This is a genomic window from Mesorhizobium sp. WSM4848 (genome assembly GCF_055811375.1).
On record NZ_JBVVPX010000002.1, the window covers coordinates 298,595 to 355,559 of the forward strand.

A 56,965-nucleotide genomic window follows, 5' to 3' on the forward strand; every position below is an offset into this window, starting at 1 on the left:
TGAAGAAATTCGGCATCGTCGATTCCGGCGACACGGAAAAACTCGGCATCGGCGCGATGACCGACGCGCGCATCCAGAGCTTCTACGACAAGATGGTCAAGGCCAAGGTCGTGCCGGCCGACGTCGATATCAAGAAGTCCTACACGCTGGCCTTCGTCAACAAGGGCGTCGGGATCGACCTGAAGAAATAGCACCCGGGCATGATGCAGGAGAAAGTGGCGCAAGCGCCGGCAAACGCATCGGGCAAAGGTCCGATGCTGCTGGCGCTGCGCGGCGTCGGCAAAGTCTTTTCCAACGGCGTGACAGCGCTCAGCGACGTCGACCTGATGATCCGGGAAGGCGACTTCCTCAGCCTTCTCGGCCCGTCCGGCTGCGGCAAGTCGACGGCGCTGCGCCTCATCGCCGGTCTTGCGACGCCGACCTCCGGCCTGCTCGACTGGCGCGGCAGCAGCGCTGCCGACCGCTCTGACATCGGCTTCGTCTTCCAGGAGCCGACGTTGCTGCCGTGGGCCGACGTCTTCGACAATGTCTGGCTGCCGCTCAGGCTGAAGGGCGTGTCGCGGGCCAAGGCTGCGCCCGTCGTGATGGAGATGCTGGCGCGGGTTCATCTGACCGGCTTCGAGAAAGCCGTGCCGCGCGAGTTGTCCGGCGGCATGAAGATGCGCGTCTCGATCGCCCGCGCCATGGTGACCAAGCCGCGCGTGCTTTTGATGGACGAGCCATTTGCGGCATTGGACGAGATCACCCGCTTCAAGCTCAACAACGATCTTCTGGAACTGTGGCAGGACGAGCGCTTTACCGTCGTCTTCGTGACCCACAGCGTCTTCGAAAGCGTTTTCCTCTCCAACCGCGTCGTCGTCATGGCGGCGCGACCGGGCCGGGTCTTCAAAGAGCTCGCCATCGATGCGTCCTATCCGCGCAACGAAGCCTTCCGTACCTCGCCCGCCTATGCCGCGCTCTGCCGCCAGGCGTCCGATGTGCTGATCGGCGCCATCAACTCAACCGCCGGACCGCATCATGACGGCCATTGATCATCCTGCCGTAACCCTGGATCCCGAGGAGGCGCGTCGCGTGCGCCAGGAGCGGCTTGAGCGGATTGGCCGATGGGTGCTGCCGCTGGCGATCATGATCCTGGCGATCTGGCTGTGGGATCGCATCTGCATCTGGAACGACATCCCGAAATATATCCTGCCGCGCCCCGGCGTGGTGCTGCAAACGCTGTTCGACGATGCCGGGCTGCTGTTCTCCTCGCTGCTGGTGACGCTCAGGATCACCTTTTTCAGCCTGCTTCTGGCCGTCATCGGCGGTGTCGGGCTGGCGGTGCTGTTTGCGCAATCGAAATGGGTGGAGATGTCGTTCTTCCCGTTTGCCATCGTCCTGCAGGTGACGCCGATCGTCGCGATCTTCCCGCTAATCAACATCTATGTCGACAACCAGACGACCAAGCTTCTGCTGTGTGCCTGGATCGTCGCCTTCTTCCCGATCCTGTCCAACACGACGCTCGGCCTCAACTCGGTCGACCGCAATCTGCGCGACATGTTCAGACTTAACGGCGCGACCCGCTGGCAGCAATTGCGCTATCTGCGCCTGCCGGCGGCGATGCCCTATTTCCTCGGCGGGCTGAAGATCGCCGGCGGCCTGTCGCTGATCGGCGCGGTGGTGGCTGAGTTCGTCGCCGGGGCCCAGGGACAGTCGTCGGGGCTGGCCTCGCGCATCATCGAGGCCGGTTACCGGCTCAACGCACCGCGGCTGTTCGCGGCGCTGATCCTGATCTCGTTCACCGGCATTCTGATCTTCCTGGTGCTGTCGCTGATCTCGCATCTGATCCTGCGACGCTGGCACGAGAGTGCGCTGAAGCAGGAGCGATGATGGTGGGTCGTGTTCAAGGCAAAAACTGCCTATTATCCTTTCAGGCGTTGGCGCTGCCCCTCATCGCCCTGCCGGGCACTTCTCCCCGTATAGAGACGGGGAGAAGGGCGCTTTCATCGACGGTTTCGCCAACCACCAGCGTCGCAGAACGAGCGCCAAGGCTGCCGTCAGCCCCCTTCTCCCCGTTCACGGGGAGAAGATGCCGGCAGGCAGATGAGGGGCAGCGATGACCTCAGAAATTATCCCCGAAACCGGCCAATTCGTACTTTCCAACGCCCGGCTTCACGCATCACTTACGCCGGGACTCGCCGTAGCCTTCGATGCAGACGGCTTCGCGCTCGCCGACATTGCCGTCGTCGACGGCAAAATCTCCAGCATTACCGCGCGCGGCCGTTCCAATTCGCCCGCCGGCGCCCTCGACCTCGGCGGCCGTATCGTCATGCCGTGCTTCGTCGACTGCCACACCCATATCGACAAAGGCCATATCTGGCCTCGAAAACCCAATCCGGACGGCACCTTCATGGGCGCGCTGAACGCCACCGGCGCCGACCGCGTTGCCCGCTGGAGCGCCGAGGACGTCGCTTGCCGCATGGATTTTTCGCTGCGTTGCGCCTACGCGCACGGCACAAGGGCTTTGCGCACCCACCTCGACAGCGTCGCGCCGCAGGAGGAGATCTCCTGGCCGGTGTTCGAGACGGTACGGGAAAAATGGCGTGGCCGCATCGAGCTGCAGGCCGCTTGCCTGCTCGGCATCGAAGGCGTGCGCGACAAGAAATGGTTCGAGGGACTGGCCAAACGCGTCGCCGCGGCCAACGGTGTGCTCGGCGTCGTCACCTATATGCTGCCAGACCTGGAAGAGCTTCTCGATCGGGTTTTCGCGCAGGCGATCAAGCATGGCCTCGACCTCGATTTCCATGCCGACGAGACCGACGATAGCTCGGCGATCTCGCTGAAGAAGATCGCCGAGGCGGCGCTGTGGAACGGGTTTGAGGGAAACATCCTCGTCGGCCATTGCTGCTCGCTGGCACGCCAGCCCGATCTCGACGTGCTTGACACGCTGGACAAGATGGCGAAGGCGGGGCTTGCCGTGGTGTCGCTGCCGATGTGCAATCTCTATCTGCAGGACCGGCGCGGCGACAACACCACGCCGCGCTGGCGCGGCGTGACGCTGCTGCACGAGATGAAAGCGCGCGGTATTCCCGTCGCCGTCGCCTCCGACAACACCCGCGATCCGTTCTACGCCTATGGCGATCTCGACATGCTGGAGGTCTATCGCATGGCGACGCGCATCCTGCATTTCGATCACCCGGTCGGCGACTGGCCGCAAGCGGTGACTTCGACGCCGGCCAAGATGATGCGGCTCGACGGTTTTGGCACGCTTGCCGCCGGCGGCGCTGCCGATTTCGTCGTCTTTAGGGGACGGAGCTGGACGGAATTGCTGTCGCGGCCCGAATCGGATCGCATCGTGGTGCGTGATGGTCGCGCCATCGAACGCCAATTGCCCGACTATGCCGAACTCGACGATCTGATGGTGCGATGATGGACATTTCGGCACTGAAGCGCGACCTCGACGGTCTGAAGATCGATGACCATCCGGCGATCATTCAGCAGAAGAGCCGCGATTTCTACTGGTACAGCCCGGTGCTGAAGCAACAGCTCGACCATGTCACCGGCGACCTGATCGTGACGCCAAAGACCGAAGAAGAGGTGATCCGCGTGCTTGCCGCTTGCCACCGGCATGGCATTCCGGTGACGCCACGCGGCAGCGGCACCGGCAACTACGGTCAGGCGATGCCCTTGTCCGGCGGCGTCGTGCTCAATCTCGCCGAGATGAACGCAGTCAAGACGATCGCGCCCGGCCGCGTCGTGACCGGTCCCGGTGCCGTCCTCGCCGACATCGACAGGGCGACGCGCGCCCATTCCGGCCAGGAGCTTCGGATGTCGCCATCGACCTATAACACCGCTTCGATCGGCGGATTCGTTGCCGGCGGCTCGGGCGGCATCGGCTCGATTCGCTGGGGCGGGCTGCGCGACCTCGGCAATGTCATCCGGCTCAAGACCGTGACCATGGAGGCGGAGCCTCGCATCATGGATCTTAGCGGCGAGGAGGTGCTGAAGGTGATGCATGCCTACGGCACCAACGGCATCATTACCGAGGTCGAGATGCCGTTGACCGCATCCTACGACTGGATCGACGTCATCGTCGGCTTCGACGATTTCATGGATGCGGCCGGCTTCGGCAACGATCTCGCCATTCAGGACGGCATCCTGGCGAAGCTGATCACGCCGATCGCCGCGCCGATCCCTTACGACTATTTCAAGCGGCACCAGAAATTCTTCCGGCGCGAGCAAAGCATCGTCGTCTGCATGATCGCGCCGCATGCGATCGACGCTTTTGTCGCCCTCACGGCGCGCAGCAAGGGCGAGATCGTCTTTCGCGCCGACAAGGAGGCCGATCTTAGGGGTTTGCCGCCGGCCTATGAGCTGACCTGGAACCACACGACGCTGCGCGCCATCAGGGTCGACCCGACGATTACCTATCTGCAGACCCGCTATCCCTCGCCGGATCACCTCGCTTACGTCAAGGCGATGATCGACCGCTTCGGCGACGAGGTGCCGGTTCATCTCGAATTCATTCGCTTCGACGGCGCGATCGGCGTCGCCGGACTGCCGTTGGTCCGCTTCACCACAGCCGAGAGGCTCGACGAGATCATCCGCATCCATGAGGACAATGGCTGCTGGGTCTTCAATCCGCACCGCTACACGCTGGAAGAGGGCGGCATGAAGCAGACGGACGAGGTGCAACTCGCCTTCAAGCGCGAGACCGATCCGCAAGGGCTGCTCAATCCCGGCAAGATGATCGCCTGGGAAAACCCTGCGTACGACTATCGCTCGGGCAAGTCGTTCCTGTTCAAGGGGTTGCAGAAGGCGGGGTGAACGATGACGAGCGTACGGTGCTGTCGCGCTGACCTGCGAGGACTTCGGTGAACATCCTCGTGCTCTACGCTCACCCGGTCGAAACCAGCTTCAACGCCGGTCTGCACCGGACGATCGTCGAGCGGCTGACGGGCGCCGGCCACGCCGTCGACGACTGCGATCTTTATGCCGAGGATTTCGATCCACGGCTGACACGGGCCGAGCGGCTCGGTTATCACGACGAGCGCGGCGCCGGTGATCCGGCAGCACCTTATGTCGCGAGGTTGCAGAAGGCCGAAGCGCTGGTGCTGTCATTTCCGGTGTGGAACTACGGCTATCCGGCGATCCTGAAAGGCTTTTTCGACCGCGTCTTCCTGCCCGGCGTCTCGTTCAAGCTGGTCGATGGCAAGGTGCAGCCTTCGCTGCACAACATCCGCAAGCTGGCGGCGGTCACCACCTATGGCGGCAGCCGGCTCCACGCCATGCTGATGGGCGACCCGCCGCGCAAGCTGGTCAAGCGTGTGTTGCGCGCTACGGTCAAGCCAGGTGCCTCCGTGTCCTATCTCGCGCATTATTCTATGAACCTGTCGACCGATGAAACGCGGAAGAGATTCACGGCGAAAGTCGCAGCCAGCATGGATGCCTTCTGATGCGGGTCCTGGTGGTTTATTGCCATCCGGTCCCGGAAAGCTTTTGCGCCGCGATCCGCGATAGTGCCATCGAGGTGCTGAAGGCGAGAGGCTGGGAGGTGCGGCTGCTCGACCTCTATGCGGAAAATTTCGATCCGGTCATGGGCTGCGACGAGCGACGCTCCTACAATGAGCACGCCCCGCAGGATCCGGCGCTCAAGTCGCATATCGAAAATCTCAACTGGGCCCAGGCAATCCTCTTCATCTATCCGACATGGTGGTATGGGCTGCCGGCGATGCTGAAGGGCTGGCTCGACCGGGTCTGGGCAACCGATGTCGCCTTCCGGCTACCGGTGGGCAACGGACGGATCCAGTCGCTGGTGAGGCATGTGACGAAGATCGGGGTGATCACGACGTGCGGCGCACCGACCTGGTGGAGCGTCGTCGTCGGCCAGCCGGGACGCAAGACGATCCTGCGCGGCATGCGGGCGCTCTGCGCCACCCGCTGCAGGACGTTCTTTCTGGCGCACTACCTGATGGATGCGTCGACAGCGAAGACGAGGGCGGCGTTTCTGGAGAAAGTGCGAACGAAGCTGGAGCGGTTTTGAGCTACATCCGCACCCGTTCCGCCTTCGGATCATACATCGGCTTCAGCGACACTTCCGCGGCGAAGCGCTCGCCGGCGATCTCGATCTCGTAGGAAGACGACAGCACATCCGCCTCGCTCTCGCTCTGGCAAGGCACATAGCCGAGGCCGACGGCGCCGCCGAGATGATGGCCGTAATTGCCCGAGGTGATCGGGCCGACAATCTTGCCGTCGCGCAGGACCGCCTCATTGTGGAAGAGCAGAGGTTGCGCGTCTTTCAGGCGGAATTGCACCAGCCGCCGGTTCAATCCGGTTTCCTTCTTCCTCAGCACGGCATCGCGGCCAAGAAAATCGCCTTTGGCAGTCTTCACTGCGAAGCCAAGGCCTGCCTCCAGCACATTGTCCTCGTCGGTGATGTCGTGGCCGAAATGCCGGAAGGCCTTTTCGATGCGGCAGGAATCCAGCGTGTGCAGGCCGCAAAGCTTCAGGCCGACATCGACGCCAGCCGCCTCGACCGCCTCGAACACGTGTGCGGCCTGGTCGGTCGAGACATAAAGCTCCCAGCCCAGTTCGCCGACATAGGTGACGCGATGGGCGCGGGCCAGCCCCATGCCGATTTCTATCTCCTGAAACGTTCCGAACGGATTGGTTTCGTTGGAGAAATCGTTCGGGCTCAGCTTTTGAATGAGCTTCCTCGAATCCGGGCCCATCAGGCAGAGCACGGCCTCAGTGGCGGTCACATCGGTGATGACGACGAATTCATCGGCGAGATGTTTTTTTAACCAGGCGAGATCGCGCTGCAGCGTGGCGCCCGGTACGACGAGAAAGAACGCGGTTTCAGATAGCCGTGAGACGGTGAGGTCGCTCTCGATGCCGCCGCGCTGGTTGAGCATCTGGGTGTAGACAATCTTGCCCGGCGCCACGTCCATGTCGTTGGCGCAGAGTTTCTGCAGGAAGGCGCAGGCATCGCGGCCCTCGACACGGATCTTGCCGAACGAGGTCATGTCGAACAGGCCGACGCCGTTGCGGACCGCCAGATGTTCATCGCGCTGGTTGTCGAACCAGTTCTGCCGTTTCCAGGAATAGCGGTACTCGCGCTCCTGGTCCTCACGAGCGAACCAGTTGGCCCGCTCCCAGCCGGCAACCTCGCCGAATACCGCGCCGCGTGCCTTCAGATGTTCATGGAGCGGGGAGCGCCTGACGTTCCGAGAGGTCGCCATCTGCCGGTAGGGAAAATGGTCGGCATAGAGCAGGCCGAGCGTCTCGGAGACGCGCTCTCTGAGGTAGCGGCGGTTCTTCTGGAACGGCTGGGCGCGGCGGATATCGACCTCCCAGAGATCGAAGGGTGCTTCGCCATCATTGATCCATTGCGCAAGCGCCATGCCGGCACCGCCTGAGGAGACGATGCCGATGGAGTTGTAGCCGGTCGCCATCCAGTAGCCGGACAGCTCCGGCGCCTCGCCGAGATAATAGCGATCGTCAGGCGTAAAACTCTCGGGCCCGTTGAAGAAAGTGTGGATGCCGGCGCTGGCCAGCATTGGCATGCGGTTGACGCTCATTTCGAGGATCGGCTCGAAATGTTCGAAATCCTCGGGCAATTGGTCGAAGCAGAAATCTTCGCTTATGCCATCCATGCCCCACGGCTTGGCTACCGGCTCGAAGGCGCCGAGCATCATCTTGCCGGCATCTTCCTTGTAGTAGGCGCATTCGTCCGGCACGCGCAACACCGGCAGCCGGGTCAGGCCAGGGATCGGTTCGGTGACGAGATAAAAATGCTCGCAGGCATGCAGCGGGATGCTGACGCCGTTCTGGGCGCCAAGCTCGCGTGCCCACATGCCGGCGCAGTTGACGACGATGTCGGTCTCGATCATGCCTTGCTCGTCGCCCTGCATCCAGGAAACGCCGGTGACGCGGCCATTCCTGGTGTGAACCTTGGTGACCTTCGCATTCTCGACGATCGTTGCACCGCGCTGGCGCGCGCCCTTGGCCAGCGCCATGGCGATATTGGCCGGGTCGCACTGGCCGTCGAGCGGAAGATGCACGGCGCCGACCACATCGGAAACATTAAGATGCGGGTACATCTGCTTGACTTCGTTTGGCGAAATCTCGCGCACGTCGATATCGAACGCGCGGGCGAGCGACGCCTGCCTATAAATCTCGTGGTTGCGTTCCTCGGTCAGCGCCACGGTGATCGAACCGACCTGGCGCATGCCGGTCCCGACATCGGTCTCGGCCTCCAGCCTGACGTAGAGGTCGGCCGAATATTTCGCCAGCCGTGTCATGTTCTGCGAGCCGCGCAACTGGCCGATCAGGCCGGCGGCGTGCCATGTCGTGCCCGATGTCAGCTGCTTGCGCTCGAGCAGCACGATGTCGGTCCAGCCGAGCTTGGCCAGATGATAGGCGACCGAGCAGCCTGAAACACCGCCGCCGATGATGACGGCCCTTGCTTTGGGAGGAATGGTTTTGGCCAGAATGGTTTTGGGAGACGGGGAGGTCATGCGGCCTCGCGGCGGTAGCTGGACGCGAAGCGGCGCAGGCGAAGGGTTGCTTCCAGAAGCACTGCCTCGGGCTGGCAGAGGCTGACGCGAATATGGCCGGCGGCGGCCTCGCCGAAGCTCGAGCCGGGCATGACGCCGACCTTTTCCTTGTCGAGGAGAGCCCAGGCGAATTTCTCGTCGTCGGGCTCGAGAGCCGATATGTCGAGCATGACATACATGCCGCCTTCGGAGCCGCGCACGGTGACGTTGTTCATGCCGCGCATGGCCTCAAGGACGACGCTGCGCCGTGCGGCATAGCGTTCGGCGATCTCCTTGACGCCGTAGCCGTTTTCCAGCGCCTCGGCGCAAGCGAGGCTGATGAACGCAGGCAGGCCGTAGGTGGTCACCAGATTGAGGTTGGTCAGCAGCGAGATCATCTGTTCGGGCCCGCTCAGCCAGCCCATGCGCCAGCCGGTCATGCCGTGGCTCTTCGACATGGAATTGATGACCAGCGTGCGTTCCGCCATGCCGGGCAGCGAACGCGGCGAGACGTGCTCGCCGCCGCCCAGCGTCCAATAGACCTCGTCCGACAGCAGCCAGAGGTCATGCTCCCGGCAGATCTGCGCCAGCTCTTCCAACCGCTGGCGCGAATAGACGGCACCCGTCGGGTTGTTCGGCGTGTTGATGAGGATGGCGCGGGTGTTCGGCCGAAGTGCTGCGCGAATGTCGGCGGCACGCGGCTGGAAACCATCCTCGGCGGGTGTCTCGACCACGGTGAAATCGGCGCCCGCTGCACTGAAGGTGTTGGGGTAGGTCGCGTAATAGGGCGCCACCACGATGGCATGGTCGCCCTGGTCGAGAACGGCCTGCACCGCCGCATACAGCGCTGCCTGCCCGCCTGGCGTGGCGATGACCTGGTCGGGGTTGGTCCTAACGTCGGTGCAGGCGGTCGAGGCCGCCGCCATGGCCTTGCGCAGGCGCGGAATACCGGCAAGCGGGGTGTAGTGGTGATTGCTGGCGCGAACCGCGGTCACGCAGGCTTCGATCGTTTCCGTTGGCGTATCGAAATCATGGTCGCCGACCGACAGCATGATGATGTCCTCGCCGGCCTGCTTGCGCGTCCAGGCAGCGAAATGGACCTCCCAGCCGTCCTTGCCGGAAGGCACGATGCCGGAAATGCGCGATGACGGTCTGGGCATTATGCTGCTCCCGAAATCGCGTAGCCGGCCTGTTCGAGCCGGTCGCGCAGGGCGGCGATATGGGGCGGCCCGACTTCGCAGCAGCCGCCGACGATGTCAGCGCCGGCCTCGACCCAGCCGAGCGCCTGGCCGGCATAGGCATCCGGATCGAGGTCGTGGCGGGCGTGCAGCACTTCCACCGTGCCGCCATGCTTGAGCGCTTCGACCGAGGTGAAGCCGTTGGCATAGGCGCCAACCGGCCCGCCGAGGCCGATCATTTCGGGCAGCGCTGCAGCGATCGCTTCGGGCCGGCAGCAATTGATCAGTCTAGCTGCGACCGGCAGGCCATCGAGAGCGCTCGACGCAGCCGCAATGGCTTCGCCGCTGCGCAGCCGCGGCGCGCCGTGATCGGCGAGCGTCCACGACACCCACACCGGCTTACCGCTTTCCGACGCCGCGGTGACAGCCGCGCGCGCCTCCTCGGCCGACGCCATGGTCTCGCACAGGAACAGATCGACGCCGTCAGCCTGCTCGGCAACGATGCGGCGGTAGATGTCGAGCGTATCTTCGAAGGATATCGTCAGTGCCGGCGCGTAGCTGCCGAACAGGGGCGACAGGCAGCCGGCGATTGCCGCGTCGCCGGCCTGGTCGCGAGCTTGCCTTGCCAGTTCTATGCCGCGCTTCTGCAGCGGCTTGAACAGCTCCTCCGCGCCCTCGCGCGCCAGCCGCTCGGGGGTAGCGGAATAGGTGTTGATGGTGATGACACGGGCGCCGGCCCGGATGAATTCCGCATGCAGGTCGCGTACCAGGTCCGGTTCGTCGATCAGCACCCTGGCCGACCATAGCGGCGTCGGCTCGGACTTGCTGCGGCGGACCAGTTCCTGGCCCATGCCGCCGTCGGTGAGAATGACTGAATTCATGCGCGCAACCTCTCGTTCTTTGGATCCCACAGCGGTTCGTCCTTCTGCACGACCGCCTTGAAGCGCTCGCCGAAGATCTCGACCTCGACCGCAGTTCCCGGCTCAGTCAGGTCGGCGCGCAGCATGCCGAGCGCGATCGACTTGTCGACGCGATGACCCCAGCCGCCGGACGTCGTCTCGCCGACGATCCGGCCGTCATGCCACAGCGTCGACATGGTTGGGGCGTCGCAGTCGCCGGGGTTTTCGACAACCAGCGTGACAAAGCGCTTCTTGACGCCCTGCTGCTTCTCGTTTTGCAGCGCCGCCTTGCCACGGAAATTCGGCTTGTCCCATTTCACGAAACGCTCCAGCCCACCCTGCAGGATCGAATAGTCGGTCGACAGGTCGCCTTTCCAGGCGCGATAGGATTTTTCAAGCCGCAATGAATCCAGCGCGTACATGCCGAACGGCTTCAGCCCATGCTTCTGCCCAGCCGCCCAGACCGCGTCGAAGATGGTGGCGGTGTCATCGATCCTGGTGTGGATTTCCCATCCAAGTTCGCCGGCGAAGGACACACGCACCAGCCTTGCCCATCGGCCGGCAATTGTCGTCTCCTGGTGCGTCAGCCAAGGCAGAGCAAGGTCGGCGGCGCAGACATCGGCGAGGATCTTTCGCGAATTGGGCCCGGCGAGGATCTGCGTTGAGAATTCCTCGGTCCGGTCGACCAGCCTGAATGAGGCGTCCTTCGGCATGCGCCATTTCAGCCATTCGAAATCGTGCCATTGCGCCACCGCGGCGGTGATCAGCGTCATCAAATTCTCGTCGTGGCGAACGACAGACATTTCGGTGACGATGCGGCCCTTGTCGTCGGCAAAATAGACGAGGCCGATGCGGCCGTGTTTCGGCACCAGCCCGGTGATCTGCCGGCTCAACCAGTCGGCCGCGCCCGGACCATCGAGATTGAAGCGGGAAAAACCGGGCAGGTCCAAAATGCCGGCTGCGTCGCGCACGGCGAGGCATTCTTCGCGCACGCGATGCTGCCACGGCCCGTCGCGGCGGAAAGTCAAGGTCGCGGCTTCCGAGACGTCGTCGCCGGCTCGTGCGTACCAGGTGGCGCGCTCCCAGCCATTATAGGCGTCGAAGCAGGCGCCGAGAGCCTTGATGCGATCGTGGATCGGCGATAGTTTGCGGTCGCGCCCAGCCGGCCAGGCATGACGCGGAAACTGGATGGCATATTCGTTGCCGTAGATTTCCACGCCCTTGGCGACGCAGTAATCCGGGGCCGCGGCAAAGCTGGTGAAGCGGCGCGGATCGCAGGACCACATGTCCCATTCGGTCTGGGCTTCAGTCACCCATTCGGCCAGCACCTTGCCGGCGCCGCCGCCCTGGGCGATGCCGAAGGTGAAGACGCAGGCCTCGAAGGCGTTCGGCACGCCGGGCATCGGGCCGATCAGCGGGTTGCCGTCCGGCGCGTACGGGATCGGGCCGTTGATGACCTTGGACAGGCCGGCGGTGCCGAGAATCGGCACGCGGGCGACGGCATCGGCCAGATAGTCCTCGAGCCGGTCGAGATCGTCGGGGAACAGCTGGAACGAAAAATCGTCTGGCATCGGATCGTTGAGGCCGACCCAATGCGCACGGCAATTGCGCTCATAGGGGCCGAGATTCATGCCGTTCTTTTCCTGGCGCAGATAATAGGAGGTGTCGACGTCGCGCAGCAGCGGCAGTTTCTTGCCTTGCTCCGTCGACCACGCGGCCAGTTCGGGGATTTCCTCGAACAGGATATATTGATGGCTCATCACCATCATCGGCACGTCGCGGCCGAACATCCTGCCGACTTCGGCCGCACGGTAACCAGCGGCGTTGACGACGATCTCGCAGCGGATCTCGCCCTGCGCGGTCTCGACCACCCATTCGTCCTTGTCGCGGCGCACGCCGGTGACCGGACAGAAGCGAATGATCTTCGCACCCAGGTCGCGGGCGCCCTTGGCCAGCGCCTGGGTCAGCTGCGCCGGGTCGATGTCGCCGTCGCTCGGATCGTAGAGCGCGCCCTTCAATTCATGCGTTTCGATGAACGGGTAGCGGCGCTTGATCTCGTCGAGCCCGACCACATCGATGTCCATGCCCTGGTAGCGGCCCATGCCCTTGGCGCGTTGGAACTCCTGCATGCGCTCTGCCGTATGGGCCAGCCTGAGCGAACCGGTGACGTGGTAGTTCATGGGATAGCCGACCGCATCGGCCAGCCCGCGATAGAGCTCGGTCGAATAGCGCTGCATGTTCATCAGCGACCATGACGAGGAGAAGGTCGGCACGTTGCCGGCCGCATGCCAGGTCGAGCCGGAGGTGAGCTCGTTCTTTTCCAGGAGCACGCAGTCGGTCCAGCCCGCCTTGGCGAGATGGTAAAGCGCCGACGCGCCGACGACACCGCCTCCGATGATCACCACACGTGCCGTGGTCGGCAAACCGGCCATATTCTTCTCCAGACCTCAATAAACAGGTGGCGAAACCACCCAGATGACCACCGCCGGCTCCGCACCGGGATTGCGCCAGCGGAACGGCTTGCCGTCGAAGCGAAAGGAGTCGCCTTCGCCAAGCTGGTGCCAGACGCCTGATATCTCGATGTCGAAGCTGCCGGAAGCGACATATCCGGCTTCCTCCGTCGGCCGGCGGGCTTCGGTCTTCAGTTCAGCACCCGGCGCGAAGACCGAACGCAGCATCTCGAAGCTACCGCCGAGATCGGGCGACAGAAGCTCCTCCACCAGGCCGGAATCGCTTGTGCCAAGCGTGCGGCGGCTGCCGGCGCGCACGACCACGCCGCGCTCGTTCTCGACGGGCACGTCGTGGCTGAAGAACAGGCTGACCGGCACGCCGAACAATTCCGCGAAGGCCCTGAGATCGCTAAGCGATGGTATCGACAGGCCGCGCTCGACCTGGCTGACCCAGCCGACCGAGCGGCCGAGCTTCAGGCCGGTCTCAGCAAGCGTCAGCCCGCGCGCCCTGCGCAGCGCCCTGATATCGCCGGCCAGCAGCCGTTCGCGGTTTTCCTGCTCCGATCTGACGGCGGTTGAGGTCAAAGCTTTTTTCTCTTGGTGAAAGATCCCCGCGATGAAAAAATCGGGACAAATTTCATGAGAAGTCAAGTTCATGAAAAAATCAAGAGGATTTTCATGAGGCCGCAAGATTTGCTTGCACCGTTTTGGCGGTTCAGGCAAAGGCTCGGCCACGACGGCGAGTGAGGGCGCCCGATCGAGGCTTGCGACAGAGCGCCACGCGTCCAATTGGACCCGCAATGGTGCTCTCTCAATTTGGATGGCGCATGATCCTTTCCGGAATCGATTCCGGTTTTCGGGTCACGCGCAAAGGGACGCCCATGCTGGAAAACAGGACTAAGATTACGGATGGCGCGGCGATCGTCGACGAGGCGATCACGTCGCGCCGTTCGGTGCGGGCGTTCCTGCCCGACATGGTCGACGACGAGACGATCCGCGCCATACTCGCCGTTGCCGCTCGGGCGCCTTCGGGCACCAACATGCAGCCCTGGCGGGTCTACGTCACCAAGGGCGAGGTCAAGCAACGGATCAGCGACGCCATCCTCAACTCCGGCATCCGCGCCGAAAAGGCCGAGTGGGACGAGTATCGCTACTACCCGGACCAGTTCTTCGAACCCTATCTGACCCGGCGGCGGGCCAACGGCTTCGGCCTCTACAGCGTGCTCGGCATCGGCCGGCGTGAGGTCGACAGGATGCGCGCCCAGCACGACCGCAACTTCGTCTTCTTCGACGCGCCGGTCGGCATGATCTTCACCGTCGACCGGCGGCTGAACAAGGGATCGTGGATCGACTACGGCATGTTCCTGCAGAACATCATGGTGGCGGCGCGGGGCAGGGGCCTGCACAGCTGCCCGCAGGCGGCCTTTGCACCCTATCACAAGCAGATCAGGCCGGTGCTCAACATTCCCGACGAGGAGATCGTCGTCTGCGGCATGGCGCTCGGCCGTGAGGACACATCCAAGCCCGAAAACGCGTTCCGCACCGACCGCGCGCCGCTCGAAGAGTGGGTGACGTTCGCGGAGTAGCGCTTACTCGTGATGTGGGGCATATAGCCAATTTGCTACGCAGTCCGCCCGCGTTTCGACGGCCCTCGCTAGGGCGACGGGGCAGCCACTTCGTCCTCCATGTCGAGGGATTCTTCAACTGCTTCCGGATTCCGGGCAATGGTCCAGAGGAGCGTATTCGCCGCCGCATCCGGTTCCGAACGACCTTGCTCCCAGTTGCGGAGTGTTGCCAGGTCGAGGCCATACCTCACGGAGAACGCCTCCTGAGAGAGCTTCGTGCGATCCCGGACTTCGCGGACGCTTATCGGCCGGGGCGCATGGACCTTCGCGATCACCCCCGCGGACGAGAGTTCATCCTTCAGTGCCCGCAGGTCGTCGACGCAAGGAACCGTCACGAATGCCTTGCCGTGATCGACCATCTCGGTGAGGACCGCGTGTGCCGTCCTCAGCGGCAGCTGTCTTCTGACGAGAATCCGAGCAGCCTCAGGAGTATTCGCGCCGTGAAGAAAGCTAAGGCTCAGCCGGACGGGAGAGCCTGACGACACCCGGACAACGTCCCGGGTTCGCACCCGTTGTCCGAATCGCTCCACGAACTTCGATGTAGTCGACATCTAACTTCTCCGCGATCACCCGACCGAGCTTGCGCAACTTGGACCATCCCCACCGGACCTGGGCATCGCCGCCAATATGGAGGTTACGGACGACAAGGTGGTTGCCGGCAATCTCCACTTCTCCCAAGAGCTGAAGCACGCCATACGGCGTGACCACGTCAAAGAGGAGGCATGGGTCCTCCGAAATATCGACGTCCAGGATGAGTTCGATGTCATCGGGGCTGCACACGCGATCCCTACGCAAGTTGCATATAGAAACTATGTCGAGTGCTGGCGAGGGTCAAGGCCTAACCGATCTCCGAATTGGCGGGATGTTGGCAACACCCGGCACAAAAAGGCGTTCTAAGTTGTGGTGAATGTCGAGCCGATCACTAAGGACGACTTTCAAGCCACTTCGTAGCCGACTTCCTCGCTGGCGTGACAGAGCGCCTTCCAGAACGAGCGCGCGAACGAGCGGAACACATAGATGTCGAACTGGTCGGCGCCGGTGCGCTGGATCTGGGCGAAGACGTCATGATGCATGGTCGAGCGGCCGGCACCGACCGGGAAGGCCGGCAACGCGAAGTCGACGGCGAAGAACTTCGCCAGCACCCATTCGGCCTTCGGTCCGGCGATGCGGATTGCGGTGCGGCCATGCGACAGGTCGGTCACCGTGCCGATCGCCGGGGTGACGACATTGGCAAAGGCCGATGCCAGGCCCTCGGCCTCGTCGACCACGGTGAATTTTCCCGGCGCAAATCCGAACACCGACCTCACGCCGTCGGTGCTGCCGGCGCCGGCGCCATCGGGCAGCGCAAGGCCGGCAACGGTGCGAATGCCTGCAATCAACGCCTTCTCCTGGCCCGGCCAGGCAGCGAGCTGCAGGATCGATCCCGGCCTGGTTTCGGAGAGGATGACATCGACGCCGTGTTCGAAATCGCCATGCGAGCCGGTGCGCAGCTCCAGCTCGAGCGGTGATTGGCGCTCAACCATGCATGCGGCTCCCGTCCGGATCAAAGAAATGGTTGGAGACGATCTCGACCGGGCCGAACCGGTTGCGCAGAGGATCGGAGATATGGGCGCGCGTGCCGCTTCGTGCCTTACCGTCATTGACCAAAGCGAGCGCGATGTACTTGCCGAGCGCCGGCGAATAACAGCAAGCGGTGATGTGGCCGATGGAATCGTGCGGATTGGCTTCGTCAAGGGCTTCGACGACGTGCGCGCCGCCGTTGAGCGGTTGGTTGTCCAGCGAAACCAGGCCGACGAGTTCCAGCCGGCCGGGCGCGATCAGGCCCTCGCGATCCATCATCGCCGAGCCGATGAAGGGCTTCTTCCTGGACAGCATCCAGTCGAGATGCAGGTCTCGTGCGGTGGTGCGGCCGTCGATCTCGGCGCCGGTGACGTGGCCTTTCTCGATGCGCAACGTGCCAAGCGCCTCAAGCCCGTAAGTCACCAGTCCGAACGGCTTGCCGGCTTCGATCAAGGCTTCCCAGACATGGGCGCCGAAGCCGGCGCCGGAGTAGACTTCGAAGGCCATTTCGCCGGAGAAGGATAGCCGGCAGATCATCACCGGAACGCCTGATATCTTGCCGTGCACGATGCCCATGAAAGGCAGGGTTGTGTTGTCGACGGCGGTGCCGATGACGCAGGCAGCAAGAATGGCTCGCGCCTTGGGCCCGCCGATCGCCGCACCCGCCCATTCGTCCGTCACCGAGGTGACATGGACCTTCAGCTCCGGCCAGATGACGTCGAGGAAATACTCCAGATGCTGCATCACCTTGCCGGCATTGGCGGTGGTGGTGGTCATCAGGAAGTCCTGTTCGCCGAGCCGCCACGTCGTGCCGTCGTCGAAGGCGAGGCCGTCCTCGCGCAGCATCAGCCCGTAGCGGGCCTTGCCGACGGCCATTGTCGAGAACATGTTGGTGTAGACCCGGTCGAGGAATTCCGCCGCGTCCGGGCCCTGCACGGCGATCTTGCCCAGCGTCGAGACATCGACGATGCCGGCGCTCTCGCGCGTCGCCCTGGCTTCGCGCACATAGGCCTGCTCGATCGTCTCGCCGGGATGGCCATAGATCATCGGGCGATACCAGAGGCCGGCTGAATACATGGTCGCGCCGTTGGCGACATGCCAGTCATGCATCGGCGTCAGCCGTTCAGGCCTCAGGTCGCCGAAACGCTCCGCGGCGAGTGAGCCGATCGACACGGCCGAAAAAGGTGGGCGAAAGCGTGTCGTGCCGACTTCGGGAATCGGCTTGCCCAGCGCCTCGGCCATGATGGCGAGGCCGGGTATGTTGGAGCTCTTGCCCTGGTCGGTCGCCATGCCGAGCGTGGTGTAGCGCTTCAGATGCTCGACCGAGACGAAGCCTTCGCGATGCGCAAGCCGTACATCCTCCGCCGTCACGTCGTGCTGGAAATCGACGAAGCTTTTTCCATCGGCCCTGATCTCGAACACCGGCGCCGGGTCGGGATCTCCGGGTGCGGCTTCGACGACCGGCAGGGCCGTTGGCACGCCTGTTCCACCTGCCGCCGAAAGCCCGGCGGCGCGGCCTTCGGCGATTGCCTCGGCGGTGGAAAAGCTGCCGGTGAAGGCGCCCGCGCCGATCCATCGCTGGGTTGGCCATTGCTGTGTTGGCTTCGGTGGCGAGAAGGCCTGTCGGGCGGCATTCCATTCCGCCTTGGCGCCGGCCTGGCTGGCCAGATGGATGGTCGGCGACCAGCCTCCCGACATCAGCAGGCAGTCGGCTTGAATGCTGCGCGCCTCGCCGGCAAGCGCGCCGTTGACCATGTCGAAGCGCTGCACCTTGACGCCGGACAGCGCCTTGCCGCCTTCGGTGGCGACCACGGCGTGACCGAAAAGGATCTTGGCTTCCGCTTCATCGGCGAGCTCGCGCATCTCGCTCGAAAGCTCCGGCCGCACGTCGACGATGGCGACAATCGCCGCACCGGCCTTCTTCAGCGCCAGGGCGGAGCGATAGGCGCTGTCATTGTTGGTGAACAGCGCGATCCTGTTGCCCGGCAGCACGCCGTATTCGTTGGCGTAGCGCTCGGCTGCATGCGCCAGCATCACACCCGGCCGATCGTTGCCCGGAAACACCAGCGGCCGCTCGAAGGCGCCGGTGGCCAGCACCACCGATTTGGCGCGGATGATCCAGTAGCGATGGCGCGGTTCGCCCTTGCCGGGCCTCTCCTTGTGGTCGGTAACCCGTTCGAGCGCGGCGAGCGTGTTGCCGTCGTAATAGCCCCAGACCGTTGTGCGCGGCAGCAGGCGGACATTGTCATAGCCTTCGAGCTGGCCGGCGGCTCGCGCTGCCCAGTCCGCCCCGGGCATGCCGTCGATCGTCTCGCCCGACCAGTTGGCCGAGCCGCCGAAACGCGGTTCGAGCTCGCTCAGGATGACACGCGCGCCCTGATCGGCGGCTGCCCTGGCGGCCATCAGTCCGGCCGGACCGGAACCGACCACCAGCACATCGCAGAAGGCGTTCATCCGCTCGTAACGCGCCGTGTCGGCAGCGGTCCCGGCGCGGCCGAGACCGGCGGCGCGGCGGATGAAATGCTCGCAGAACATCCAGAAACGCGTGCTCTTCAGCGGGCCGATCGCGGGTCCCATGAAGGTCTTGTAATAGAAGCCGGCGGACAGAAGCCTGCCGCCGAGCTGGTTGGCGGCGCTGACATCCCAGGCCAGCGATGGAAAGCGGTTCTGGCTGACAGCGGTCAGCCCGTCATAAATCTCGACCATGGTCGCGGCGATATTGGGCTCGCGAACCTCGTCCCGCAACACCGTCACCAGAGCGTTCGGCTCCTCGACGCCTGATGTCAGAACGCCGCGCGGGCGGTGATATTTGAACGAGCGCCCGAACAGCGTGACGCCATTGGCCAGCAGCGCTGAGGCAAGCGTGTCGCCGGCATGGCCGGTGTAAGGCGCGCCGTCGAAGGTGAACCGGATGGTTCGCAGCCGGTCGATCCGGCCACCGGCATCGGTGCGGCGCGGGCTCATATCTTGCCCTCCGCCTTGTGGCGAGCCGCGACTTTGTGGTCGCCGCGCGTGAAGGCGACGCTGGAGATCTCGTGTGTCAGCGTGTTGCGCACGACCCTGAGATGGGCGCGGCAGCCGCCGGAATGCTGCCAGATCTCGTTGTGGTCACCCGCCGGGTTCAATCGGTCATAGACATAGGCGTTCCAGGCATCGAGGTCCTGCGAGGCAGGCTGAGGGCGCTCGCGGTTGCCATCGCCCTGATAGGTGAACTCGATGACGTCGCGCGGGCCGCAATAGGGACAGGTGATCAGCATGGAAATTCCTAATGCAGCCGCGGCGTCGCGCCCTGGCCCTTGTCGTCGATCACCAGGCCGCGATGGAAGCGATCCAGCGTGAAGGGCGCATTGATGTCGTGCGGTTCATCCTTGGCGATGGTCCAGGCAAAGCACCAGCCGGAGGCCGGCGTCGCCTTGAAGCCGCCGTAGCACCAGCCGCAGTTGAGATACATGCCCGGCAGCGGGCCGGTGGTGATGATGGGAGAACCGTCCATCGACATGTCGCAGACGCCGCCCCAGGAGCGCAGCATGCGAACGCGGGCGAGACCCGGAAACAGCGCCAGCATCTCGCTCATCACCTCGTCGACAACAGGCAAACTGCCGCGCTGGGCGTAGCTGTTGTAGCCGTCGAGGTCGCCGCCATAGACCAGGCCGCCCTTGTCCGACTGCGACATGTAGAAATGGCCCATGCCGAAAGTCAGGACCGTGTCGATGAACGGCTTCAGCGATTCCGTCACGAAGGCCTGCAGCACATGGCTCTCGATCGGCATCGTATCGATGCCGGCGAGCCGCATGACTTGCCCGGTGCTGCCGGCCACCGCGACCGCCACTTTCCTGGCGCGGATCTCTCCGCGCGACGTCGAGACGCCTGATATGCGGTCGCCGTCGCGCAGGAAGCCGGTGACCTCGCAATTCTCGATGATGTCGACGCCACGGCGGTCGGCGCCGCGCGCATAGCCCCAGGCGACGGCATCGTGGCGGGCGGTGCCGGCGCGCCGCTGCATCAACCCGCCGACGATTGGGAAGCGCGCCGTGGCGGAGACGTCCAGCGCCGGCACCAGGCGCGCGATCTCGGCCGTGGTCATCAGTTCGGCGTCGACGCCGAGATGGCGCATGGCGTTGCCGCGGCGGGCAAAATCGTCGAGCTGAGCGGGTGTGTGCGCGAGGTTGAGGCAGCCGCGCTGCGAGAACATGACGTTGTAGTTGAGATCGTGCGAAAGGTTCTCCCAAAACTTCATCGAATGTTCGTAGAAGCGCGTGTTGGCAGGCAGCAGGTAGTTGGAGCGGACGGCTGTCGTGTTACGACCGACATTGCCGGAGCCGAGCCAGCCCTTTTCCAGCACCGCGACATTGGTGATGCCGTGCTCCTTGGCGAGATAATAGGCGGTCGACAGGCCATGGCCGCCGCCGCCGATGACAATCACGTCGTAGGACGCCTTCGGGTCCGGCTTGCGCCAGGCCGGTTTCCAGTCCTTGTTGCCGGTCAGCGCATTTTTGAGAAGTGAGAAGGCCGAATATTCCGCCATTCTTTTTGTTGTCCGTTCTGGCTTTTCGTCAGCCGTTTTGGGCGATGCGGCACATTATAGAGCAGGCCGCTGCCGCAAAGCCAATATTGCGCCATCGCTTTTCGACTGGCCGACTCCGAAATCGACTGGCAGGGCGGGACGGCTTGCTCCCCGGTATCAGCGTCTTTATCAAGGGCGAGCTTTAGAACGCCTTACCGCCCGTGAGTCGCCAAACGATCATGCTTTTCCGACTGCTCCGCTTCGTTCTGGTCCTGGCGATCGTCGCCTCGGCGCCGCTGTCGCTTGATGCTGCGGCGCAGGGGCTTGAGCAGGCTGCCTCTGGAGTGGTCGCCGACCAGCAGAAAATCCTGCAGGACCTGACGACAAGGACCGACAATCTCGAGAAGAAAATCCAGGAGGACGGTGACGACGACGCCAGCCTTGTCGACATCCGCCTGCAGCTCGAGGAAATGTCGCGAGGTGCGCTGAACAGCGCGCTTGCCTTCCGCCCGCGCCTTTCGGAGATCAACGCAAGGCTCGATCAGCTCGGGGCGCCGCCGGCCGCGGGCCAGCCGCCCGAACCCGAGATCGTGACCAGCGAACGCCAGGCGCTGGCGTCCGAAAAGGCCGAGATCAATGCTGTCATCGCCGCGGCGCAAAACCTGTCGATCCGCATCAGCGGCCTCATCGACAAGATAGCCAACATGCGCAGCGAGCTGTTTCGCAACCTGCTCACAAAGCGCTACGTGCTGTCCGACGCGTTGAGCCCTAAGGTCATTTCCGATGCCAACGATGAATATGCCGGCTTCTACAAGGCGGTATCATCGTGGCTGACCTTCGCCTTCAAGTTCAAGTTCCAGGCGGTGCTGGCCGCGACCTTGACGGCACTTTCCCTGGCGGCGGTACTTTTTGTCGGTGGGCGGCGCCTGTTCGGGCGTGTCTTCGAAGCTGACCCTTCCGTCGAAGATCCCTCCTATCTCAGCCGGCTGTCGGTGGCGTTCTGGTCGACATTGCTGCCGACGCTGGCGGTTGGCGTCTTCCTGGTCTCGACGGTGTTCTTTTTCAACTACTACAACGTGTTGCGCGGCGACATTGGCGTTTTCCTGAATGCGCTGGTTTCGGTCATCGCGGTGGTGTTCTGCGTCAACCGGCTGACCAATGCGGCGCTGGAGCCGCGGCTGCCGAACTGGCGGCTGATACCCGTTGAATCGGGTCCGGCCCGCTGGCTTGTGCGGCTGACGACCGCCATGGCGGTGGTGATCGGCGTCAACAATTTCCTGTCGGTCGTCAATGACAAGATGGGCTCGCCGCTGTCGCTGACCATCGCCAGAAGTTTTGTCGGCACCATTATCGTCGGCGTCATCCTGATCCTGATGGGGCTGCTGAAACCGTTCAAGGCCGCCGACGGAAGCTGGCGTCCCTGGCCGGCGTGGCTGCGCTACACCGCTGTCGCGCTCGGCCTTTTCACCATTGTCACGGCGCTGCTCGGCTATATCGGCCTTGCCATTTTCGTCTCGCTGCAGGTCGTGGTCACCGGAACCATTCTGGTCACCGCCTATATCGGCTTCCTGTCGGCGCGGGCGATCAGCGAGGAAGGCGGCTTTGCCAACACGTCGATCGGGCGCTGGCTATCGACCAATTCCAGTTACGAGGAGTCCGCGCTCGACCAGCTCGGCCTGGTCGTCAGCGTCGCCATCAACCTGATGATCGTGCTGGTATTCCTGCCGCTGATCCTGTTGATGTGGGGCTTCCAGCCCGGCGACATCGAGGCCTGGGCCTACAAGCTGGCGACGGGCCTCACCATCGGCTCGGTGACGATCTCGGTGACCGGCATCCTGACCGGCATCATCGTCTTCATCATCGGCTATTTCCTGACGCGCTGGTTCCAGGGCTGGCTCGACGGCTCGGTGATGGCGCGCGGAAAGGTCGATACCGGCGTGCGCAATTCGATCCGGCTGGCGGTCGGCTATGCCGGCGTGGCGCTCGCAGCGCTCGTCGGCGTCTCGGCGGCGGGCATCGATCTCTCCAACCTGGCGCTTGTCGCCGGCGCCCTGTCGCTCGGTATCGGCTTTGGCCTGCAGAATGTCGTCTCCAACTTCGTCTCCGGCCTGATCCTTTTGGCCGAGCGGCCGTTCAAGGTCGGCGACTGGATCGTCGCCGGTGAGATCAGCGGCACGGTCAAGAAGATCAGCGTGCGCGCTACCGAGATCGAGACGTTCCAGCGCCAGTCGGTGATCCTGCCCAATTCAAACCTGATCAACAATGCCGTCGGCAACTGGACGCACCGCAACAAGCTCGGTCGCATCGACATCAAGGTAGGCGTCGCCTACGGCAGCGACGTCAAGCAGGCCCATGCTGTGCTGTTGGAGATTGCGCGCGGCCATCCGCTGGTGCTGAAAAATCCGGAACCCTTCGTGCTGTTCACCAATTTCGGGGCGGCCGCTCTTGAATTCGAAATCCGTGTGTTCCTGGCCGACGTGATGAACGGCAACATCGTGCAGAACGACATTCGTTTTGCCGTCCTCGACGTGTTCGCCGATCAGCATATCGAAATTCCGTCGGCGCCGCGCGCCGTCGTCGAGACCAAGAAGCATGAGGCGTGGCCAATCGATGACGACAAGATCGAAGTCGATTTTGCCGAACAGGAGCAAGCAAAGGCGGAAGCCGTGGCCGAGACGAAACGCCTGGCCAGATCCGGGCGCAAGACCCGCAAGCCGGATCCCGATTGAAGGCTGAGATCCAAGCAAAAGCGTGGAAGGCGGATCACCCTAGAAGTTTATGTGATCGAGTTGATCTGACGGATAGGTTCTTGAGAGGTGATCCCGGTTCTGCTCGTCAGTGTATCCGAGGAGCTTTCCCGATAGCCATTCCAACTGCGGGCACCAGGCGCCGCGGTGTAGAAGCTCGAGAAGCAGCGAAAAGGCTTCCACTCTCCATGCTTCGCCCTCGCGGGCGTAGAAATATAGTCGATGTTGAGCCGGGTTCCTCCCGGTCCTTTTGCTTCGAAAGTTCGGAGATGCTCGGACAGCGTTCGATTTGCAACATGGGTCGCGAAGTCCTGATTAGCCAATGCATCGGATTTTTCAAAGCCGTCCACGCGCTCGTGGGCGAACATCGCAAAGGGCTTGGCCCCAGCAAGCATCATCTCCATTTCACGGTTGGTGTGCGGCGGGTATGGATAAGGCTTTTTGCCATTCATCTATTTCAATTCCCAACACCGCTGTGGAACGACACGGCGCTTCGGCTGAACGTTCCGAAAACCAATTGCGGCATGAATGCGGCATTCAGTTGCTGTTCAGCTTGCATCTCATATAAGCTCACATGCAAAGGGCGAGAATGCCTTGCGAAATGCAACAGAGGCGGTGGAAACACCGATATTGCAAATGTGGAAGTCTCTCGTCGCCGCCATCGCTTTTCTTGCCGTGGGCGGTTCAGCCTTCGCCGCCAGCGCGACCAACAAGGACGCCGAGACCCGCACACTGGTCGTGACCGAAGGCGGTGGCAAGACGGAGCTGGCGCTGGCCGCCGGCGAAACCGCGGAATTCTGCCCGACCGGCTGTTTCGTTACCATGCCGAATGGCGACCTCGAGGCGCTGACCGGTTCGGAAACGATCGAAATCTCAGGCGGCGTCGCCCGTATCAAGTAACCGCGTCAAAAAAACATTGACGACTTGTTTTTCGAAGGCCGGGCAAATGCCCGGCCTTTTATGGTTTCGGATCATCGAAACTTAACGATTCCCGCTCCGCCGGCGTCCTGTTTACGGCATTGGTGCTCGGGGTGCTGGCCCACGACACTCGCATCTACTTTCCCAATCTGATCCCCCGTTCCTGCTGCTCGCCGGCCCCTTCATGGCGCTGTGGGCGAGCATCAAAGGGTGTCGCCCCGCAGTGTTGCACGTCGTTCCAAAAAAATGGATCATGAGTTCCGCCTCCAGCCTGGCGCGCATCATTTTCCCTTGAGGCAGCTGATCTCAAACCAGTTTCTGCGCATGATCCCAGCGAAAATCGGTTCCGATTTTTCGGGGTCATGCGCCGGGGTCGCGCCGCACCTGCAGCGTGTCGCAAACAGGCGGTAGCACGATGGCCGTCGCCTGCATATTGTGCGCCGATTAAACGGGCGCCGGTGCCCACTTTACCACTTTGGAGTCGCGGGCAATGGCAGGATTTCCGGAAAAGGCGAAGGTCGTCATCGTCGGGCTGGGCGGTATTGTCGGCGCATCGGTCGCCCATCACCTGATCGAGCGCGGATGGGACGACATCGTCGGCATCGACAAGTCAGGGATCCCGACCGATATCGGCTCGACAGCGCATGCTTCCGACTTCTGCTACACCACCAGCCATGATTTCCTGTCCTGCTGGACGACGCTCTACTCCATCGATTTTTACGAAAAGATGGGCCATTACGCCCGTATCGGCGGCCTTGAGGTTGCCCGCGTCGGCGATGACGCCCGCATGGCGGAGATCAAGCGCAAGATCGCCTCGGCAAAGGCATTTGGCACACGCGCGCACTTGATCGAACCGGCCGAGATCAAGCAAAAATTCCCGCTGATCGAAGAAAAGATGGTGCAGGGCGGCCTGTGGGATCCCGATGCCGGTCTTGTCATCCCGCGCTCGCAAACGGTCGCCGGCAAGCTGGTCGACCAGGCGGAAGCCTCCGGAAAACTCAAATCCTTCGCCAACACGCCGGCCAAGTCGCTTATCGTCCAGAACGGTCGCATCAAGGGCGTGGTGACCGATCGCGGCACCATCGAAGCCGACTATGTGATTGTTTGCGCGGGTATCTGGGGCCGGTTGATCGCGGAAATGGTGGGCGAGGACCTGCCGGTCATGCCGATCGACCATCCGCTCACCTTCTTCGGGCCGTATACCGAGTTCGCCGGGACCGGCAAGGAGATCGGCTGGCCGCTGCTGCGCGACCAGGGCAACTCGGCTTACATGCGCGACACCGGCGATCCCAAGACTGCCGAAGGCGGGCAGATCGAGTGGGGCTACTACGAAGAGACCAATCCGCGCCTTTGCCATCCGCGCGACCTTCTGGAGAAGGACCAGGCCCGTCTTTCGCCCTCGCAGCGCGACCTCGACATGGAACAGATCCTGGCGCCGCTCGAGCGCGCCATGGAGTTGACGCCGATCCTGGGCGAACTGGGCTACAATGAGAGCCATTCCTTCAACGGGCTTCTGCAGGTGACGGCAGACGGCGGCCCCTCCATGGGCGAGAGCCAAAAGGTGCGGGGCCTCTGGTATGCCGTCGCGATCTGGGTCAAGGACGGCCCCGGCATGGGCAAGCTCATCGCCGACTGGATAACGGACGGCCGGACGTCGATCGACCACCACGCCATCGACTATTCGCGCTTCTATCCGCACCAGACGCAAGAGCAGTTCATCTGGGACCGCTGCACCGAAACCGCAATGAAGGTCTACAATCCGGCCGTCCATCCGCGCGAGCCCTTCTCCAAGGCTCGCGACGTGCGCCGCTCGCCCTTCTGGGAGCGCGAGAAGGAACTCGGTGGCTATTTCATGGAACTCGGCGGCTGGGAGCGCGCCCATGGCTATGCCGCCAACGAGCACCTGCTCGAGAAATACGGCAACCGGGTGCCGGTGCGCGAAAACGAGTGGGACAACCGTCATTTTTGGCGCGTCTCCAATGCCGAGCATCTCGCCATGAGCGAAGATTGCGGCATCGTCAACCTGTCGCATTTCGCGATGTACGACGTGGAAGGCCAGGATCATGTCGCGCTGATGGAATGGCTGTGCGCGGCCAAGATCGGCGGCGACGGCAATATCGGCAAAGGCATCTACACCCATTTCCTCGACGATGAGGGCATGGTGCGCGCCGACCTGACCGTCATCCGCATGGCCGACCGCTGCCGCGTCATCGACGGCGCCGACGCCGGCCCGCGCGACTTCCAGTACATGCGGCGGACGGCAGAAGACAAAGGGTTCGACGTCGCCATCACCGACGTGACCGAAAAATACGTGACCGTCGGCATCTGGGGCCCAAACGCCAGGGCAACATTGAGCAAGGTCGTGGAAGACCCGGACGGGCTGACGCCGGAGAATTTCCCCTTTGCGGTGATCAAGCCTGTCAGGATCGCCGGCAAGGACGTGACCGCTTTCCGCATCTCCTATGTCGGCGAGCAGGGCTGGGAACTGCACATGCGATACGAAGACGGCCTGGCCGTATGGGACGCATTGCGTTCGACCGGCGTGATGGCTTTTGGCGTCGAGACCTACGCCAACAGCCGGCGCATGGAGAAGAGCCTGCGCTTGCAGAATGCGGATCTTTTGACCGAGTTCAATCTGCTGGAGGCCGATCTTGCCCGCCCGAAGGTCAAGGAGGCTGATTTCAGCGGCAAGGCAAGGCATCTGGACTATCGCGCCCGCGCGCATCAGCCGGCCATGCTTTGCACGCTTGTCATGACGGACAATGTCGATTCCACGGGCGTGGCCCGCTATCCTGTCGGCACGATGCCGGTGATGGACCCGCAAACGGGCGAGACGCTGGTCGACGAACTCGGCCGCCGATCCTTCACGACCTCGGTCGCCTACGGCCCGACAATCGGCAAGAACATTGCGCTTGCCTATCTGCCGTGGGCGTATTGCCAGGAGGGCCGCAAGCTGGACGTCGAATATTTCGGCGAGAAATACCCGGTCGAAGTGGCCGCCGTCGGCTACAGGCCGCTCTACGACCCGGAGAACCTCAATCCACGCAGCTGAGCCGCCCACAATAGAGGGTGAGGCGGCGGACTCGCAAAAACGTGAATGCAAGGATCTAAAGCGCGTCGCGTCTGAGGGAAGTCATGCGACGCGCTTTAAGTTCTTGTTTTTATGCATGTCGTTACCCAAACCCGCTGCGCCTTTTGGGCGACATGCATTAGCCCAGCGCCGGGCTTTTCGCTTTGTGGCGCGACGATTTTCGCTTACCTTGCGGCATGTCTGCTTTTCCCCGCGCAGGACATCTCCTCTCAGGCGCCGCCGCGCTGGCGCTGACGTTCGTCCAGGCGCCGGAATCCCGCGCTGCCGATCCCGTCGACGTCGAACTGGTGCTGGCGGTCGACGTTTCGCTGTCGATGTCGCCGGCCGAACTCGAAATCCAGCGTCGCGGCTATGTCGCGGCACTGACGCATGACACGGTACTGCAGGCCATCGCCGACGGCGCCTACGGCAAGATTGCTGTCACCTATGTCGAATGGGCCGGCACGACATGGCAGCACATCATCGTGCCGTGGACGGTGATTGGCAATCGTGCCGACGCCGAGCGGGTGGTCGAACAACTCTCCGCCCATGCGCCCAACAGCGCACGGCGCACCTCTATTTCCGGTGCCTTGCAATTCAGCAGCGATCTCTTCGCCGAAAGCGGCTTTCAAGGCGTCAAGCGCGTCATCGACATTTCAGGCGATGGCCCCAACAATCAAGGTGCTCCCGTCGACATCATCCGTGACGAACTGGTCAGGCAAGGCATCACCATCAACGGCCTGCCGCTGATGACCCGGGGCGGCTTCACCAGCGTCTACGACGTCAATTATCTCGACCGCTATTACACCGACTGCGTCATCGGCGGGCCCGGCGCGTTCATGATCCCGGTCAATGAGTGGACGCAGTTTCCCGAAGCGATCCGTCGCAAGCTGGTGCTTGAGCTTGCCGGGCCTGCCTCACCGCAATGGGCGGTGGAAGAAGCGGCGCATCCGCCGGTGGTTCTGGCGCAAGACAAGCCGGCCACCGACTGCCAGGTCGGCGAGAAAATGTGGCGCGACCGAAGCTGGATGTTCGACAGCCGCTAGAGCATCGGACGCTCCAGATTTGGCGAGCACTCCTCGCGGGGAGGTGGCGACTACACCATCCAGGATATTGCCTTGTTACGCGGCCAGCAACTGCTTGCGATCGACCCGCTCCTGCTGCGGCGAGCGCGCATAGAGCTCGCGGTAGCATTTGGAGAAATGCGAAGCGGAGACGAAGCCGCAAGCGACTGCCACTTCGACCACCGGCATCGATGATTGGATCAGCAAGTGCCGGGCTCGGTCGAGGCGGATCTCCAGATAGTAGCGGGCAGGGGATCGTCCCATCTCAGTGCGGAACAGGCGCTCGATCTGCCGGCGTGACAGGTCGACATGGTCGGCGATCTCGATCAACGACAGCGGCTCGGACAGGTTCGCTTCCATCAGTTCGATGATGGTCAGCACCTTGGAGTTCTGCACGCCAAGGCGTGCGCGCAGCGGCAGGCGCTGGCGATCGGTCGGGCTGCGCACGCGGTCAGTCAAGACCTGCTCGCAGACCCGGTTAACGAGATTGTCGTCGAAATCGTCGCCGATCAGCTTCAGCATCATGTCGAGCGCCGCGGTGCCGCCGGCGCAGGTGTAGATGTTCTGGTCGATCTCGAAGAGGTCGGCAAAGACATTGGCCTTCGGGAATGCTTCGGAAAAGCCCGGCAGGTTCTCCCAATGAATGGCGCAGCGCTTGTTGGACAACAGGCCGGCAGCGGCCAGTATATGTGCGCCGGTGCACAAGCCGCCGATGGCGACGCCGCGATTGTATTCCTCGCGCAACCAGGCGAAGGCCGATTTGTTCTGGTAGCGCTCGACATTGATGCCGCTGCAAACGACCGCCATATTCGGCCGTTCGGAGCCGGACATCTTCTTGCGTTCGTCCTCCAGCGAGGTGTCGACGGCGCATTCGACGCCGTTGGAGGCGCGCACCGGCTTGCCGTCGATGCTGGCGAGCCGCCAGCGGTAGGCCTCGTAGCCGAGCATCCGGTTGGCCGAGCGCAACGGATCGAGCGCCGTTGCAAAGGCGATCATGGTGAAATCGGGGACCAGGAAGAATACAAACGATCGCCTGATCGGATGATTTACGACGTTCACAGGGTAGCCCTCACGCTGCAATGGCGCGAACAGGATGTCGCGATCAGCATAGCGACATCAGGAAACACCTTACCTGTCAATTGGCTAGGCGGCAACGGAAAGACTTTATTTGCGACATGGGTCGCAAATGGGCAATGACTCTGCGTTGACGGTCCCAACATGCTGCCGGATTGAGCAAGTATGCGGCATGTAGTCGGCACATGACAAAAAACGCCGCCTCGGCAGACCGAAGCGGCGCTGTGATCAACTTCGAAGCAGGCAGCGCCGCTGCGAGCTTGTCAGATCAGGCGACGAAGCCGAGGCGCGCGGCGGCCACGGCGCCGGTCTGACCCGGCATGGTGTTGGCAAGGCGCTGGCGCTCGAGCGCGGTCGTCAGGTTCATTTTACGGCGAGCAAAAAGGCGGGCAAAAAGCTTCATCATCATCTCCATTCGGTTGCTCAGACGGGTCGCCTTCGCGTGATGGAGTGGGGCAGCTCGTTGGCTGGCGCTGATATAGGCTTACGTGAAGGGAAACTAAATCGCAAAAGCGAACCACTTGATAGGAAAAGCGACACGAAATGCGAAAAACTTGGGCATTCCGCCCAATATTTATGATCACTTACAAGGCGTTAGTTCAAAATTTGAACTGCCATGCAGCCTGTTCATATGCGCCATGCAGCGGCGACATGGCTCCAAAAACTGCAAACAAAAAAGGGCCTGCCGGACATGATCTGCGCGGCAGGCCTTCAGCTTTGAATACACACGATCTATTTTGCTCCGCCAGCCCAGGATCCAACGCCGTGGCGAGTGCCGGTCTTGGTGTCGGCGGATTCAGGCCAGCCGATATCCTTCTGCAGTTCGATCGGCAGAGAGCGGATGGCGCGTTCGGTCTGGTAGCGGGCGCGGGCCGCGCTGAATTCGGTCGCGATGCGGCCGATGGATGACAGGATAGACATTTTTCATTCTCCTTAGGGTTGGGTCGGGTGCCGGTCGCTCGGCGGACCAAGCGCTACATCCGGTTTGTTTCAGCTTCATTTCGTGTCGATTGCAGATCAGTGTCGCCCCTTCGATGCGTCTGCCTTCGATGGAGTTGACTATCCTCCCAAAGTGATGTTCAATCAAACGAAATGGAATGATAGTTTGCATCAGAAAAATTGAAGGCCGATCCCGATGAACGCCCCACTCAATCATCCGTTGCCGCTGCTCGATCTCGACGTCTTGCGCACCTTCGTGGCGATCGCCGAGACCGGCAGTTTCACCACCGCGGCCAATGCCGTCTTTCGCACACCGTCGGCTGTTTCCATGCAGATCAAGAAACTGGAGGACATTCTAGGCCGCTCCGTGTTTGCGCGCGACGCCCGCTCGGTGACGCTGACCACGGATGGCGAGATGCTGCTCGGCTACGCTCGCCGGCTGTTGTCGATCAACCGTGAGGTGGTGTCGAAGTTCATCATCCCCGACATTGTCGGGGTGGTGCGGCTCGGCTCGCCGGACGACTATGGCGAGCGCGTGCTGCCGCATGTGCTGAAGCGTTTTGCCCAGTCGCATCCATCGATCGCCGTCGACGTGACCATCGATCAGAGCGTCAATCTGCGTCGGCGCATGGACGACCGGGCGCTCGACATCACGCTTCTCACCAATTCCTACAAGACCAGCGCGCTCGGCGCCGAAGTGCTGCTCACCGAACCGATCGTCTGGGCCGGCGCCAAGGGCGGCTGCGCGCATCTGCGCGAACCGCTGCCGGTGTCATTGTGGGAAGAGGGCTGCGCCTGGCGGGCCGGGGCGCTCGAGGCGCTCGGGCGTGAGGGCCGCAACTACCGCGTCGCCTATATGAGTGCGCACACGGCTGGCCAGCGCGCCGCAATCATGTCCGACCTCGCGGTGGCGCCGCTGCCGAAATCGTTCCTCGGCAGCGACATGGTCGAGCTTTGCCCGAAGGACGGCATGCCCGACATCGGCACCTACAATCTGGCCATGGTCGTGGCGCCGGACGCCAGCGCGCCAGTGAAGGCGGTCGCCGACCACATCCGTGCGACCTTCGAAGTGTTCAGGGAAACCGGCAAGTTCTGATGAGCCTTGCGGTGAGCCGCGTTTCAGTGCTCAGCGATCTTATTGCGTTCGGGAAGCCGATTGATCTTCTGGCTGCAATCGTGAGCGACATGGGTTGGTCCGAGACGCCAGTAGTCATCCTGACTGCTGATCATATCTTGAGCGTGCTCCGCCGATTCCAGGCAGGAGAACTCACCGCTGCTGATGTGGAGGCATGGGCGGACCTGATCGAATGCAGGGAAGATATCGACTATCAGCCAGAACGAGACGAAGAAATATTGGAGGCGATCTACGTGCTGGCCAATCCGGTCTTGAATGGCGCGCTTGACGAAGCCTTGGCCGACCAGGTGATGGTCTTGCTCTCGACCTGATCGGAGGGTTTTTCGCTGCCCAAAAACGCCACGATGCTGTCCCGCGCGCGCCGCGCCTCTGGCATGTCGATCAACGGCCAGACGTGGAACATGCCTTCCTCGTAGACGACCTCCACGTCGACGCCGGCGACGCGAGCCTTGTGTGCGAAGATCAGATTGTCGGGGCTGAGCAGATCGTGCGAACCGGTCAGGAGCAGCGTTTTCGGCAGCACGGACAGGTCGCCGTAAAGCGGGCTGATGCGCCAGTCGCTGCGATCGATGCCGGCGCTGTAAAGCCGGACCGCCTCCAGCCCACCCGAAATGCCCAGCCAAGGATCGTTGCGCTCGGCCTCGAATACTTCGGGGTTGGCGAGCGACATGTCGAGGCCGGGCGAAATCAGCACATGGCGCGAGGGCAGGGGCAGGCCATCTTCCGCGGCCATCATGGTCAGCACCACAGCCATGTTGCCACCGGCGGAATCGCCCACGAAGACGATGTCCTCGGCTTCCGTCTCGTCGAGCATCTGCCGGTAGACCTCGCCGACCATCCCGAACATGGCATGGAAATCGTGTTCGGGGGCGATGGGATAGATCGGCACTGTGATGCCGAAGCCCAGCCGGTTGGCTATTTCGGCGATCAGCCCCCAATGATAGGACGTGATTTGAAAGACATAGGCGCCGCCATGCAGGTAAAGGATACGCTTCTTCTCGCCGCTCTTGGGTGCGATGTCATAGACCGGAAAACCGCCGACGCTGCGCGTCGTGATATCGAAGCGCTGATGCAGCGAGGCAGGCGGCCGGGGGTCCTCGGTCTTGCGGGCATAGGCGATCCAGCGCTGCAGGTTTTCCGGGCTGGAAAAAGCCTGCTTGCGGCTGTGCCTGAGCACAAAGGACACGACGTGGCTTTTTATACTGGGCATGCGGACACACGGACTTCGGCTGAGCCGACTAAGAGAACCCTCGCTGTCGAAGATCGTGCCTTCGCCCAGAATGTCAAGATTTGCGCAGTCTCAACACGGCGGTGTGATCATCAAGGCCAGCATCTGGGTGGGCGTCGCTCGCAGCAGCGCTCAGCGCCGGGGCAGCAGTACGGCGCGCAGCCGACGGTCGCTTGCTGCCGGAGCCGGATGACGGCTCCGGCGCCTGGCCAGCAGCTTGCATTTGTCGGCGAAGGTCATCAGCGCGCCGAACCCAGAAGCAGGGCCGAGCAGCTGACCTGCGGGTCGTTGCGCGGGGACACCGGCCAGCCGATGTCCTTCTGAATTTCGGGCGGCAGGCTGTTCAGGGCCCGGACGGATTTGTTCCTGCTGTGCGCATGCTTGATGGCCGTACCAAAGCGGCCGAGGCTTTCGAACATCGACATCTTCATCTCCCTTGGAGTGCTGCGGCAGCTGAAAGTTATTTCCTGCCCGCCGTTCGATGCCGGTTAAATGCGCCGCGCGTGTATCTGGTGGATTTCACGAAAAACAGCGCCTTGTTTCAGTTCGGGCTGATCCGGAAACATGTGCATGCAAACGAGAATGAAGGCGAAGTGCAGCTTTTTAGCAGTGGGGCTACCCCCGGCCGCGCCGGGCGGCGTGGCCTTCGCGCGAACGACGCCGTGGGGCGGCATCGCCGGCAATGCCGTCCTCGCTGACGGTCTTGCGCGGCGGCAGTTTCACCGCCGCCGATAGTTTCGGGAACGGGTCGACCTTGTTCGGCAGCGCCATGGCATAGACGAAATGCTCCTGGAATTTCGGCTCGAGCGCCGTCTCGATCTTCTCGATGCGGCTGACGGTTTCCTCGATCTCGCGGCGATAGCCGCGGTTCAAGAGCGCCATGCGCGCACCGGCGCCGGCTGCATTGCCGACGGCCGAAACCTTGTCGAGATCGCAGTCGGGAATCAATCCCAGCACCATGGCGTATTTCGGATCGATGAAGGAGCCGAAGGCGCCGGCGAAGTGGATGCGGTCGACATGATCGGCGTGCTGCTTTTCCATCAACAGCTTGGTGCCGGCATAAAGCGCGGCCTTGGCGAGCTGGATAGCGCGCACGTCGGTCTGGGTGATGGTGATCCTCGGCTCGCCTTCCTTCAGCACGTAGGAGAAGGTGCGGCCATTGGCGGTGACGCGCGGCGAGCGGGCGGAAAGCCCGCCGTCGACGACGCCGTCCTCGGAGATGATGCCGGCCAGGTACATCTCGGCGACCACCTCGATGATGCCGGAGCCGCAGATGCCGGTGACACCGGTTGCCTGCACGCTGTCGAGGAAGCCGGGCTCGTCGGACCACAGTTCCGAGCCGATGACGCGGTATTTCGGCTCCAGCGTGTCGGGATCGATGCGGACGCGCTCGATGGCGCCGGGCGCAGCGCGCTGGCCGCCGGAGATTTCCGCGCCCTCAAAGGCCGGGCCAGTGGGCGAGGAGGCCGCCACGACCCGCTGGCGATTGCCGAGCACGATCTCGGCATTGGTGCCGACATCGACGATCAGCATCATCTCGTCCTGGCGGTGCGGGCCTTCCGACAGCGTCACCGCAGCCGCGTCGGCGCCGACATGACCGGCGATGCACGGCAGCATGTAAAGTCTGGCACCCTGGTTGAGCTTCAGGCCGATATCCGACGCCTTGATGTGCACGGCGCCCGAGACAGCCAGCGCGAAGGGCGCGCCGCCGAGTTCGGTCGGATCGATACCGAGGAACAGATGGTGCATGATCGGATTGCCGACGAAGACGCAATCCAGGATGTCGTTGCGCTGGACGTTGCCTTCCGCGCAAACCTTGTCGACGAGACCCGAGATCGCCTCGCGCACCGCGACCGTCATGCCTTCGCGGCCGTCCGGGTTCATCATCACATAGGAAACGCGGCTCATCAGATCCTCACCGAAGCGGATCTGCGGGTTCGACGTGCCTGACGAGGCGGCGACGCGGCCCGACAGCAGCGACACCAGATGCATGGCGATGGTGGTCGAGCCGATATCGCAGGCAAGCCCGTAGGCCTCGTTCTTGAGGCCGGGCCACAAAGAGATGACCCGCGCGGTCTCGCTGTCGGCATCCTTGTGGATGGCGGCGGTCGCGGTCCAGTTGCCTTTGCGCAGGATGCCTTGCACCTGCGGCAGCAGATGGAAATCGAAATCGAGGCTCTTGAGCCCCCAGTCCTTCATCAGCGCGATCTTCAGGCGATCGAGATCGCCTGATGGATTGTGCATGTCGGGCTCTTCGATCTCGACATAGCACATGTGGATTGCCGAATCGCGGGCGATGACCCTGGTGTCGGCGTCCTTGCGAATGGTCTGTGCGTTGATGACCGTATCCTGCGGCACGTCGACGACGAGATCGCCGAGGATCTGCGCCGAGCAGGACAGGCGGCGCCGTTCGGGAAGGCCGCGCACGCGTTCATAGCGCTCCTCCTTGGCGCCCTTGGGCGAGATGTGGTCGTTGGAAGAGACGATCTTGTGCTTGGCGAAATTGCCTTCCTGCACCTCGACCTGGCAGCGCCCACAGGTGGCGCGTCCACCGCACACGCTCTCGACATAGACGCCGAGCTGGCGTGCGGCATCGAGCACCGGCGTGCCGACCGGAAACCGCCCGCGCTTGCCGGACGGCATGAACAGCACGAGCGGATCGGTGATGTTGGCAGGAGAGTTCACGATCGCGCGCTTATCCTCGGGCCATACGGGCTTCACGGCCGCCGCGCCGGCGGCCGCCATTGCCATTGCCTTCGCCCGGCGCGTTAACTTGTGTGGGCGCCGCGATCGCCTGGCCACCTTCGGCCGGCTTGTAGTCCTTGTAGGTCCTGATCCAGTTGGTGCAGTTCTCGTCGGTGCCGTTCAGCACATTGGCGCCGCGCACAGCTTCCATCTCTTGCGGCCGCACCGGGTTCATGATCGCAGAGGTCATGCCGGCGCCGATCACCATCGGGATGAAGGCAGCATTGATGCCGTGGCGGTGCGGCAGGCCGAATGAGATGTTTGACAGGCCGCAGGTGGTGTTGACCTTGAGCTCTTCGCGCAGCCGGCGCAGCAGGGCAAAGACCTGGCGGCCGGCGTCGCCGAGCGCGCCGATCGGCATGACCAGCGGGTCGACGACCACGTCATGCGCCGGAATGCCGAAATCGGCGCAGCGCTCGACGATCTTCTTGGCGACGGCGAAGCGCACATCCGGATCCATCGAAATGCCTGTCTCGTCGTTGGAGATGGCAACCACCGGAACATTGTATTTCTTGACCAGCGGCAGGATGGCTTCGAGCTTTTCTTCCTCGCCGGTGACGGAGTTGACCAGCGGACGGCCCTTGGCGACCTTGAGCGCCGCCTCGATCGCCGCGGTCACCGAACTGTCGATCGACAGCGGCAGGTCGACCAGACCCTGCACGATCTCCAGCGTCTGCACCAGCAACGCCGGTTCGGTGGCGTTGGGATCGACGGCGGTGACCCCGGCATTGACGTCGAGCATGGTCGCGCCGCAGGCGGCCTGCTCCAGCGCGTCTTTTATGACGGTATCGAAATTACCCGCGATCATCTCGGCGGCGAGCTTCTTGCGCCCGGTTGGATTGATGCGCTCACCGATGACGCAAAAGGGCTGGTCGAAGCCGATGATGATTTCTCGTGTCGCCGAGGCGACGATCGTCCGGGTCATGAAATCTCTCCCTCGTGATATAAAGACTTCTTTATATCGTTTCTGTTTTCGATCAAGCGAATGGTGGCCGTCCGCGCCATCAATGCGCGGTCTTGACCATGTCGACCTGCGTTTCGGTGATCTCGTCGTGCAATATGTGGTCGAGCCGGTCGGCGACGAGCTGGTCGTCGCGGCGGATTTCGCGTTTCCAGGGCTGGCGGCCCTTCAGCACGCCCGATTCATCGACGATCTCGGCGACGTATTCCTCCTGGCGATAGGCCATAACATGGACGCCGGAGACGCCGGGAATTTCTTTCACCTCGTTGATGATGTCGATGCAGAGCCGCTTGCCTTCCTTCTTCTGGTCCTGGGCGCCTTCCAGCCGCTTGACGATCGAATCGGGGATATGAATGCCGGGCACGTTTGAGCGGATCCATTTGGCCGTCTTGGCCGAGGCCAGCGGCCCGACGCCGCACAGGATGAAGCATTTTTCCGTGAAACCGAGATCGCGGACCTGCTGCATGTAGGTGCGGAACATCGGCACGTCGAAGCAGTACTGGCTCTGCACGAACTGAGCGCCGGCGGCGATCTTCTTGCCCAGCCGGTAGGGGCGGAAATCGATCGGCGGCGCGAAAGGGTTGATCGCCGCACCGAGGAAAAGCTGCGGCGGCGTCGTCAGCTTGCGGCCGGACAGGAACTTGCCATTGTCGCGCATGATGCGGCAGGTTTCGAGCAGCGACATGCAGTCGAGATCGAATACCGGCTTGGCGCCGGGCTGGTCGCCAGCCTGCACGCCGTCGCCGGTCAGGCACAGCATGTTGGCGACGCCCATCGCCGCCCCGCCCAGCACGTCGCCCTGGATGGCGATGCGGTTCCTGTCGCGGCAGGCGATCTGCATGATCGGGGCATACCCCATGCGGGTCAGCAGCGCACAGATGCCGACCGACGACATGTGGCAGTTGGCGCCCGAGGCGTCGACCGCGTTGATGGCGTCGACCCAGCCGTCGAAGATCTTGGCGCGGTTGTAGACGTCTTCCGGGTCGGCGCTGTCGGGCGGGTTGAGCTCGGTGGTCACGGCGAATTCGCCGCGCCGCAGGACGCGCTCCAGCCGGCCGCGAGAGGTGTGGCCGGGCAGCGGATCGAGCGGCAGATGGATGCCGGCCGGGTTCTCGTCGGGCTGGCGGCCGATCATGCCGGTGCCCCAGGTTTAGGAACGTTGCGCGCGGCTTCGCGGGCGGCGGCGGCCTGTGCGGTCACCCGCAGCCAGGCCGAGGTTTCGCGCAGCGACTGGTCGACCGGCTTCTGCACGTCGAGGATCTTGTCGCCATGCACCATGTGTCGCGAACCTTCCCAGGCCTTGACCCAGACGCACGGCATATCAGGCTCGACTTCGCAATTGCCGTTGGCGCGCACACCGCCACAAGGGCCATTGCGCAATTGCTTGGGGCAATTCATCGGGCACGACATGCCGGTAGAAGAAAGGATGCACTGGCCGCACATGCGGCAGTCGAACATAAAACCCTTGACGCGTTTTTCGACGAATTTGATCGGACCTTCGACGCGGCCGTAACCAATGCGCTTCCAAAGCGGATGGAGGAGCAAAAACATGTCGGAGAACCTGGCGTAGAACCATTCGAGCAGTCGCGAGTGGCGGACGGACCACAGCCTGACCGCGAAGGAACGCTGCACGCGCCGCTGCGGCGACACGTCGGCCGGCTTGTAGTCGGATTTTGGCGCTGCCTTCTTGACCAGAGTGGCCTGGGTAATCGCCGGGGTGGTTTCAGACATCTTCTTTTCCGCCCGCCTTGACCAGAGCGACCAGCCGGTCGCGGTCGTATTTCGCGTCGATGTCCTGAAGGGCTTTTTCCGCCTCGGCTTCAAGATCGTCGCCGACCGGCACTGGGTCGGCCTTGCGCCATTCGGCCAGATAGTCGTCGGTGCCGCCGGCGCCGGTGCGCATCGCGGACATGTCGATCGCCTCGGTAAAGCGCAGCGGCAGTTCGCGCTTGGCGTTCTGCCGGCCCTTCCTGACGATGACCTGGGCGGGGATGTCGCGCCAGTAGACGACGATCAGATCGGCCATGAATTTCTTACTCCTCGCGCATGACCCCGAAAATCGGAATCGATTTTCGGAAAGGATCATGCGCCAACTCAAAGTGCTACAGCGTCCTTTGCGCGTCCAATAGGAACGCGGCGCTGTAGTGACCTGGAGCATTGCCGGAAGCGCTGTTGGGCTGCTTGTTATGGGACGACGCGCGCGCATTCAAAAGCGACGCAATTGGCGGCCGCAAAAGCAAACGCGAAAATTTTCGATGCTTAGCCTGGTTTCGATCAGCCGGCGCGACGATCGAAGCTGCCGGCAAGCTTCCTGTGGAAGCGGATATAGCCTCGCTCGGTCGTGCGCAGATGTTCGGCGACAATCTGGTGGAAACGCGGCAGGCGGTGAAAGGGAACGGCCGGATAGGAGTGATGCTCGGAGTGGTAAGGCATGTTCCACGCCACGAAGCGCACCAGTCTTGTGGTAAAGGTGGTGCGGGTATTTTCGAGCATGTTGGCGACATGCGGGCACAGCGCATGCTCGGCCAGCAGATAGGCCCGCAAGAAGGGCTGGCCGATGAGCGCCGGCACGATCCAGACCCACAGCAGCAGCGCCGACTGTGCGGCCAGCGACGCCGCCAGCAGCATCGTATAGGCGATCAGGAACCAACGTGCTTCCAAAATCACCTTGTCGCGACCCTTGTCCGGCACGAAGCCGTCGCGGTTGCGGCCGGCCGCGTTGACGACGATCACGCGCGCCATCCCGCTCCAGTAAGGGACGCCGGAGAGATAGCGCAGGTACTGGGCTATGGTCTCCGGTTTTGGGGCCATCAGTTCGGGGTCGTTGTCGGGATCGTGCGTGTGGCGATGGTGCGCGAAATGGAAATAACGGAACCATGCCGGCGGCAGCAGGATCAGGAAGCCGGTCATGGTGGCGATGGCGCGATTGAGCCACGGCGTCCTGAAGGCTGTTTCGTGGATCGTCTCGTGCAACAGCGTGAAGAAAAAGACGATCAGGATTCCCTGCGGCAGCACGAGAACCGGCCAGAACGGAATACGGGCGGCGATCAGCGCACCCAGCACGACAACCAGCCCGCCGTGAACAGCCAGCCGGACAATGCCAGGCCTGTCCAGTTTGGTGGTGAGGTCGCGACGATCATCGACCGAAAGGCTGGCGATGATGGTGCGGTGGTCGATTTCGCTCATAAGGGCCAAGCTTATCGCCGGGGCGCTGTCCGGTAAATCGGCGCTTGTTGCCAGACGCCGGTTTTTGCGCCGGTCGAGAGATAGAACCAGATCGTCGGTGGCACCATTGTTTCCAGGCAGGCCGCGACGCGGCGCCCGTAAAGACATAGTGCTAGTGGTGAAAATCTGACGGTTGATACCCAAATCGAATTGCAGCGATGAGCGGTTTTCTGCCTTCCGTGTCGCCGATTGGAACGCACAGGCAGCGCCATATCAAGACCTTCGTGTTCTCACTTGCGAAATCGTGATCCGCACTCAATCCAGACATCTAGTGATTGGACTTGACGCGCTACTTCGGGACGAGCGACCCGGCGCGGCTTCCTGGGGGTTGGATGAATCGCGCCGTTTCGGCCGGGTTCGTTATGTGGCTCATTCGAGCGCAATAGAGCGCGACTCGCGATCACTCCAGGCTAGTCTTGCCGAGCTGAGTGTACCAAGTAGCGTTGTCCCAAAAGCTCGTGATCTGGATGATCCGGCCTTCCTCGTTAGTTTCCAGAATGAACAGATGGCGCAACCAATACTCCTTGCCTTTGTTCGTGATTCCAAACGCGTCCTTAGTCTGCTTTCCGCCGATGTGAACATCCACGAAGGCAACGTCACCGCTCTTGTCCTCCCAGATTGTGCTAACCTCGTTGCGCAGGTCAGGGAAAGCATCGATCAGCGTCCGCCAGACCGGCACGCCATCTTTGAGGACATTGCCGGAACCAGCGTCACCGAAAGGCACGTAGACGAACGTGGCATTCTCGGTAAAAAGAGTGGTCATGGCGTCTACCTTACGATCGCGGTAAGCGTCGAAGAATTTCTTTGCCGCTTCCGCTGCATTTGCCGCTTCCGCCGCAGCGACCGCGAAAGCAGACAAGGTGATTGCGATCAGCACCGCCGCCGAAATCCGAGCTAGGTGTAATTTTTCCCGTGTTCTGAGTGAATGGAACGTCATCATCTCCTCCCTGAGATTGTTAACTGCAGCAGATTGTCCAAAACGGCAGATCAGGATTTTACTAGATCGAGGAACGTCCTCGCTTCCTTGATGTCCGGCGTCGCGAAGCCCTCTGTGAACCAGCCGCAAACCGGTGCGAGAAGGTCGTGGGCCTTTTGCCGCTTGTTTCCCTGGACCCAGAGTCGGGCAAGAGATGTGGCGGCTCGCAGCTCCCAAAGCTTGGCGCGTTGATGTTGGGCCACGGTAAGCGCGTGCAGGAAGGAAGCCTCGGCCTTCTCGTCGGCCATCAAGTCCAGGAGCAGTTCGCCCTTGCGGAGGTGCAACTCAGTCTCGTTCCACCGCTCATTGGTCTCGGTGATCAATGCGAGCCCTTCCTCGATCCTGTCGAGTGCCGCGCGTGGGTTGCCAAGCCTGCTGAGGGCGCTGGCGAGCATGAGCAGCCAGCGTGGCACAAAAAGCTTAGCGTCGTGCCCACGCCATTCGACTATGCCGTCACGCATTTGAGCAAGACCGCTATCCGACTCACCCGCCTGGATCAGAACCCAACCCTTGAGAATGACCCCTGCTGTACGCCAAAGTGAGAAACCGTGCTCCGTACTGATTGAGATCAGTTCATCGACAATGGCCTCATCCGCACCGAAGTTGTTGTCGCGCTTATACGCGCCGAGATCTCTCGAATAAGTGCAAAACAGGGCCGATTGGAACAGGCCGAACGCCGCGGATGGGCTGTGCCGGTGGTGTCTTATAGCCTGTAACAACTCGGTGTATTTCTCGAATGCTTGATCGGGATAACCGAGGTGCAGCAGCGCGTGGGCGATATAGCAAAGGTTTGCGATACGGGGATCATAGGCGAATCGATAGGCAAGCGCGGCGTGCTCGTTCGGATCGTACAGCGCCAACGACGCCTCCATATGCTTGCGTCCCGCATCAAAATCTCCCCGGTGCACCGACGTGATGCCGACGCACCGGTGTGCGATCATGATTGTGGCCCGATCGCAGTCGCATTCGGCCCTGCGGAGCATCGATGTCGTCGTTGCCAGCGCAGCATCGAGTTGACCACGCAGGAGGTAGACGAGATACCGGCCGTAATCGGCCACGCTGCGCAGAGTGATGTCGTCCACTCGCTCGCACAACTCCTCGGCTCGCGCGAACGCCGCTGCGGTGGCCGGCGACGACCAACCTTTGGCCGCCATAAAGGCGGTGCCCAACGCCACCTGCATATCCAGCTCCAGGCGGACGCGCTCCTGAGTGTCAGGTAGCGTGCGGACAAGTCTTAGCCCATTTTCCAGGTGCGCAATCGACTCCAAAATTGCCGAGCGCTGGATCGCCGATTGCGCGGCTTGCCACCAGTAGCTGACTGCCCGCTCGATAAGGCCTGCCTCGGTGCAGTGATGGGCAATGATCTCCGGCAAAGCCTCGGAACCCGCTGCCACACGCTCTTCGAGAGCCGCGGCGATGCGCGCGTGCATCTGCTGCCGCCGAGTTTTAAGAAGGCTGGAATACGCCGCATCCTGCACAAGCGCATGCTTGAAGCTGTAGGTCGCTTCCGGCGGCGCACCGCGGCAATAGATCAGCTCAGACCTGCAGAGCTGGGCCAAAGCGTCCTGCAGTTTGCCTTCGTCGTGCGGCGCCACGGCGGCCAGCAGATCGTGCGAGAATTCGCGGCCGATTACAGCCCCGATCTGCGCCACCTCCTTGACCGGCGCCAGGTGATCGAGGCGAGCCATTAGCGAGTCGTGCAGCGTAGCCGGGATCGCCAGCGGCGGGAGAGTTCCGGTCAACTCGAAATGATTGCCGACGTCCCGCAAAAGGCCTGACTCCAGGACTGTCTTGGTCAGTTCCTCAACGAATAGCGGAACCCCGTCAGTTCGCGCCATGATCTGGTCTAGAACCTCGCGCGGTAGCGCCTTGCCGCCGGTGACGCGGAGAGCCACTGCCGCGCCGTGCCGTCGCGTGAGCCGAGAAAGCGAGAGCTGGGTCACATGGGCATGGCTGGTCCAGGGTGGGCTGAATTCCGGCCGGAACGTGATCAGAACCAGTGCCGGCAGACGCTGGACCCGCTCAATTACCAGGCCCAGCAGCTCTAGTGTCGAAGGATCGATCCAATGCACATCCTCGTATACGGCCAACACAGGCTTCTGCTTGGCGAGGCCGGCGAGCTGCTCGACCAAGATTTCCAGCGTACGTTGCTTGATGCGCTGTGGCGGCAGATCGATTGGCGGGTAGCGTGTTTCAGTTGGGATCGCAAGCAGAGCGGCCAGTACTTGCGCCGCCTCCCGGTCCTGCTCGCCGCCCCGAGCGAGCAGAGTTTCAAGTTTATCGAGCTTCATCTCGGCGGTGTCATCACGGTCGAAATGCGCCGCCCGCTCCAAAAGTCCGACCACCGGATAAAGCGCACTGTTGGTGTGGTACGGCGAGCAGTAATTGCTGAGCGGGATGTACGATTCGTTGGCCAAGTGCTCGCGCAGGGCGCGCACAACGCGCGACTTGCCAATCCCCGGCTCCCCGGAGAGGAGGATTACCTGTCCTTCACCTTCCTCCGCCCGCGACCAGCGTTCCAGAAGCAGAGCCAGCTCCTGCTCGCGGCCAACGAGCTTCGTCAGCGCGCCGGTGTGGAATGCCTCGAAGCGGCTTTCGGCCCGGCCCTCGCCTCTGACGGAATAGGCTTTCAAGGCCGTCTCGAAGCCCTTCAGAACCTGTGGTCCAAGATCCTCCAACTCGAACAGATCGCCCAGCAGATGTCTTGTGCTCTCGGCGACAATTACGCTGCCCGGCCGGGCCAGGTCCTGCAGTCGCGAGGCCAAGGTCGGCGTCTCGCCGACCACCGCCCGCTCGCGCGCTTCCTTGTCGCCGACAAGCTCACCGACCACCACGAGACCCGTCGCGATCCCCACCCGGCCAGCAAGCGGCTTGCCATCCGGCGCCCGCAGTTGCGCCACTGAACTGGCAACCGCCAAGCCTGCGCGCACCGCCCGCTCGGCATCATCTTCATGCGCTCGTGGCCAGCCGAAATATGCCAGCACACCATCGCCCATGAATTTCGCAATGTGTCCCTCGAAGCGGGTAATCTCGCCTGCGCAACAATTCTGGTAGCCTCGGATGATCTCACTCATCTCCTCGGGATCGACCCGAGCCGAAATCGCGGTGGAGCCGACCAGATCAGCGAACATCACGGTCAGTTGCCGCCGCTCGGCACCGGTTGGGGATGCCGGTGCCGACGCAAGTTCGGCGACTTGAGTCAAGGCTTTGACACCTTCAGCTGAGATTGCAGAGGAACTTTCCCGCAGCTCGGCGATAGCCTCCAGAAGCTTCCGGCGGTGCCCTACCGAACTGACGCCGATGTCCTTGAGATCCTCGGCCGTCAGCCGCAGGAGCACTTCGGCCTCGACGTTGTTCTCACGAAAGGCCGTGCCGTATTGCTGCAGCCCTAAGCTGCGCAGCCACTCCTCAATGTCCATGTCCCACTTCCGCGGTGGAGACGCCGGAGGGCTCCTTCGGCAACAGTCCGGCAGTCTTACACAACTGGGGTCCCATGCAACGTCATGGAAGTTGTGGCCGACGGGCTTCTAGCGGCCGGCGTGTTAGCGAGGTAGGCGGATCAACCGTCCGGTCTTTGAACCCTGCCGAATTTCAGATCGCTGGAACGAACGGCAGATCCCCACAGCTGTCCTTAAACCACGCCCGCGCCAAGGTCGCGAAAGGGTCACGACGTTCCCTTGACCTCTCATCAGGGATGGTCCGCAAGGGGTCGTCTCGCGTCCTTCTACGTGTGTACCAAGCGTCAGGTCTTCACCACTAGCGCGTGGGTTCGCTTTAGACCGCCGGGTTAACCCTGATGATCGGCTTGGGCCTCAGGACAGCGGGCTCAGCGCCTGAACTCAAGGATGTCGAGCTTCGATTCGTGATAGGGAGCCGGGAACTCGATGCGCCATTCGTTGGCGCTGTTGCGAAAGGCATAGCCGACCTGGTCGCTTTGCGGGCCGCTGCCATAGGGTTTTGCGGGATCGTTGTTGACAAAGAAGGAGCGCGAGATACATCGCGCGCTTTTCGCCGTCGTCGAAGAAACGGCCCTTGGTGCGCTGCGAACCGGTGCGTTTTTCCAGCATCCAGCCCGAACCATCGTCGCTCACCTCGCACTTGAACCAGCCGTAGATGACGAGCGGGCTCAGTCCGCCGGCCTTGATGGTGCGGCATTGCCAGTTGCCGGTCAGGTCCTTGTCTGAAAACGCGACCAGCGGCCTTGCCAGCAAGGCGTCGAGCTGCTTGACCTCGGCGGCTTCGCCGGCCCTGGCTTCATCAAGGGCTGCCTTGCGCGTCTCGTCATATTTGTCGAGCCGCACCTTGTCGGCGGGCGTGATCAGCTTCTGCACCTCGCCATCGGCGAGCGCGGGCAGGGCGAAGCAGAAAACGCCTGCGGCAATCAAGAGGCGAGCGATCATCGGTGCGTTTCCCGGTCGACGGCTGGAACAGCCTGTTTTCTCGTTTGGCATACAACTTACCCGTTCGCGGCGGCCTGTCATCCGTGCTTAACAGCGGTCAGCTTAAAACTCGTGGTTTTGCCGATGCGGATCTTGCTTACGGGGTCGTCAGGCTGGCTGGGCAGTGCGCTCGCGCCGCGCCTGCGGGCGCTTGGCCATGCCGTCATCGGGCTGGATCCGGTCCCGTCGGCGCAAACGCAGATGATCGGCTCGGTCGCCGACCGTGATCTGGTGATGCGGACGGTCGGGGAAAACCGCATCGAGGCGATCGTCCACAGCGGCGCGCTGCACAAGCCTGATATCGAACACCACCGCAATGAGGATTTCATCGAGACGAATGTGCGCGGTACGCTCAACCTGCTCGACGCGGCGGTGTTATCAGGCGTTCAGCGCTTCGTCTTCACGTCGACGACCTCGCTGATGATCTCGAAAGCGATACGCGCCGGCCTCACCGGCGGTGCGCGCAAGGCCGCCTGGCTGACGGAAGACATGTCGCCCGAGCCGCGCAACATCTACGGCGTAACCAAGCTTTCGGCCGAACATCTTTGCCGCCTCTATCACATCCAGTCCGGGCTGCCGGTGATCGTGCTGCGCACCGCCCGGTTCTTTCCCGAGGCAGACGACATGGCGCATGCGATCGAGCAGTCGGACGCCAACACCAAGGCCAATGAGCTGTTGTTCCGCCGTCTGACCGTGGAAGATGCCGCCGAGGCCCATGTCGCGGCGCTGGAGAAGGCGCCGCAACTGGGCTTCGACACCTTCATAGTCTCGGCGCCAACGCCGTTCCGGCCTGATGATTGCGTGGCATTGATCGCTGACGCCCCGTCAGTCGTCGCGCGTTATTTTCCGGAGTTTCCGGCGCTCTATGCGCGAAAGGGCTGGACGATGTTTCCCTCGATCGACCGTGTCTACGACGCCTCGCGGGCGCGGGACAGGCTGGGCTTCGTCTGCAAGACGAGCTTTGCCGCTGTGCTCGCCGGGCTTGCAGCGGAAGAAGGGGCGGCCTGATCGAACGGTCAGCCGTGTCCGGCGGCGCTGGCCAACTCCTTCGTCAGATCGCCGTAGCCGGTCGAGCGGCGCTCATAGGCGAGACCCAGCATTTTTGCGGCTTTCTCGGCGACCTTGTCGAGTTCCGGATCGTCGGTCTGGGCGATATAGACCAGCTTCTCGTAATTGCCGAAATAGTCCTTGATCAGTTCCGGATGCCTGTCGAGGCCGAGCGGCTTCATGAAGAAGGCGTCGAACTGCCGGCACAGGAAGTCGGTCATGTAGAACGACATCATGTCGTCGTCGGCGATTTTCGCGTAAGCATCCATGCCCTGGTAGAAGGCAAAACAATGCGGCCCGGCCATGCGCTCGACGCCATGCTTCTCGCAGACGCGGTCGAGCATGCCGCCGGTGCCGCAATCGGCGTAGCCGACGAAGATGTTACTGTAGCCGTCCGCCTTGGCCTTCTCGATTGCCTTGTCCATGGCCGGCGCGATGCGGTCCGGGTAGAAATGGAACTCCGCCGGCAGGCAGGTCAGGTCGAGATGGTCGAGCCCCAGCTGCTCCTTGACGACCAGGACTTCGCGCGCAATCATCCCGCAGGCGATGACGAGCAGCCTGTCACCTTGATCGGGTTGTAGTTTTCGCATGGCGCCCATAGAAGCGGGTTTCGTTGCTATTGGTTTCGAATCTATCGAACGAGGGAGACACCGTCCATGAAACTGTTGCGCCTGACACCTGTCGCCATTCTCGCTTGCGCCTTGGCACTTTCGGCCTGCGCCAACACCATCCGCGGCGTCGGCAGGGACGTCAAATCGACAGCAAACGCGGTCGAGGACACGGTCGAGAATCCCTGATCCCGCGGGTATCAACAAGGCGCATCGCTATCGAGGAAGTTCAAGCGATGCGCGTTAAGTCCTTGTAATATATGGGAGCAACCAAGCCGTGCCGCAAGGCGCGGTTCGGTCTGTTGTCCATGCCGAGTTGGCGGAGATGAGGCCGAAGCGCAGGCTTGGGTGACCATCTATCCGCAATTCCCTATCGTCACGGCAGGCACAAAAAGTTGACTTTTCGAATGCGGGACATGCCGGTAATCTCGCCCTGTACCTCAACAACGAAGCTAGGAGCATAGAATGAAGACCGCTCTCTTAGTTGTCGCCGCTCTGGGCCTTTCGGCGTCCGGCGCCGCAGCGGAATGTGTTGGCCACAACAAAACGACGGCTTCCGTAGATCAGCAAACCAAAGCTGCAAGCGTAGATCAGCAAACCAAAGTCGCAAGCGTCGCGAATACGCCGACAACTGCCGACACGCCGATCCTGAAAAAGGAAGAGGCGAAAGAGTCTGAATAGGCGCGTCAAGCCGCTACGCGGATCGCTGTTGCTTGTTGAAGTCTTGACATGCCTGCGTTACGCGGCGCCTCGTCTGCCAGAGCATAAGTGCGGGCTCCGTACTTATGTTCTTGTGTCCTCGTCGTCAGCTCAGGCCGAAGCGCGGACGTTGTGCTTGCGCTTCATGAAGTCCTTGGCGGTCTCGACTGCCACGGCCGCGTCGCGGCAATAGGCGTCGGCGCCGACGGCCTTGCCGAACTCCTCGTTGAGCGGGGCGCCGCCGACCAGCACGACATAGTCGTCGCGGATGCCCTTTTCCTTCATCGTGTCGATGACGACCTTCATGTAGGGCATCGTCGTCGTCAGCAGCGCCGACATGCCGATGATGTCAGGCTGGTGCTGTTCGATTGCGTCGAGATATTTTTCCACCGCATTGTTGATGCCGAGGTCGATGACGTCGAAGCCGGCGCCCTCCATCATCATGCCGACAAGGTTCTTGCCGATGTCGTGGATGTCGCCCTTGACGGTGCCGATCACCATCTTGCCCTGCTTCGGCGCGCCGGTGGCGACGAGCAACGGACGCAGGATGAACATGCCCGCCTTCATCGCGTTGGCCGACAACAGCACTTCCGGCACGAACAGAATGCCGTCGCGAAAATCCTCGCCGACGATGCGCATGCCTTCGACCAGTGCCTCGGTCAGCACCTTGTAAGGCGCCCAGCCGCGCTCGAGAAGGATGTTGGTGCCTTCCTCGATCTCTTCCTTCAGCCCGTCATAAAGGTCGTCGTGCATCTGTTGCACGAGTTCTTCGTCGGAAAGCTCGGAAAGGATGATCTCGTCGTCGGCCATTTTTAATCCAGCTCCTTGCCGCACAGATGCAATTGCGGGGCCTCAAATATCACGTCAATACCTAACCCGCTACAGGCTTGCGTCCATAGCTGATTTGCGACTTCCCGCAAAAGGAAAGCGACTGCAGATCTATTGGAATTCTTGTCGATTTTGCGACAGGCGTTGGCGCTGGCGGGCCGTTTCGAATAGGGTGCATGACTACGATCCGGCCAGAAGCCGCGATATGCGGCCGTGATAATTGCGCCAGAACAAAAGTCAGGGAAGAACGATCATGAGTGAGAACGCGCCGGTCGACCAGGAAGCGTCAAACGCGCGGCGCGGACGCGCCGCCAGCGGTGGTGCCGCTGCCCGACGGGCGGCGCGTTCGGGTGGCGGCCCCGGCACCCAGCTCACCTACATCAAGCGCAAGATCAACGTCTATGAGGTGCTGGACGAGGAAGGGCTGGCGCTGATTGAGAAGAACACCGACACGGTGCTCGAGGAGATCGGCATCATCTTTCGCGACGACGCCGAGGCGCTGCAGCTGTGGAAAGAGGCCGGCGCCGACGTCAAGGGCGAGCGCGTGCATTTTCCGAAGGGGCTCTGCCGCTCCCTTTTGAAAACCGCGCCGTCCGTCTATACCCAGCATGCCCGCAATGCCGAACGTTCGGTGCAGATCGGCGGCAACGCCACGGTCTTCGCACCGGTCTACGGCCCGCCCTTCGTGCGCGACCTCGACGGCGTCAGGCGCTATGCGACGATCGAGGATTTCCAGAATTTCGTGAAGCTCGCCTATATGGCGCCGTCGATCCACCATTCGGGCGGCACGGTGTGCGAGCCGGTCGACGTGCCGGTCAACAAGCGCCATCTCGACATGATCTACAGCCACATCAAATATTCGGATAAGCCGTTCATGGGCTCGGTCACCGCGCCGGAGCGCGCCGAAGACACGGTGGCGATGGCCAAGATCGTGTTCGGCGACGATTTCGTCGAGAACAACACGGTGCTGACCAGCCTGATCAACGCCAATTCGCCGATGGTGTTCGATGAGACCATGCTGGGGGCGCTGAAAGTCTATTCGCGTCACAACCAGGCCTGTATCGTCACGCCTTTCATCCTCGCCGGCGCGATGAGCCCGGTGACGGTCGCCGGCACGCTGACCCAGGTCCTGGCCGAAGTGCTGGCTGGCGCGTCGTTCACGCAGCTGATCCGGCCGGGTGCGCCGGTGCTGTTCGGCACATTCGCCTCGTCGATCTCGATGCAGTCGGGGGCGCCGACCTTCGGCACGCCGGAGCCGTCACTGGTTTCCTATGGCGCGGCGCAGCTCGCCCGCCGGCTTGGCCTGCCGTTCCGCACCGGCGGCTCGCTCTGCGCCTCGAAAATCCCGGACGCGCAGGCCGCCTATGAGAGCGCCAACACGCTGAACTCGACGATCCTCGCCGGCACCAATTTCGTGCTGCATTCGGCCGGCTGGCTCGAGGGCGGGCTAGCTTCCTGCTACGAAAAGTTCATGATGGACATTGACCAGCTCGGCATGACGCAGAAGTTCTCCGAAGGCGTCGACCTGTCGGAGAACGGCCAGGCGATGGATGCCATCCGCCAGGTCGGCCCGGGCAGCCACTATCTCGGCTGTGACCACACCCAGGCCAATTTCCAGACGGCCTTCTACCGTTCCAGCATCGCCGACAACAATTCCTACGAGCAGTGGCTGGCCGAAGGCGAAAAGTCCGCACCGCAGCGCGCCAACGAACTCGCCCGCCGCTGGCTGGAAAGCTACGAGGCGCCGCATCTCGATCAGGGCATCGACGATGGGCTGAAGGACTTCATCGCCAGCAAGAAGGCGTCGATGGCCGACGCCTTCACCTGAAAGGAGCCCGAGTCAGGCGGGGCTAAAGTCGCCAACATCATCCACAAGGAAGTCTGGCGGAGCGCCTTCTCCGAGCCGGACAGGAAGGGATGATTGTTGAGCGCAGCATGGTCGAAGGTATAGCGGCGGCGCTTTCCGCCCACGGCCTCATCCTGCGCGGCGACTTCAATTTTGCAGGCGGTGAGGAAACACCCTCCGGTCTCTCCGGCGCTGCTGCCAGATCCGTGCTGCTGGTGGGACAGGCGGGCGCTGCGCCGTGGCCGCATTTTCTGCGCTGGCGGGAGAGTCAATTGCCGACCGTTGCAAATCCGCTCGACACATGGTCGCGCGAAGTGATCGGCGCAGTGGCGAACGACTTCGCCGCGCGTGCCGTGTCGCCGTCTGACAAGCCACATCTCCCGTTCCAGCAATGGGCGATGCAGGCGGAGGGTCTGAAACCGTCGCCGCTCGGCATTCTCATGCATCCGCAATACGGGCTCTGGCACGCCTATCGCGGCGCGCTGCTGTTCGAGGACGAGATTGCGTTTGGGGAAACTCGCGAAGTGGTTCACCTTTGCGATGCATGTGTCGACAAACCTTGCCTGAAATCCTGTCCGGTCGACGCGTATTCTGCGGATGGGTTTGCGCACAAGACCTGTCTGGCGCATGTGCGTGGGCACAACGGCGCGCCGTGCCGAACCGGCGGTTGTGTCGACCGCAACGCCTGTCCCTATGGCGCCGACTACCGCTATCCGCCACAGGTTCAGGCCTTTCACATGGCGGCGTTCGCCCGTCTGTAGCATCGCTGAATGCCGCACGAAACTTGAACACCGCATTGCGACCCCGATAGCCCGCTGGTGGTCATCTGACCGCCTGCAAAAAAATCTTTCCATCATCCCAAGGAATCGCCATTAGCCTTCGTCCAACAGGCAAATGATGGCGATGATGCTGGATGAAAGCGAAGCCTCCGACGCCGAGCTGATCGGGCGGGCGAAGGGCGGAGACAGGGGGGCTTTCGGCAAATTGCTCGAAAGGCACTATGACTTCGTCTATCGCGCCGCCTATCGCTGGTGCGGGAAAAAGGCCGACGCCGAGGATATCGCCCAGGAAGTCTGCGTCCGGCTCGGCCGGGCGATCCGCGACTATCATGGCACCGGCGCCTTCACCACCTGGCTCTACACCATGACACTGAATGCGGCACGCGACATGATGCGCAAGACCGTCCGCGAGGCGATCAAGACCGAAGCCTACGGGGCTTACGAGCTGATCTCGGGAGAGACCCCGGCCGAGCTCGAAGATCCAGCCGAGGCGCTTTGGGCGGCGGTGCGGATGCTGCCGGACAAGCAGCGCGACGCGGTGCTGCTGGTCTATGGCGAAGGGCTGAGCCACGCACTCGCTTCCGAGGCGATGGGCATCTCGGAGACGACGGTTTCCTGGCACATCCATGAAGCGAAGAAACGGTTGAAGGCGCTCATGCTTTCAGCCGGGGAAGTGTGATCATGGTCGATGACAACGAACTCAACAGGCTGCGCGACATCGCAGCACCGGCACCCGGTACAGAGGCGAAGGCGCGTGCCTTAGGGGCCGCCATGCGGGCTTACGACCTGAGCGAAAAAACTTCACCTGCTGCCCAAGGAACGGCGAAAGGGCTTCGTCTCACAGAGCGAGCACAAAAGCTCTGGAGCGAGATCATGCAAAAGAAACTCTTCGCCACCCCGGCCATTGCCGGGCTCGTCGCCCTGCCGATCGCCGGATACGCCACGATCTATATGCTGCAGGAGCAGCCATTCCGTTCCGGTGGGGACGAGAAGATCACCGAAACGCTGGCCGACAAACCAGTGGCTAAAGCGCCGGCAGCGGTGAGGCCGCTCACCGTAGCCGAGGCCGACAAGCGGAAGAAAGCCGATGCCGACGCCGAAAACCGCGTCGCAGCCGAGGCGCTTGTCGCGCCGGCATCGCCGCCGAAGCCAGAATCGGCTGCTGCCGGCGCCCTGGCAAGGCAGGGTGCGCCGACCGGCAATACGCCGCCCTCGCCGGCGGCGAGCGCCGAGTTCGCACAGGACGGCGGCGCGAGCGCCCCAGCGGTCAAGGGTATGGCCGGCACAACAGCCGAATCCAAGCTGATGCTGCAACCGCCTGCCGCCATGCCGGCCGACCAGATGCTTCTGCCGGAGCAAAACCGCGACCGCGTCGAGGATTTCAAGACCAATCCGGTGCGTGCAGCACTCGAGGATCCTGTCTCGACCTTCTCGATCGATGTCGACACGGCCTCCTATTCCTTCGTGCGGCGCTCGCTTAGGGAAGGTGCTTTGCCGCAGGCCGACACCGTCCGCGTCGAGGAGATGATCAACTACTTCCCCTATGACTGGAAAGGTCCGGACGTTGCCTCGACGCCGTTCAACTCGACCGTCAGCGTCATGCCGACGCCGTGGAACGAGCACACCAGGCTGATGCATGTCGCGATCAAGGGTTTCGACGCGAAGCCGGCCGAGCAGCCCAAGGCCAATCTGGTCTTCCTGATCGACGTGTCGGGCTCGATGAACGAGCAGGACAAGCTGCCGCTCCTGCAGTCCGCCTTCCGGCTTCTGGTCAACAAATTGAAGCCCGACGACACCGTCTCGATCGTCACCTATGCGGGCGATGCCGGCACTGTCCTGGAGCCGACGAAGGTTTCGGAGAAGGACAAGATACTCAATGCCATCGACACGTTGGCGCCCGGCGGCAGCACGGCCGGCGAGGCGGGTATCAGGCAAGCTTATCGGCTGGCGCAGAAATCCTTTGTCAACGACGGCATCAATCGCGTGATGCTGGCGACGGACGGCGACTTCAATGTCGGCCAGACCGACGACGACGAGCTGAAGCGGTTGATCGAAAAGGAACGCAAAACCGGGGTGTTCCTCTCGGTCTTCGGTTTCGGTCGCGGCAATCTGAACGATCAGATGATGCAGGCCATCGCCCAGAACGGCAACGGCACCGCCGCCTATATCGACACTTTGGCCGAGGCGGAGAAGGTGCTGGTCGAGGATGCGTCCTCGACGCTGTTCACCATCGCCAAGGACGTGAAGATCCAGGTGGAGTTCAACCCGCAAAAAGTCTCGGAATACCGGCTGATCGGCTACGAGACCCGTGCCTTGAACCGCGAGGATTTCAACAATGACCGCGTCGATGCCGGCGAGATCGGCTCCGGCCATTCGGTCACCGCGATCTACGAGATCACGCCGAGAGGCAACGGCGGCGAGAAGATCGATCCGCTGCGCTACGGCCAGGCGTCCGTGAACAATGGCGGCGTTGCCAACGCCGACGAATATGCGTTCGTCAAGATCCGCTACAAGCTGCCGAACGAGGATGCCTCGAAGCTGATCACCACGCCGGTGACATCGGCCAACGAAGTTACTGATTTCGACCGGGCCAGCACCGACCAGCGCTTCTCCGTTGCCGTAGCAGCTTTTGGCCAGAAGCTGCGCGACGAGGATGCGACCGCGAAGTTCGGCTACGACAAGATCATGGAGATTGCCACTGCCGCCCGAGGAGCCGACCCGTTCGGCTACCGGTCCGAGTTCCTATCGCTGGTGCGCCTCGCCTCGGCACTGGACGGCAATCGGTAAGTGGCGATGATGGCCGGTTTTCCTCAGATGGGATCGTCCTGATACGGAAAACCGACCTACGGGCGGGTGAGACAGGCCGGCGAGGAAACCTTGCCGGCCTTTTCAATTACCTCAGGCGCGGCTGCGCCGGCGCTCGCGGCGGGCTTCGCTGGTCTCGACTGTGTTGACTGTCGCCTGCTTGTTGCGCATCGGGCCGATGCGCTCGACAATTTTTTCGATGCTCGGGCGATCCGACCTTGTATGCGCATCGAGTGCCTTGCGCATGGCGGCGAGGTGGGCGAACGAGGTGCCGCAGCAGCCACCGACGATCTTTGCGCCGGCATCTACGGCCAGCCTGACATAGTCGGCCATCAGCTCGGGCGTGCCGGAATAGTGGATTTCGGCGCCGCGAAATTCCGGAATGCCGCAATTGCCCTTGACGATTACCGTCGCCTCCGGCTTCGCCTCGGTCATGTCGAGCAGCGAGGCGAGGATGTCGGAGGCACCGACGCCGCAATTGGCGCCGACACCGAGCGGCGCCTGCGACAAGCCATCGGCGACGCCGTGGATGTCCTTCGGCAACAGCCCCATCATGGTGCGGCCGGCGGTGTCGAAGGAGCCGGTATAGGTATAGGGCAGGCCGACGCGAATCGCGGCTTCGGCTGCGGCGCGGATTTCATCCGGCGCCGACATGGTCTCGATCCAGGCGACTTCGGCGCCTCCGGCCTTCAGGCCCCCGATCTGCTCGGCAAAGGCCTCGACCGCCTCGTCATAGGTCATGGCGCCGAGCGGCACCAGCAACTCGCCGGTCGGGCCGACCGAGCCGGCGACGATGACCTTGCGGCCGGCTTTATCGGCGACGGCGCGGGCGATCTCGGCGGCGCGCTTGTTCAGCGCATGCACGCGGTCTTGCGCATGGTGCAGCTTCAGCCGGTGGCGGGTGCCGCCGAAGGAATTGGTCAGGATGATGTCGGCGCCGGCATCGACGAAGTTCTGGTGCAGACTGGTGATGGTGTCCGGCGCCGTCTCGTTCAGCAACTCTGGAGCCTCGCCGGCCTCGAGCCCCATGGCGAACAGATTGGTGCCGGTGGCGCCATCGGCGAGCAGGACGCCTTTTTCGGCAAGCAGCGCGTCAATTGGATTGGCCATTGGAAATACGCCTTCCGGGAATTCTTTTGTCGAGATAAGGATATAAAGAAATCTTTATATGGCGTCAATGTCGGCGCGGTAAAACAAGCCGTCAAAATCGCATCTCCGCCAGTCTTTGCGTGAAGCTGGCCGCCTCATGTGCGTTGATGTCGGCGGCGCGGATCAGATTGTCGAAATGGCTGGTCAGCGTGCGGACCGGCTGGGTCGCGTTCAGCACCAGATACATGTCGCCGACATAGATGGCGGCGCGATAAGGCCCAAAGATAGTGTAGGGGATCGAATAGCGCATCCGGCCGTCATAGAGAAACAGGCGGAAGGTGGGATAAAGGTCGTCGAGCAGCGTCGCCATGTGAAGAAGCTGCTGGTGGCGGTCGGCCTCAGGGAAACGGTCCCAGACGCCCAGTCCGCGCGCAAAGATCTCCAGCGTGTGGCGCGGCATGCAGGCTTCCATGTCGGTTTCCGGCCGCCGGTTGTAGTCGATGCGGTACTGCGTCTCGCCAGCCTGGGCCTCGCGGCTCTTGTTGGCAATACCAGCCTCGTAATCGATAAGCGCTTCGGTGCGCAGAAGATCGGGAATACCGGCCGGCACATAACGGATTTTCGTGCCGGCGGCCTCGGCGTGCCATTTGGCGAGCAGCGTGCGGTCGAAGCCGTCGGCCGCTTCCTCGATCTCCAGGCTTTCGCGGATTTCACCGGTGACGCCTTCGTCCTGGCTGAGGCCAAGCAGCCAGTCGAGCGACACCTTGAATTCGGCGGCGATGTTGAGCAGCGTTTCGGCGCGGGGAAGGCGTGTCGAGGCGCCGGAAAGCAGCTGCGAAAGCGCCGAGCGATCGATGCCCACCGCAATCGCGAAAGCGGACTGGTTCAGATCGGATCGTGTCAGGAGCATCTTCAGGCGCTCCCGAAACACTGTCGACAGGTCGCGTTTGTCCATATCGTCATTCCGCCTTTTGGGAAGAAAAAATTCCGCCGAACCTGCCAAAACGGCACCTAAGGCGTAAATGAATCCCCTGTTTGTTTACAATAGATAACACATGCGGCTTAAAATTCGCAATCGCAACATTTTGTGCGCTTTGTCGCGTTGCAGCATCACGATGCTCCTGACACAATGCTGTCAGGAATCAAAACGGTTCCGGCGACTGGAAGGGCAGTGGTCGATCGATGACAAGCAACAGACGACGCAACGCACCGGCCATCGAATGGCCGACCGTCTTCCTCGCGTTTTTCTGCTACGGCACCTGGCTCGCAGCCGGCCTGTTCCTGTGGCCGTCCTATCCGCTGCTGGCGCTCATCGTTCTGGCCTTGATGGCGGCGCTGCAATCCTCGCTGGCGCACGAAGTCCTGCACGGCCATCCGACCCGCAATGCGCAGCTCAACGAAGCTTTCGTCTTCCTGCCGATTGGTCTCGTCTGGCCGTTCCGGCGGTTCAAGACCATTCATCTGCGCCATCATGCCGACGAACGGCTGACCGATCCGCTTGACGATCCTGAAAGCTACTACAAGGCGCTGTGGCACCATGACGAATTGCCGCCGGCGATGAAGTTCCTGCTGAAGATCAACAACACCATGATCGGCCGCCTCATTCTCGGCCCGTGGCTGTCATGCATCGGCTTCTTCATCGACGACGCCAGGCAGATGCTTGCCGGCGACAAGGTAATCCGCAAGGCATGGCTGCTGCATGCCATCGGCCTCGCCGTGGTGCTGCCGGTCGTGCAGTTCGGCTTCGGCATCCCGCTATGGCTCTACATCCTGGTGCCGGTGTGGCTCGGCCAGTCGCTGATCTCGATCCGCACCTTCGCCGAGCATCAATGGTCGGAGCATCCGGAAGGCCGTACGGTGATCGTCGAGCGTTCGCCGCTGTCGTTCCTGTTCCTCAACAACAATTTGCATTTCGTTCATCACAAGAGCCCGACGGTGGCCTGGTACCGGCTACCGAAGCTGTTTGCCGAGCGTCGTGACGAATGGCTGCGAATGAACAATGGCTATGCCT

The 56,965-nt window shown here is 62.4% G+C and carries 50 protein-coding genes and 1 pseudogene (2 of these 51 cut by a window edge); 22 read left to right on the plus strand and 29 right to left on the minus strand.

Going from position 1 to position 56,965, the window contains the following annotated elements; all coding sequences use genetic code 11:
- The 7 genes from AC0L16_RS03820 to AC0L16_RS03850 all read left to right on the plus strand — a co-directional run.
- A protein-coding gene (locus AC0L16_RS03820; protein ID WP_473619073.1) for an ABC transporter substrate-binding protein crosses the window boundary here: on the plus strand, positions 1-191 show its end. Its footprint begins 814 nt before the window's first position; only the last 191 of its 1,005 coding nucleotides appear in the window; its start codon lies beyond the left edge, outside the window; its stop codon occupies positions 189-191.
- Positions 192-200: 9 nt separating this feature from the next.
- On the plus strand, positions 201-1,031 hold the full coding sequence (locus tag AC0L16_RS03825; RefSeq protein WP_473619074.1) for an ABC transporter ATP-binding protein: 831 nt from the start codon (positions 201-203) through the stop codon (positions 1,029-1,031).
- Positions 1,018-1,869, plus strand: a complete 852-nt coding sequence (locus AC0L16_RS03830) for an ABC transporter permease (protein WP_473619076.1) — start codon at positions 1,018-1,020, stop codon at positions 1,867-1,869. The genes AC0L16_RS03825 and AC0L16_RS03830 overlap by 14 nt, the downstream gene beginning before the upstream one ends.
- Before the next feature lie 226 nt (positions 1,870-2,095).
- Positions 2,096-3,409, plus strand: a complete 1,314-nt coding sequence (locus AC0L16_RS03835; protein WP_473619077.1) for a cytosine deaminase — start codon at positions 2,096-2,098, stop codon at positions 3,407-3,409.
- A complete protein-coding gene (locus AC0L16_RS03840; protein ID WP_473619078.1) occupies positions 3,406-4,806 on the plus strand; it encodes an FAD-binding oxidoreductase in 1,401 nt (466 codons plus the stop codon). The genes AC0L16_RS03835 and AC0L16_RS03840 overlap by 4 nt, the downstream gene beginning before the upstream one ends.
- A gap of 47 nt (positions 4,807-4,853) precedes the next feature.
- Complete coding sequence (locus AC0L16_RS03845) at positions 4,854-5,435, plus strand: NAD(P)H-dependent oxidoreductase (protein WP_473619080.1); 582 nt, start codon at positions 4,854-4,856, stop codon at positions 5,433-5,435.
- A complete protein-coding gene (locus AC0L16_RS03850; RefSeq protein ID WP_473619081.1) occupies positions 5,435-6,022 on the plus strand; it encodes an NAD(P)H-dependent oxidoreductase in 588 nt (195 codons plus the stop codon). Before AC0L16_RS03845 ends, AC0L16_RS03850 begins: the two co-directional genes overlap by 1 nt.
- 1 nt (position 6,023) lies before the next feature.
- On the opposite strand, the gene AC0L16_RS03855 is transcribed toward AC0L16_RS03850, so the two are convergent.
- The 5 genes from AC0L16_RS03855 to AC0L16_RS03875 are packed head-to-tail and all read right to left on the minus strand — an operon-like array spanning position 6,024 to position 13,628.
- Positions 6,024-8,498: a GcvT family protein gene (locus AC0L16_RS03855; protein WP_473619082.1), complete on the minus strand. Its 2,475-nt coding sequence runs from the start codon at positions 8,496-8,498 to the stop codon at positions 6,024-6,026.
- Positions 8,495-9,676, minus strand: a complete 1,182-nt coding sequence (locus AC0L16_RS03860; RefSeq protein WP_473619084.1) for a pyridoxal phosphate-dependent aminotransferase — start codon at positions 9,674-9,676, stop codon at positions 8,495-8,497. Before AC0L16_RS03860 ends, AC0L16_RS03855 begins: the two co-directional genes overlap by 4 nt.
- Complete coding sequence (locus AC0L16_RS03865) at positions 9,676-10,575, minus strand: homocysteine S-methyltransferase family protein (RefSeq protein WP_473619085.1); 900 nt, start codon at positions 10,573-10,575, stop codon at positions 9,676-9,678. The genes AC0L16_RS03860 and AC0L16_RS03865 overlap by 1 nt, the downstream gene beginning before the upstream one ends.
- Positions 10,572-13,025: a GcvT family protein gene (locus tag AC0L16_RS03870; protein WP_473619086.1), complete on the minus strand. Its 2,454-nt coding sequence runs from the start codon at positions 13,023-13,025 to the stop codon at positions 10,572-10,574. The genes AC0L16_RS03865 and AC0L16_RS03870 overlap by 4 nt, the downstream gene beginning before the upstream one ends.
- Positions 13,026-13,040: 15 nt before the next feature.
- Positions 13,041-13,628 (minus strand): helix-turn-helix domain-containing protein, encoded by a 588-nt coding sequence (locus tag AC0L16_RS03875; RefSeq protein WP_473619088.1) that lies wholly within the window; start codon positions 13,626-13,628, stop codon positions 13,041-13,043.
- A 296-nt stretch (positions 13,629-13,924) separates the two neighbouring features.
- On the opposite strand from AC0L16_RS03875, the gene AC0L16_RS03880 reads away from it, so the two are divergent.
- Positions 13,925-14,629 (plus strand): nitroreductase, encoded by a 705-nt coding sequence (locus tag AC0L16_RS03880; protein ID WP_473619151.1) that lies wholly within the window; start codon positions 13,925-13,927, stop codon positions 14,627-14,629.
- Between the two features lie 68 nt (positions 14,630-14,697).
- Here AC0L16_RS03880 and AC0L16_RS03885 read toward each other — a convergent pair whose 3' ends face one another.
- The 5 genes from AC0L16_RS03885 to AC0L16_RS03905 all read right to left on the minus strand — a co-directional run bounded on the left by AC0L16_RS03885 (position 14,698) and on the right by AC0L16_RS03905 (position 20,753).
- The gene (locus AC0L16_RS03885; protein WP_473619089.1) at positions 14,698-15,219 is read right to left on the minus strand and encodes a helix-turn-helix domain-containing protein; all 522 of its coding nucleotides are present in this window, start codon (positions 15,217-15,219) and stop codon (positions 14,698-14,700) included.
- A gap of 384 nt (positions 15,220-15,603) precedes the next feature.
- Entirely contained in the window at positions 15,604-16,191 is a 588-nt protein-coding gene (locus AC0L16_RS03890) for a sarcosine oxidase subunit gamma (RefSeq protein WP_473619090.1), read from the minus strand.
- Positions 16,184-19,192 (minus strand): sarcosine oxidase subunit alpha, encoded by a 3,009-nt coding sequence (locus AC0L16_RS03895; protein ID WP_473619092.1) that lies wholly within the window; start codon positions 19,190-19,192, stop codon positions 16,184-16,186. The genes AC0L16_RS03890 and AC0L16_RS03895 overlap by 8 nt, the downstream gene beginning before the upstream one ends.
- Complete coding sequence (locus AC0L16_RS03900; RefSeq protein ID WP_236377102.1) at positions 19,189-19,485, minus strand: sarcosine oxidase subunit delta; 297 nt, start codon at positions 19,483-19,485, stop codon at positions 19,189-19,191. The genes AC0L16_RS03895 and AC0L16_RS03900 overlap by 4 nt, the downstream gene beginning before the upstream one ends.
- A gap of 8 nt (positions 19,486-19,493) precedes the next feature.
- Entirely contained in the window at positions 19,494-20,753 is a 1,260-nt protein-coding gene (locus AC0L16_RS03905; protein ID WP_473619093.1) for a sarcosine oxidase subunit beta, read from the minus strand.
- 218 nt (positions 20,754-20,971) lie between these two features.
- Between AC0L16_RS03905 and AC0L16_RS03910 the strand changes: the two genes are divergently transcribed.
- Positions 20,972-23,461, plus strand: coding sequence for a mechanosensitive ion channel domain-containing protein (locus AC0L16_RS03910; RefSeq protein WP_473619095.1), 2,490 nt, complete (start codon positions 20,972-20,974; stop codon positions 23,459-23,461).
- A gap of 47 nt (positions 23,462-23,508) precedes the next feature.
- Here AC0L16_RS03910 and AC0L16_RS03915 read toward each other — a convergent pair whose 3' ends face one another.
- Positions 23,509-23,931 (minus strand): hypothetical protein, encoded by a 423-nt coding sequence (locus tag AC0L16_RS03915; RefSeq protein WP_473619096.1) that lies wholly within the window; start codon positions 23,929-23,931, stop codon positions 23,509-23,511.
- A 184-nt stretch (positions 23,932-24,115) separates the two neighbouring features.
- Between AC0L16_RS03915 and AC0L16_RS03920 the strand changes: the two genes are divergently transcribed.
- The 3 genes from AC0L16_RS03920 to AC0L16_RS03930 all read left to right on the plus strand — a co-directional run bounded on the left by AC0L16_RS03920 (position 24,116) and on the right by AC0L16_RS03930 (position 28,513).
- Complete coding sequence (locus AC0L16_RS03920; protein WP_023798910.1) at positions 24,116-24,379, plus strand: hypothetical protein; 264 nt, start codon at positions 24,116-24,118, stop codon at positions 24,377-24,379.
- A 508-nt stretch (positions 24,380-24,887) separates the two neighbouring features.
- Positions 24,888-27,449: a GcvT family protein gene (locus AC0L16_RS03925; RefSeq protein WP_473619097.1), complete on the plus strand. Its 2,562-nt coding sequence runs from the start codon at positions 24,888-24,890 to the stop codon at positions 27,447-27,449.
- A 215-nt stretch (positions 27,450-27,664) separates the two neighbouring features.
- Positions 27,665-28,513, plus strand: a complete 849-nt coding sequence (locus AC0L16_RS03930; protein WP_473619098.1) for a DUF1194 domain-containing protein — start codon at positions 27,665-27,667, stop codon at positions 28,511-28,513.
- Between the two features lie 75 nt (positions 28,514-28,588).
- Here AC0L16_RS03930 and AC0L16_RS03935 read toward each other — a convergent pair whose 3' ends face one another.
- The 3 genes from AC0L16_RS03935 to AC0L16_RS03945 all read right to left on the minus strand — a co-directional run bounded on the left by AC0L16_RS03935 (position 28,589) and on the right by AC0L16_RS03945 (position 30,526).
- On the minus strand, positions 28,589-29,527 hold the full coding sequence (locus tag AC0L16_RS03935; protein ID WP_425293609.1) for a GlxA family transcriptional regulator: 939 nt from the start codon (positions 29,525-29,527) through the stop codon (positions 28,589-28,591).
- A gap of 346 nt (positions 29,528-29,873) precedes the next feature.
- On the minus strand, positions 29,874-30,020 hold the full coding sequence (locus AC0L16_RS03940) for a hypothetical protein (protein WP_473619156.1): 147 nt from the start codon (positions 30,018-30,020) through the stop codon (positions 29,874-29,876).
- Positions 30,021-30,337: 317 nt separating this feature from the next.
- On the minus strand, positions 30,338-30,526 hold the full coding sequence (locus tag AC0L16_RS03945) for a hypothetical protein (RefSeq protein WP_473619100.1): 189 nt from the start codon (positions 30,524-30,526) through the stop codon (positions 30,338-30,340).
- Positions 30,527-30,740: 214 nt separating this feature from the next.
- Here AC0L16_RS03945 and AC0L16_RS03950 point away from each other — a divergent pair, with 214 nt between their 5' ends.
- Together AC0L16_RS03950 and AC0L16_RS03955 are read left to right on the plus strand one after the other, a co-directional pair.
- Positions 30,741-31,640 carry a LysR substrate-binding domain-containing protein gene (locus tag AC0L16_RS03950; protein WP_473619101.1) on the plus strand — a complete coding sequence of 300 codons (900 nt, stop codon included), beginning with the start codon at positions 30,741-30,743 and terminating at the stop codon, positions 31,638-31,640.
- Positions 31,640-31,990, plus strand: a complete 351-nt coding sequence (locus AC0L16_RS03955; RefSeq protein ID WP_473619102.1) for a hypothetical protein — start codon at positions 31,640-31,642, stop codon at positions 31,988-31,990. The genes AC0L16_RS03950 and AC0L16_RS03955 overlap by 1 nt, the downstream gene beginning before the upstream one ends.
- Here the strand turns inward: AC0L16_RS03955 and AC0L16_RS03960 are convergent.
- The 11 genes and pseudogenes from AC0L16_RS03960 to AC0L16_RS04010 all read right to left on the minus strand — a co-directional run bounded on the left by AC0L16_RS03960 (position 31,909) and on the right by AC0L16_RS04010 (position 45,214).
- Positions 31,909-32,889, minus strand: coding sequence for an alpha/beta hydrolase (locus AC0L16_RS03960; protein ID WP_473619103.1), 981 nt, complete (start codon positions 32,887-32,889; stop codon positions 31,909-31,911). The two genes, AC0L16_RS03955 and AC0L16_RS03960, sit on opposite strands and share 82 nt — an antisense overlap.
- A 257-nt stretch (positions 32,890-33,146) precedes the next feature.
- Complete coding sequence (locus AC0L16_RS03965) at positions 33,147-33,332, minus strand: hypothetical protein (protein ID WP_473619104.1); 186 nt, start codon at positions 33,330-33,332, stop codon at positions 33,147-33,149.
- Positions 33,333-33,522: 190 nt separating this feature from the next.
- On the minus strand, positions 33,523-35,652 hold the full coding sequence (locus AC0L16_RS03970) for an ASKHA domain-containing protein (RefSeq protein WP_473619153.1): 2,130 nt from the start codon (positions 35,650-35,652) through the stop codon (positions 33,523-33,525).
- The gene (locus AC0L16_RS03975; RefSeq protein ID WP_473619105.1) at positions 35,603-36,577 is read right to left on the minus strand and encodes a methyltetrahydrofolate cobalamin methyltransferase; all 975 of its coding nucleotides are present in this window, start codon (positions 36,575-36,577) and stop codon (positions 35,603-35,605) included. The genes AC0L16_RS03970 and AC0L16_RS03975 overlap by 50 nt, the downstream gene beginning before the upstream one ends.
- 79 nt (positions 36,578-36,656) lie before the next feature.
- Positions 36,657-37,748, minus strand: coding sequence for a methylenetetrahydrofolate reductase (locus AC0L16_RS03980; RefSeq protein WP_473619106.1), 1,092 nt, complete (start codon positions 37,746-37,748; stop codon positions 36,657-36,659).
- On the minus strand, positions 37,745-38,344 hold the full coding sequence (locus AC0L16_RS03985) for a methylenetetrahydrofolate reductase C-terminal domain-containing protein (RefSeq protein ID WP_473619108.1): 600 nt from the start codon (positions 38,342-38,344) through the stop codon (positions 37,745-37,747). The genes AC0L16_RS03980 and AC0L16_RS03985 overlap by 4 nt, the downstream gene beginning before the upstream one ends.
- Positions 38,337-38,639, minus strand: coding sequence for a virulence factor (locus AC0L16_RS03990; RefSeq protein ID WP_473619109.1), 303 nt, complete (start codon positions 38,637-38,639; stop codon positions 38,337-38,339). The genes AC0L16_RS03985 and AC0L16_RS03990 overlap by 8 nt, the downstream gene beginning before the upstream one ends.
- Before the next feature lie 248 nt (positions 38,640-38,887).
- Positions 38,888-39,799, minus strand: a complete 912-nt coding sequence (locus AC0L16_RS03995; RefSeq protein WP_473619110.1) for a fatty acid desaturase — start codon at positions 39,797-39,799, stop codon at positions 38,888-38,890.
- Positions 39,800-40,238: 439 nt separating this feature from the next.
- Positions 40,239-40,775, minus strand: a complete 537-nt coding sequence (locus tag AC0L16_RS04000; RefSeq protein WP_473619112.1) for a nuclear transport factor 2 family protein — start codon at positions 40,773-40,775, stop codon at positions 40,239-40,241.
- 50 nt (positions 40,776-40,825) lie between these two features.
- Positions 40,826-44,233 carry an AAA family ATPase gene (locus tag AC0L16_RS04005; RefSeq protein ID WP_473619113.1) on the minus strand — a complete coding sequence of 1,136 codons (3,408 nt, stop codon included), beginning with the start codon at positions 44,231-44,233 and terminating at the stop codon, positions 40,826-40,828.
- A 407-nt stretch (positions 44,234-44,640) separates the two neighbouring features.
- Positions 44,641-45,214 (minus strand): annotated as a pseudogene (locus tag AC0L16_RS04010) (DUF4893 domain-containing protein).
- A gap of 123 nt (positions 45,215-45,337) precedes the next feature.
- Between AC0L16_RS04010 and AC0L16_RS04015 the strand changes: the two are divergent.
- Positions 45,338-46,261: an NAD-dependent epimerase/dehydratase family protein gene (locus tag AC0L16_RS04015; protein ID WP_473619115.1), complete on the plus strand. Its 924-nt coding sequence runs from the start codon at positions 45,338-45,340 to the stop codon at positions 46,259-46,261.
- Positions 46,262-46,269: 8 nt separating this feature from the next.
- Here the strand turns inward: AC0L16_RS04015 and AC0L16_RS04020 are convergent, their stop codons facing one another.
- A complete protein-coding gene (locus tag AC0L16_RS04020; RefSeq protein ID WP_473619116.1) occupies positions 46,270-46,899 on the minus strand; it encodes a DUF1638 domain-containing protein in 630 nt (209 codons plus the stop codon).
- A gap of 57 nt (positions 46,900-46,956) precedes the next feature.
- Between AC0L16_RS04020 and AC0L16_RS04025 the strand changes: the two genes are divergently transcribed.
- Positions 46,957-47,097: an entericidin A/B family lipoprotein gene (locus AC0L16_RS04025; RefSeq protein ID WP_077383703.1), complete on the plus strand. Its 141-nt coding sequence runs from the start codon at positions 46,957-46,959 to the stop codon at positions 47,095-47,097.
- A gap of 276 nt (positions 47,098-47,373) precedes the next feature.
- Entirely contained in the window at positions 47,374-47,589 is a 216-nt protein-coding gene (locus AC0L16_RS04030) for a hypothetical protein (protein WP_473619117.1), read from the plus strand.
- A 129-nt stretch (positions 47,590-47,718) separates the two neighbouring features.
- Here the strand turns inward: AC0L16_RS04030 and AC0L16_RS04035 are convergent, their stop codons facing one another.
- On the minus strand, positions 47,719-48,417 hold the full coding sequence (locus tag AC0L16_RS04035; protein WP_473619119.1) for a corrinoid protein: 699 nt from the start codon (positions 48,415-48,417) through the stop codon (positions 47,719-47,721).
- Positions 48,418-48,688: 271 nt separating this feature from the next.
- Here AC0L16_RS04035 and AC0L16_RS04040 point away from each other — a divergent pair, with 271 nt between their 5' ends.
- The 4 genes from AC0L16_RS04040 to AC0L16_RS04055 all read left to right on the plus strand — a co-directional run bounded on the left by AC0L16_RS04040 (position 48,689) and on the right by AC0L16_RS04055 (position 53,847).
- Positions 48,689-50,263, plus strand: a complete 1,575-nt coding sequence (locus AC0L16_RS04040) for a trimethylamine methyltransferase family protein (protein WP_473619120.1) — start codon at positions 48,689-48,691, stop codon at positions 50,261-50,263.
- 107 nt (positions 50,264-50,370) lie between these two features.
- Complete coding sequence (locus tag AC0L16_RS04045; protein WP_473619121.1) at positions 50,371-51,042, plus strand: hypothetical protein; 672 nt, start codon at positions 50,371-50,373, stop codon at positions 51,040-51,042.
- Between the two features lie 136 nt (positions 51,043-51,178).
- The gene (locus AC0L16_RS04050) at positions 51,179-51,739 is read left to right on the plus strand and encodes an RNA polymerase sigma factor (protein WP_473619123.1); all 561 of its coding nucleotides are present in this window, start codon (positions 51,179-51,181) and stop codon (positions 51,737-51,739) included.
- Between the two features lie 2 nt (positions 51,740-51,741).
- Entirely contained in the window at positions 51,742-53,847 is a 2,106-nt protein-coding gene (locus AC0L16_RS04055; RefSeq protein ID WP_473619124.1) for a vWA domain-containing protein, read from the plus strand.
- A 111-nt stretch (positions 53,848-53,958) separates the two neighbouring features.
- Here AC0L16_RS04055 and bmt read toward each other — a convergent pair whose 3' ends face one another.
- Both bmt and AC0L16_RS04065 read right to left on the minus strand, forming a co-directional pair.
- Complete coding sequence (bmt, locus tag AC0L16_RS04060) at positions 53,959-54,975, minus strand: betaine--homocysteine S-methyltransferase (protein WP_473619126.1); 1,017 nt, start codon at positions 54,973-54,975, stop codon at positions 53,959-53,961.
- A gap of 91 nt (positions 54,976-55,066) precedes the next feature.
- On the minus strand, positions 55,067-55,909 hold the full coding sequence (locus AC0L16_RS04065; RefSeq protein WP_473619127.1) for a helix-turn-helix domain-containing protein: 843 nt from the start codon (positions 55,907-55,909) through the stop codon (positions 55,067-55,069).
- Positions 55,910-56,136: 227 nt separating this feature from the next.
- On the opposite strand from AC0L16_RS04065, the gene AC0L16_RS04070 reads away from it, so the two are divergent.
- Positions 56,137-56,965, plus strand: partial view of a fatty acid desaturase gene (locus AC0L16_RS04070; protein WP_473619128.1) — the 5' portion only. It continues 176 nt past the right edge of the window; 829 of the gene's 1,005 nt are visible here — the first part of the coding sequence; it begins with the start codon at positions 56,137-56,139; its stop codon lies off the right edge, out of view.

Bases quoted from the DNA above. Each gene is read 5' to 3' on its own strand.
- AC0L16_RS03825 (WP_473619074.1), top strand. From the start codon at position 201: ATGATGCAGGAGAAAGTGGCGCAAGCGCCGGCAAACGCATCGGGCAAA.
- AC0L16_RS03830 (WP_473619076.1), top strand. From the start codon at position 1,018: ATGACGGCCATTGATCATCCTGCCGTAACCCTGGATCCCGAGGAGGCG.
- AC0L16_RS03835 (WP_473619077.1), top strand. From the start codon at position 2,096: ATGACCTCAGAAATTATCCCCGAAACCGGCCAATTCGTACTTTCCAAC.
- AC0L16_RS03840 (WP_473619078.1), top strand. From the start codon at position 3,406: ATGATGGACATTTCGGCACTGAAGCGCGACCTCGACGGTCTGAAGATC.
- AC0L16_RS03850 (WP_473619081.1), top strand. From the start codon at position 5,435: ATGCGGGTCCTGGTGGTTTATTGCCATCCGGTCCCGGAAAGCTTTTGC.
- AC0L16_RS03855 (WP_473619082.1), bottom strand. From the start codon at position 8,498: ATGACCTCCCCGTCTCCCAAAACCATTCTGGCCAAAACCATTCCTCCC.
- AC0L16_RS03860 (WP_473619084.1), bottom strand. From the start codon at position 9,676: ATGCCCAGACCGTCATCGCGCATTTCCGGCATCGTGCCTTCCGGCAAG.
- AC0L16_RS03865 (WP_473619085.1), bottom strand. From the start codon at position 10,575: ATGAATTCAGTCATTCTCACCGACGGCGGCATGGGCCAGGAACTGGTC.
- AC0L16_RS03870 (WP_473619086.1), bottom strand. From the start codon at position 13,025: ATGGCCGGTTTGCCGACCACGGCACGTGTGGTGATCATCGGAGGCGGT.
- AC0L16_RS03880 (WP_473619151.1), top strand. From the start codon at position 13,925: ATGCTGGAAAACAGGACTAAGATTACGGATGGCGCGGCGATCGTCGAC.
- AC0L16_RS03885 (WP_473619089.1), bottom strand. From the start codon at position 15,219: ATGTCGACTACATCGAAGTTCGTGGAGCGATTCGGACAACGGGTGCGA.
- AC0L16_RS03890 (WP_473619090.1), bottom strand. From the start codon at position 16,191: ATGGTTGAGCGCCAATCACCGCTCGAGCTGGAGCTGCGCACCGGCTCG.
- AC0L16_RS03895 (WP_473619092.1), bottom strand. From the start codon at position 19,192: ATGAGCCCGCGCCGCACCGATGCCGGTGGCCGGATCGACCGGCTGCGA.
- AC0L16_RS03900 (WP_236377102.1), bottom strand. From the start codon at position 19,485: ATGCTGATCACCTGTCCCTATTGCGGCCCGCGCGACGTCATCGAGTTC.
- AC0L16_RS03905 (WP_473619093.1), bottom strand. From the start codon at position 20,753: ATGGCGGAATATTCGGCCTTCTCACTTCTCAAAAATGCGCTGACCGGC.
- AC0L16_RS03910 (WP_473619095.1), top strand. From the start codon at position 20,972: ATGCTTTTCCGACTGCTCCGCTTCGTTCTGGTCCTGGCGATCGTCGCC.
- AC0L16_RS03915 (WP_473619096.1), bottom strand. From the start codon at position 23,931: ATGAATGGCAAAAAGCCTTATCCATACCCGCCGCACACCAACCGTGAA.
- AC0L16_RS03920 (WP_023798910.1), top strand. From the start codon at position 24,116: ATGTGGAAGTCTCTCGTCGCCGCCATCGCTTTTCTTGCCGTGGGCGGT.
- AC0L16_RS03925 (WP_473619097.1), top strand. From the start codon at position 24,888: ATGGCAGGATTTCCGGAAAAGGCGAAGGTCGTCATCGTCGGGCTGGGC.
- AC0L16_RS03930 (WP_473619098.1), top strand. From the start codon at position 27,665: ATGTCTGCTTTTCCCCGCGCAGGACATCTCCTCTCAGGCGCCGCCGCG.
- AC0L16_RS03935 (WP_425293609.1), bottom strand. From the start codon at position 29,527: ATGATCGCCTTTGCAACGGCGCTCGATCCGTTGCGCTCGGCCAACCGG.
- AC0L16_RS03940 (WP_473619156.1), bottom strand. From the start codon at position 30,020: ATGGAGATGATGATGAAGCTTTTTGCCCGCCTTTTTGCTCGCCGTAAA.
- AC0L16_RS03945 (WP_473619100.1), bottom strand. From the start codon at position 30,526: ATGTCTATCCTGTCATCCATCGGCCGCATCGCGACCGAATTCAGCGCG.
- AC0L16_RS03950 (WP_473619101.1), top strand. From the start codon at position 30,741: ATGAACGCCCCACTCAATCATCCGTTGCCGCTGCTCGATCTCGACGTC.
- AC0L16_RS03955 (WP_473619102.1), top strand. From the start codon at position 31,640: ATGAGCCTTGCGGTGAGCCGCGTTTCAGTGCTCAGCGATCTTATTGCG.
- AC0L16_RS03960 (WP_473619103.1), bottom strand. From the start codon at position 32,889: ATGCCCAGTATAAAAAGCCACGTCGTGTCCTTTGTGCTCAGGCACAGC.
- AC0L16_RS03965 (WP_473619104.1), bottom strand. From the start codon at position 33,332: ATGTCGATGTTCGAAAGCCTCGGCCGCTTTGGTACGGCCATCAAGCAT.
- AC0L16_RS03970 (WP_473619153.1), bottom strand. From the start codon at position 35,652: ATGGCGGCCGCCGGCGCGGCGGCCGTGAAGCCCGTATGGCCCGAGGAT.
- AC0L16_RS03975 (WP_473619105.1), bottom strand. From the start codon at position 36,577: ATGACCCGGACGATCGTCGCCTCGGCGACACGAGAAATCATCATCGGC.
- AC0L16_RS03980 (WP_473619106.1), bottom strand. From the start codon at position 37,748: ATGATCGGCCGCCAGCCCGACGAGAACCCGGCCGGCATCCATCTGCCG.
- AC0L16_RS03985 (WP_473619108.1), bottom strand. From the start codon at position 38,344: ATGTCTGAAACCACCCCGGCGATTACCCAGGCCACTCTGGTCAAGAAG.
- AC0L16_RS03990 (WP_473619109.1), bottom strand. From the start codon at position 38,639: ATGGCCGATCTGATCGTCGTCTACTGGCGCGACATCCCCGCCCAGGTC.
- AC0L16_RS03995 (WP_473619110.1), bottom strand. From the start codon at position 39,799: ATGAGCGAAATCGACCACCGCACCATCATCGCCAGCCTTTCGGTCGAT.
- AC0L16_RS04000 (WP_473619112.1), bottom strand. From the start codon at position 40,775: ATGACGTTCCATTCACTCAGAACACGGGAAAAATTACACCTAGCTCGG.
- AC0L16_RS04005 (WP_473619113.1), bottom strand. From the start codon at position 44,233: ATGGACATTGAGGAGTGGCTGCGCAGCTTAGGGCTGCAGCAATACGGC.
- AC0L16_RS04015 (WP_473619115.1), top strand. From the start codon at position 45,338: ATGCGGATCTTGCTTACGGGGTCGTCAGGCTGGCTGGGCAGTGCGCTC.
- AC0L16_RS04020 (WP_473619116.1), bottom strand. From the start codon at position 46,899: ATGGGCGCCATGCGAAAACTACAACCCGATCAAGGTGACAGGCTGCTC.
- AC0L16_RS04025 (WP_077383703.1), top strand. From the start codon at position 46,957: ATGAAACTGTTGCGCCTGACACCTGTCGCCATTCTCGCTTGCGCCTTG.
- AC0L16_RS04030 (WP_473619117.1), top strand. From the start codon at position 47,374: ATGAAGACCGCTCTCTTAGTTGTCGCCGCTCTGGGCCTTTCGGCGTCC.
- AC0L16_RS04035 (WP_473619119.1), bottom strand. From the start codon at position 48,417: ATGGCCGACGACGAGATCATCCTTTCCGAGCTTTCCGACGAAGAACTC.
- AC0L16_RS04040 (WP_473619120.1), top strand. From the start codon at position 48,689: ATGAGTGAGAACGCGCCGGTCGACCAGGAAGCGTCAAACGCGCGGCGC.
- AC0L16_RS04045 (WP_473619121.1), top strand. From the start codon at position 50,371: ATGGTCGAAGGTATAGCGGCGGCGCTTTCCGCCCACGGCCTCATCCTG.
- AC0L16_RS04050 (WP_473619123.1), top strand. From the start codon at position 51,179: ATGGCGATGATGCTGGATGAAAGCGAAGCCTCCGACGCCGAGCTGATC.
- AC0L16_RS04055 (WP_473619124.1), top strand. From the start codon at position 51,742: ATGGTCGATGACAACGAACTCAACAGGCTGCGCGACATCGCAGCACCG.
- bmt (WP_473619126.1), bottom strand. From the start codon at position 54,975: ATGGCCAATCCAATTGACGCGCTGCTTGCCGAAAAAGGCGTCCTGCTC.
- AC0L16_RS04065 (WP_473619127.1), bottom strand. From the start codon at position 55,909: ATGGACAAACGCGACCTGTCGACAGTGTTTCGGGAGCGCCTGAAGATG.